The organism is Mesorhizobium sp. P3_A9, from assembly GCF_056402975.1.
In genome coordinates this window covers 1-57,671 of sequence record NZ_JBFUGJ010000008.1, presented here as the reverse complement: position 1 = coordinate 57,671, position 57,671 = coordinate 1, and the positions used below count along the sequence as shown (strand labels likewise).

Sequence of the window (57,671 nt, the reverse complement as noted above, 5' to 3'; positions counted from 1 at the left end):
CGGGTACTCAGAAAGGTAGGAATAGCAAGGATTGGACTGCCGCGCTGGCAAGCAAGCCATCGTCGGCAGATCGGTTGCGATGTCGCGCGGATCTGTCCAGGCGCGGGCGAATACTAATACTGTTTACTAATACAAAGATGCGCTGTAACGTCAATCCGTCGCGCCCAGCCCACTGGGTCCCGGGTGCGGCGGGAGTGCTCGTGAATGGTCCGATGGTGAGCGGATATTGCCTCCGCGAGCCTTGTAGCAGATATGTGATATGTCAGACAAATCGGACTATTTACGAATGAGGGATGAGTCTCTAAAGTCCGTGATCGTGGCTGGACGACGCCATTCTTTCAGTGCCGGGAACCCCTGAGGAGGAGGGGCGTCCAAGCCGCAAACGGCAAACTCAGATGAGCAAGGCAATTCTAGTGAGCAAGACCGGTCAGCCCGAAGGCTGGACCAAAACGGGAGGTTGAACATGAAGTCCTTGATACGCAATGCATCCGTGGCCGCCGCGGCCCTGGCTGTCGGCCTGACGGCGACAGCCATCGCGCGCGCCGACGACAAGCCGACGCTGGCTTTCGTCGTCAACGGCGCTTCCGATTTCTGGAAAGCGGCCGAAGCCGGCGTCAAGAAGGCGCAGGGCGAACTGCCCGACTATACGCTCGAGCTCAAATATCCGGAACAATCCTCGGTCGCCATCCAGCAGCGGCTGATGGACGATCTGGTGACGGCCGGCGTCAAGGGCATCATGGTCTCGGCGGTTGATCCGAAGACCTCGACCGATGGCCTGAACAAGATCGCCTCGGAAACAGCGCTGTTCACCACTGACAGTGACGCCCCGCAGACCAAGCGCGTCGCCTATATCGGCTCGTCCAATGTCGATGCCGGCAAGCAGGCGGCCGAAATCGCCAAGAAGGCGATGCCGAATGGCGGCAAGTGCCTCGGCTTCGTCGGCTTGCTCGGCGCCGACAATGCCAAGGAGCGCATCCAGGGCATGAAGGATGGCCTGGCCGGCACCAAGATCGAACTCGTCGACGTACGCGGCGACGATATCGACCAGGCGCGCGCCAAGAAGAACGTCGAGGACGCGCTGGTCGCCAGCCCCGACGTCACCTGCATGGTCGGCTTCTACTCCTACAACACGCCGCGCATCTATGAAGCGCTGCGCGATGCCGGCAAGCTCGGCTCGATCACGGTCGTCGGTTTCGATGACGATCCGATCACGCTGGGCGGCGTCAAGGAAGGCACCATTGCCGCCACCGTCGTGCAGCAGCCCTTCGAATGGGCCTATCAGGGCATGAAGCTGATGGCCGCATATCTCAAGGGCGACAAGTCGGGCATCCCGGCCGGCAACCTCATCATCATCCCGACCAAGATCATCGGCAAGGATGACGTCGACGCCTACGCCGCCAATCTGAAGGCGATGTCTGGAAACTAACATCGAAAGCAGTTCAGCCGGCTCAACTTTGCTTGAGCCGGCTGCGCGCATTGACGAAGACCGCTGGGATCGTCAGTCTACCGAGAGGTCGGCTCGCCAATCGCTGTCAGGCATGATGAATTATTCCGACACATCCATAGCCACGACCACACCGTTTCTCAGCCTTGAGAACGTGCGCAAGACCTATCCGGGTGTTGTCGCGCTCGATGGTTTTTCGATGGAGGTGAGACCGGGCGAGGTCATCGGCCTCGTCGGTGAGAACGGCGCCGGCAAGTCGACCTTGATGAAGATCCTTGGCGGCGTCACCACGCCGGACACCGGCACGATCACGGTCGACGGCACCGCCCACAAGGGCCTGAGCGTCGAAGGCAGCCTCGGATCCGGCATCGCCTTCGTCCACCAGGAACTCAATCTGTTCGACAATCTCGATGTCGCCGCCAACATCTTCTTCGGCCGCGAACCGTTGCGCGCCGGGCCGCTCAGGCTTGTCGACCGCACGAAGCTGCGGGAGATGGTGGCGCCGCTGTTGAAGCGGGTCGGCGCCAATTTCACTGCCGACGCGCAGGTTGCCGACCTGTCGCTCGCCCAGCAGCAGATGGTCGAGATCGCCAAGGCGCTGTCGATCAAGGCACGGCTGGTCATTCTCGACGAGCCGACATCCAGCCTGCCGCTCGCCGAGACCGACAAATTGCTCGACGTCATCAAGGCACTGAAGGCCGACGGCATCAGCGTCATCTTCATTTCGCACCGCCTGCACGAGGTCGAGCGCGTCGCCGACCGTGTCGTCGTGCTGCGCGACGGCATGCTGGCCGGCACACTGGGCAAGCGCGACATCGGCCACGACCAGATGGTCAARCTGATGATCGGCCGCATGCTGAAGGAGCGCGAAAAGGCCTCCGAGGCCGCGCGGGCGCCGGGCGCCACGGCACTCGCGGCCAAGGCCATCCGCACCCCCACCTATCCCAGCCGGCCGGTCGACCTTGACGTCAGGCGCGGCGAGATTCTCGGCCTTGCCGGCCTGGTCGGCTCCGGCCGCACCGAACTGGCGCGCGTGTTCTTCGGCATCGACGCCAGCCTTGGCGGCACGCTCGAGCTCGACGGCAAGCCGCTTGTGCTGGGCTCGGCCGCCGACGCCGTCGCGCACGGCATTTTCCTGGTGCCGGAAGACCGCAAGCTGACCGGCATCCTGCTCGATTTGTCGATCGCCCAGAACATTTCGCTGCCCAATTTGCCGGCGCATGCCAAGCGTTCGCTGGTGTCCGCAAGTGCGGAGACCGCCACCGCGGAAAAGCAGAAAAAAGATCTCGGCATCAAGGCGCCTTCGGTGCAGACACGCACCGGCACGCTGTCGGGCGGCAACCAGCAGAAGGTCGTGCTCGGCAAGTGGCTGGCCATGAACCCGAAAGTGATGATCCTCGACGAGCCGACGCGCGGCATCGATATCGGCGCCAAGGCGGAAATCTACGGGCTGATGCGTGCGCTGGCCGATGCTGGCGTCGCCGTGCTGATGATCTCAAGCGACATGGAAGAGGTGATCGGCGTGTCCGACCGCATCGCCGTCATGCATGAGGGCCAGATCTCGGGCATTCTCGACAAGGACCAGTTCAGCCAGGAAAACGTGCTGCTGCTGGCGGTGGGCAAGCAGCCGAAATAGTTTTTTGTTTTTGCCGCAGGTCTCGCGGAACCTGCTCAGGCAGGCATTGGGGAGAAGACGATGAGCAAGAAAGATCTCGGCCTGCTGATCCTGATCCTGGTGGTGGGCGCCATCGTCGCCATCATCAATCCGCGCTTCCTCTTGCCGATCAACCTCGCCAACACCTCGAACCTGATCGGCCTGTTCGGCATTCTGTCGATCGGCCAGGCCTTCGTCATCATCACCGGCGGCATCGAACTCTCGGTCGGCTCGGTGGTTGCGCTGCTGGGCACGCTGTTCATCGACTTCATCGCCGTGCGTGGTATGGGATGGCCGGTTGCCTTCGTGCTCATCCTGGTGCTCGGCGCCATCATCGGCCTGGYGCATGGCTGGCTGATCACGCGGCTSAARCTGCAGCCCTTCGTSGTSACGCTSTGCGGCCTGCTGATCTATCGCGGCGTGGCGCGCTTCTACACCGGCGACGGCACCGCCGGTTTTGCCTTCGGCCAGAATTTTCCGGACCTCGAATTCCTCACCGCCGGCCGCTCCTATGGCGTGCCCAACAGCTTCATAGCGTTGATCGTCATTGCCATCGTCATGTGGGTGGTGCTGCACCGCTCGGTGTTCGGCCGCTATCTCTATGCTATCGGCAAGAACGAGGAGGCGGCGAAATATTCCGGCATCCGCACGGGCCGCATCGTCATGGCAGCTTACGTCATCTGCGGCGTGCTGACCGCGCTGTCGGCGATCTATTTCGCCATGTACACGCGCTCGATCTCGCCGGCCAGCCACGGCCAGTTCTATGAGCTYTACGCCATTGCCGCRGCCGTGCTCGGCGGCTTCTCGCTGCGCGGCGGCGAGGGGTCACTGATCGGCGTTGTGCTGGGCACCGTGCTGCTGCAGGAACTGCAGAACCTSGTCAATCTGCTCGGCATCCCGTCCTCGCTCAACTTCGCGGTGATGGGCGGCGTCATCCTCATCGGCGTGCTGGTCGACCAGCAATGGGGCGTGTTCCGGGCACGGCGACTGATGATCGATGCGGCCCGCAAAAACGTCGCTGGAGCGCCAGCGGAATAACGCCTTGCCGCGGCGCAATTGCTTGTCCGCGCCTTGAGAATATTATAATAGCATAACCCGAATTGGTTCGGGGGCGGACGGGACATGCGCTGCGATTTGCGAGGCAAGGTAGCGCTGGTAACGGGGGCCGCGGGCGCCATAGGCAGTTCCATCACCAGACGCCTGTCCGACAATGGCGCCGCGGTCGTCGTTGCCGACATCAACGGCGAGGGCGCCGGCCAGGTCGCGGCCGGGCTAAGCAACGCCATGGCCTGCACCACCGACATCCGTGATCCTGCATCGGTCGACAGCACGGTCGCCGCGATCATGGAACGGCACGGCCGCCTCGATATCCTCATCAACAATGCCGGCGTCAACACGCTGGCGCACCGCGTCACATTGGATGAATTCCCTCCCGAGGAATGGGATCGCATCACCGGCATCGATCTCGACGGCCTCTACATCATGAGCCGCGCCGCACTTGGGCCCATGCTCGCCGCCGGCAAGGGCGGACGGATCGTCAACATCGCCTCGGTGGTCGGGCTTGCCGCCATGCGCCTGCAGAGCCCGTTCGTCGCCGCCAAGGCCGGCATCATCCATCTGACGCGATCGATGGCGATTGAACTCGGCGCCAAGGGCATCCTGACCAACGCTATTGCCCCGGGGTCGGTGATGACGGCGCTGACCGCCAAGTTGTTTTATGGCGAGGACGGCAAGTTCGCCGGCCGCACCCAGGAATTCTTGGCCCATGTGCCGCTCGGCCGGCCGGCTGAGCCGCAGGAAATCGCCGAGGCGGTGCTGTTCCTGGCCTCGCCGGCCGCCAGCTATGTCAATGGCCAGGTGCTGGCCGTCGATGGCGGCTGGACGGCGGGATACATGATGTGAGCGACGCCATGGAAATCGACCTCAACGGTGCCGCGGTGGCGCTAGATGGCGACAGCAACCCGGTCGCCGAAGCAGCGATCACGGCGTTGCAGGCCAATGGCGGGATTCTTGTCGAGGGCTCCGACGCACGCGCTGCCGATATCCTGCTGATGTCCTGTCCGTTGCGGCCGGGAAATGCGGCCGGAGATCCGAGATCCTTCTACGCCGATGCGCGCAAGATGGCGGTGGCCATGACAGAGCGCGGCAGCGGACGCATCGTCTTCCTGCTGTCGGCTACCGCCGGCATGCCGATGCGCCGCCACCCGCGCTTTTCCATGGAAAACGCCTCGATTCTCGCCGGCATGCGCACGCTGGCCATGGAGTTCGGCCCGAAGGTGCTGGTCAATGCCGTCGGCGTAGGGGCGGTCGAGGATGAGACCATGGTGTCAGGCGACAAGGCGATGCTCAGCCACACACCGGTCGGCCGCTCAGGCAACATCGAGGAAGCGGTTGCGGCCGTGCTGTTCTTCTGCGATCCACTCAACACCTACACGACGGGCCAGATGCTGGGCGTCGACGGTGGATGGATGGCAGGCTATGGGCGCAATTTCTGAACTGGTGAACATCCGATCGGGAGCACTCGAAGTCGGGCTGGTGCCGCAAATCGGCGGCTCCGTGAGTTCGCTGCGCTGGCGCGGCATCGATCTCATGCGCCAGCTCTCGGACGACGATCGCGAGGCCGGCAATGTGCTTGGCGTCGCCATGTTCCCGATGACGCCCTATGCCAACCGCATCACCGGAAACGCCTTCGACTTCGGGGGAAAAAGCTGGCTGGTGCAACCCAACAATCCACCCGAAAAATTCAACGTTCATGGCAGTGGTTGGCAACACGCCTGGATGGTCACCGAGGCCGCAACTGCCAACGCCACGCTGTCGCTGGACATTGCTGCCGGAGCCGAGCCCTATTCGTACCACGCGACGCAGACTTTCACGGTCTCCGATGAGGGGTTGCGTGTGACCATGACACTGACCAACACCGGGGCGGTTGCCATGCCGTTCGGTTTTGGCCTGCATCCCTGGTTCGATCGCGATCCCGACGTGACATTGCAGTTCAGGGCCAGGCGCTTCTACCTTGAAGAGCCCGATGGCATTGCGGGCGATCCGATCACGCTGCCACCCGAACTCGATTTTGCCGAGCACCGGCCTTTGCCGGGCGGCTGGCGCAACAATGACTATGGCGGGTGGGGCGGTGAAGCGACGCTCCGCTTTCCGGCACGCGGCGCGGGGCTGCGCATCAAGGGTGATGCGGGTTTCAAGCACCTGATGCTCTACGCCGATCCCACCAAGTCATATTTCTGCGTCGAGCCGCAGACCAACGCCTCGGGTGCGTTCAACCGGGGCCGATGGGACGATCCGGAAGAAGGCGTGATCGTGCTCGCCCCAGGCGAAAGTGCTGCCGGCACGGTCGCGTTCACGCCCTTCGCGCTCGGGACCTGAAGAAGCCGCGCCACGCGACCCTGTTGGGCTCGAAGGACAGCCCAGCGCTTCCGCGCAATGGCGAAAATTCTTGATCATGCGTTGGCTGGGCCGGTTGCTGGAAACTGTCCGCCACAACCGCTATGAAGTGGCGACGCGATAGGCAGGATACTGCTTTGCTGGATCGCGCCTCTTGGAGCAGGGTGATGATCGACAAGCCGCCGGCGGGCGAGAAGAAGCCGCGACGCCTTGGCGTCCGCGAGATCGCCAAGCGTGTCGGCGTGGCGCCGATGACGGTATCGCGCGCACTGTCCAATCCCGACATGGTCTCGCCGGAAACGCGCGCCAAGGTGCTGGAGGCCATCGAGCAGGCCGGCTTCGTGCCCAACCGGCTGGCCTCCAGCATGCGCGGCCACGGCCGCATGATCGGCACCGTGGTGCCGCCGCTGATCAATTCGGGCATCGCCGAACAGGTGCAAGGCATGTCCGACGAATGCCATGAGAGCGGCTATTCGATGCTTCTGGTGCAAGGCGAGTTCACGCAGGAAGCCGAGGAGAAATCGATTCGCAATTTGCTTGGCTGGCGCCCGGTCGGCATGATCCTGCAGAGTTTCGTGCAAAGCGAGACGGCGCGCGCGCTCCTGAAAAGCAGCGGCGCACCGGTGGTCGAAATCTCCGAAATCAAGGGCCGCAAGCCGATCGACATGGTGGTCGGCGTCTCCAATTTCGAGACCGCCTACGCCATGACCATGCATCTGGCGGCCAAGGGCTACAAGCGTATCGGCTTCGTCTCGACGCCGGTCCACGGCAATGACCGCTTGCAGCAGCGCCGCACCGGCTATCACGCCGCACTCACCGAACTCGGCATCAAGAACCATGCCGACATGGAGGTCGAGGTGCCGATCACCGCGCAGGGCGGCGCCGAGGCGCTGGTGACGCTGACCTCCCGCCATAGGGACATCGACGCCATCTTCTTTTCCAGCGATACGCTGGCCGTCGGCGCCGTGCAGGAGTGCCACCGTCGGCGCTGGGCGGTGCCGAGCAAGATCGCCATTGCCGGCTATGGCGATATGGATCTGGCAGCCCAGCTCTATCCGCCGCTGACCACGGTCAAGGTCAACCGCTACGAGATGGGCCGGCGCGCGGTGCGGCAATTGCTGGCAAGGCTAGGCGGCGACACCAAGGTGCCAACCATCACCAGCCTCGGTTTCGAGATCGTCGACCGCGAAAGCGCGTGATCAGCTTTTTCGCTTCGGTTTCGCCGTCTCTTCACGCCGGCCGAGGCGTTTCTCCCAGCCTTCGGCATGGACGTTGAGATAGGCATTGGGATCATAGGGATGATCCTTGATCGCATCGATGTTGAGGTCGATGCCGAGCCCTGGCGCGTCAGGCAGCGACAGATGGCCGTTCTTCGCATCGATCGTTGGGTGCCAGGTCACCAGCTCGCGTGTCCACGGGTCGTTGAAGGCGTCGAAATGTTCCTGGATGAGGAAGTTCGGCACTGCCGCCGCCAACTGCAGGCACACCGCCGTCGCCACCGGGCCGCCGCTCTGATGCGGGGCGATGTGGCTGCCATGCGCGAGCGCCAGATTGGCCACCTGCATCGACGGCGCAATGCCGCCGAGCGACATCGGCTCGGGTTGGAAGATGTTGACGCCGCCGCCCGCAGCCAGCGCGTAGAACTGGCCGACCGTGTCGTACATTTCGCCGGTCGCCACCGGGATCGGCGAGCGATGCGCCACTTCGTGCACGGTCTCCTGCCGGTCGCGCGAGGTCGGCTCCTCCCACCAGTAGATATCCAGATCGGCGAATTTCTGCGCCGCCTGCAGCGCCGCGATCTCGGTGAAGCGCGCATGCACGTCGATCAGGATCAGCGTGTCCTTCGGCAGCTTGTCGCGCAGCATCCGGCAGATCGCATAGGACAGGTCCAGCTCCTCGCGCGAAATGAAACCTTGCGCGGTGCCGAACGGGTCGAGCTTAAACGCCTTGAAGCCTTTGGCCAATACTGCCCTGGCGGCTTCGAGAAAGGCTTCGGGCGTACGCTCGGTGCGGTACCAGCCATTGGCGTAGCCGAGCACGCTGTCGCGCATTTGGCCGCCGAGCAGTTGGTGGATCGGCACGCCGAGGCTCTTGCCCAAAATGTCCCAGCAGGCGACCTCGGTCGCCGCGATCACCGTGCGGTGGATATGGCCGCCATCGAGCGAAACGCTGTCCAGCATGCGTTTTGCCAGCGCGTTGATGTGGCGCGGATCCTGGCCGATGGCGAGATGCTTGAGCTCATGCACGCCGGCTTCGGTGGTCTTGATGAAGCCGTTCAGCGTGCCTTCGCCGACACCGTGGATACCCTTGTCGGTGTGGACTTTGACGAACAGCCAGTTCTTCCAGCCGGCGCCGACGGCAAAGGTCTCGATCTCGGTGATCTTCATGCGGAACCCTAACTCAGCGCAGCGATCGTCGCGATGACGGCCTCGGTGGTCAGGCCGTATTTCGCTTGCAAGGTCGGCACCGCACCACACTCGATGTAACGGTCGGGCAGGCCGATGCGCGTCACTGTCTTCGCAATGCCGGCATCGAACAAGGTCTCGACGACGAGGCTCGCCAATCCACCGACCACGACATGGTTTTCCGCCGTGACAATACGGCCAACTGAGCCGGCAAACGCGGCCACCGCTTCGGCATCGAACGGCTTGATGGTCGGCACATGCAGCGCGCCGACGGAGATACCCTGTTTGCGCAAGGCGTCGGCCGCGTCCAGCGCCCGCTCGGTCATGAAGCCGGTAGAGATGATGCCGACATCCGAACCGTCGCGAAGGCGGCGCGCCTTGCCAATTTCGAAGATGTAGCCGGGTTCGAACACGACAGGCACGCTGCCGCGCAGCAGCCGCATGTAGACCGGTCCTCGATGCTCGGCGATCGCTGCCGTCGCGGCATCGATTTCGGTGGCATCACAGGGATCGATGATGGTCAGGCCGGGGATCATGCGCATCAGCGCCAGGTCCTCGATCGCCTGATGCGTGCCGCCATAGCCGGTCGTCAGGCCGGGCAGTCCGGCGACGATCTTGACGTCGAGGTTGGAGTGGGCAAGCGCGATGGCGACGAAATCATAGGCGCGCCGCGTCGCGAACACGCCGTAGGTGGTGGCGAACGGCACATTGCCGGTGCGCGCCAGGCCGGCGGCGACGGCGACGAGGTTCTGCTCGGCCATGCCGACATTGAAGAAGCGCTCGGGGAAAGCATCGCGGAACGGCAAGATGTCGGTGTATTTGCCGAGATCGGCGGTTAGCCCGACAATATCTGGCCGGCTTTGGCCGAGCCTTGCCAGCGCCTTGCCAAAGGGAGCCTCCACGCTTTGCCGTCCGCCGCCAATGGCTTCGTCCTGGCCCATGGCCAGCGTGCGACCGGCCTCCATTGCCGCGCCGCTCATTGGGCTGCTCCCACGGTCTTCTCGAATTCGGCGATGATGCCGTCCCATTGCGTCACGTCGATGCGGAAGAAGTGCGATTTCTCAGAGGTTTCGATACGCGGCACGCCCTTGCCGGGCAGTGTGCGCAGCACGATCGCCTTCGGCTTGCCGTTGCGGTCTCTTGCATCCGCCAATGCACTGATCACCGCTGTCATGTCGTTGCCGTCAATCTCCGCTGTCTGCCAACCGAAGGCGCGCCATTTGTCAGCCACCGGCTCCATGTCGAGCACCACGGGCCCGTCGGCCTGGATGCCGTTGCAGTCGATCAACGCCACCAGCCCGTCGAGCTTGAAATGGCTGGCCGACATCGCCGCTTCCCAGGTCGATCCCTCCTGCATTTCGCCGTCCGACAACTCGACGAAGACGCGTGCGTCGGATTTGTCGAGGCGCAGGCCCAGCGCCTGGCCGACGCCTTGCCCGAGGCCATGGCCGAGCGAACCGCCGATCATTTCGACGCCGGGCGTGGTGTCGAGCGTCGACATTTCCAGCCGGCTGTTGTCGGCGCCATAGGTGATGAGTTCCTCGACCGGGATGATGCCGGCTTCGGCCAGCGCCGCCCACAGCGCGATCGAATAGTGTCCGGTCGAGAGCAGGAAACGGTCGCGATCGGGCCACGCCAGATTGTGCGGGTCATAGCGCAACTCGTGGAAATAGAGTGCTGCCAGCGCATCGGCGATGCCGAGGCCCTGGCCGATATAGCCCTGGCCCTGACCGCGCGCCATGGTGAGCATATGGCGGCGCAACTGCGTTGCCTTGCGTTCGAGCGCGTCGATATCGGCACTGCCGGGTGGAGAATTTCGCAGCATCGGATCAGTCCTTGTCGAGCCCGCCCGACATGTTGAGCCGCTCGGCGGTCATGTATTTCGGCGCGTCGAGGCAGAGCCAGATGACGGCTTCGGCCACCTCGGAAATCTCGGCGCGGCGGCCGAGCGGGATGCGGCGCGTGCGCTCGTCGAGGAACGTTTGCAGATCGTTGCGGCCGTTGGCGCGGGCAAGATCGGCCTCGGTCGAGCGCTGCATCTCGGTGTCCATCATGCCGGGCGCCAGGCTGTTGACCAGCACGCCATAAGGCGCCAGCGCCACGGCGGCGGCGCGGGTGATGGAATCGACTCCGGCCTTGCTCGCCGTGTAGGCGGTGTAATCGGGCAGCGCCATGCGCGAGCCGGGCGAGGTGATGTTGATGATGCGACCCGAGCGCTGGTCGCGCATGACCCGTCCCGCCGCCTTGCAGGCCATGGCAAGCGCGGTGACATTGAGCGCCAAGGTGCGGGTCCAGGCCTTGAAGGTGGCGTCGAGAAACGGCTCGATCACGCCATAACCGGCATTGTTGACCAGGATGTCGATGCCGCCCCATCGCGCGACGACTTTTTCAACCGCCGCTTCCGGCGCGCCTTCCCCAGTGAAATCGCTGATGATGCTTTCGTTCTCCGCTCCGGTTTCGCCGATCTGCCTGGCAGTCTCGGCAAGCCCCTCGCCATTGATATCCGTCACCGCGACGACGCAGCCGCGCCGGGCCAACTGGATCGCCACCTCGCGGCCAAGGCCACCCGCGGCGCCGGTGACCAGGGCTCTCCTTGGTATGGTGTTTTGATTTTCGGCAGGCAAGCGAACACCCTCCCGGTGACCATCTTGACGGAATTGATACCGGTACCATAAATGGCTGTCAACGCCGATGTGCTATTGTCCCATCGACCGTGCGGTCCGCTGCAATGGGGAGAAAAAAGATGAAAGTCGTCGCGCTCGAAACGCTGCAACTGGCCGAGTTCCCGTTCCTGTTCTGGCTACGCGTCCACACCGATGCCGGCCTCATCGGCACCGGCGAGACATTTTGGGCGCCGGGGCCTGTTGCCGCCTACATCCACGACAATGTCGCGTCCTATCTCCTGGGCAAGGATCCGCGCGACATCGAGCTGCATGACCGCACGCTGGGCAGCGTCTATGTCGGCGCGCGGGATTCCGGCGCCGAGGTGCGTGGCAATTCCGCCGTCAACGTCGCGCTGTGGGATATCTATGGCCAGGCGCTCGGCGAGCCGGTCTGGCGGCTGCTTGGCGGGCGCACCCACAAGACCGTGCCGATCTACAACACCTGCGCCGGCTACAAACACGTGCGTGCCACCAAGAAGAACGCGCTGTTCGAGCGCGGCGAGGACTGGTCGCTCAAGCCTAGCGATTCCAACGAAGGCCCTTATGAGGACCTGCTCGCCTGGCGCTACAATGCCGGCGACCTTGCCAGAAGCCTGAAATCGGAAGGCATCGGCGCAATGAAGATATGGCCGTTCGACATCGCCGCCGAGGCGTCGAACGGCACCCGCATCTCGCTTGCCGATCTCGACAAGGCGCTGGAGCCGTTCCAGAAGATCCGCGACGCCGTCGGCCGCGACATGGAAATCATGGTCGAGCTGCACGGGCTATGGACCTTGCCACCGGTGCTGCGCATCGCCGAGGCGCTGAAAACCTACGACGTCGCCTGGCTGGAGGAGCCGATCCGCTACAACGAGCTCGACGCCATGGCCGAACTTGCCCGCCACACCTCGATCCCGATCGCTGCCAGCGAGCGGCTGGCCTCGCGGCAGATGTTCAAGCAGCTGATCGACAAGCGCGCGGCCAGCGTTATCATGATCGACCTCGCCTGGTGCGGCGGGCTCTCCGAGGCGCGCAAGATCGCCAACATGGCCGAGGCCAGCGAACTGCCGGTCACCTTGCACGACTGCACCGGGCCGATCGTCTATGCCGCCAGCTGCGCGCTGTCGGCCACCTTGCCGAACGTTAATTACCAGGAAGCGGTGCGGGCCTATTTCACCGGCTGGTACACCGAGATCGTTGCCGACATTCCGCCGGTCAAGGATGGCCATGTCGCGCCGCTCGAAGGGCCGGGCCTTGGCCTCAGCCTGCGGCCGGAGCTGTTTCATCGGCCCGACGCCACGGTGCGCATCACCAAAATCTAGCCTCTCGCGCTGCCCCTTTTCAGAGCCAGTAGACATTATGCTATTATAATCTATGATGTGCCGAAGCGAGCGGCCAACAAGCTCGCCGCCGGCGCTTTGCCGCCCGGCGTCAGACGCATTCAGGGAGGCTTTGGTGGCAATGTCTGTGGCGCGCACACGCGAGGAGTCCAGGGGTGCGCCAAACCTCCCCGACCGGAAGACCCTGCTCGATCTGTTCGAACGCATGGTGCTGTTGCGCCGCTTCGAAAGCACTGCCCAGATCGCGTGCCGCAAAGGCGAAACGCCAGGCTTCCTGCATCTCTATATCGGCGAGGAGGCAACCGGCGTCGGTGTCTGCGCGCATCTCAGGCCAACCGACTGGGTCACATCAACCCATCGCGGCCATGGCCACGCTTTGGCCAAGGGCGCCAATCCGGGCCGGGTGATGGCCGAACTGTTCGGCAAAGTTGAGGGCATTTGCGGCGGCCGCGGCGGCACCATGCATCTTTACGACCGCTCGGTCGGCCTGTTCGGCACCAACGGCATCGTCGCCGCCGGCATCGGCCATGCCGTCGGCATCGGCATGAGCGCCCGACAGCAGGGGCGGGACGATATCGGCGTCGCTTTCTTCGGCGACGGCGCCGCCAACCATGGCGGCTTCCACGAGGCGCTCAACTTCGCCGCCGTGCAGCGGGCGCCCGCAGTTTTCGTCTGCGAGAACAACCTCTACGCCACCGCTACCCCATTGAAATCCATCACGCTCAATCCCGAAATCGCCACCAAGGCCGCCTCCTACGGCATGCCTGGCGTTGCTGTCGACGGCAATGACGTGTTCGCCGTCTGGCTGGCGATGAAGGAGGCCACCGAGCACGCCCGTTCCGGCAAGGGGCCGACGCTGATCGAGGCCAAGACCTATCGCACGGTCGGCCACCACGAAGGCGATCCGGTCATCGGCACTTACCGCACGCAGGAAGAACTCGACGCCTGGATCAAGCGCGATCCGATCGACATGTTCCGCAAGAAGCTGATCGAGGACTACGGCATCGCCGATGCGGAAGCGCTCGCGGCAATAGAGACGCGGATCGAGAAGGTGGTCGAGGAGGCGCTGGCCTTCGCCCGCAACTCGCCCGAGCCCGATCCGGCAACGGTGCGCCTGCATGTGTTTGCCGATCCGATCAATCCGGCTGTAGCCATCCAGCCGCGCGCCGTCGGCGAGACGCGCACGCAAGGCTGGCTCGAGGCGGTGCGTGACGGCATCGCCGAGGAGATGCGCGCCAATCCGGCGATCCTCTATTTCGGCGAGGGCACCGGCGAACGCGGCGGCAGTTTTGCCCACACCAAAAATCTCTGGCAGGAATTCGGCGCCGATCGCATGGTCGACACGCCGATCTCCGAACAGGGTTTTACCGCTGCCGCCGTCGGCGCTTCGGCCACCGGCGCCCGCACCGTCTCGGACCTGATGTTCGCCGACTTTGCTTTCGAAACCGCCGGGCAGATCTTTTTACAGGCGGCCAAGCTGCGCTACATGACCAGCGGCCTGATGAGCGCGCCGATGGTGGTGCGCGTCGGCGCCGGCGCTTTGCGCTCCTCCGGCCCGCATCACAGCGGCATTTATCACCCGGTTTTTGCCCACATGCCGGGCCTCATCGTCTGCGTGCCTTCGACCCCGGCCGATGCCAAGGGGTTGATGAAGACGGCGCTGAGGGCTGGCGATCCGGTCATCATGCTGGAACCCAAGGCGCTGTTCGCCTCCAAGGGCGAGGTGCCGGTAGGCGAACACTATGTGCCGTTCGGCGTCGCCCGCATCGCGCGGGCCGGCTCCGACATCACCATCGTTGCCGCCGGCCAGATGGTGCAGCGCGCGCTGGAGGCTGCCGAGACGCTGGCGGCCGAAGGCGTCGAAGCAGAGGTGATCGACCCACGCACCATCATGCCGCTCGACATCGACTCGATTGTCGCCAGCGTCAGGAAAACCCATCGCTTGCTCGTCGTCGATGAGGCCTGGGCGATGTGCGGCCTTGGCGGTGAGATCGCGCAAGCCATCAACGAGCTCGCCTTCGACGAACTCGACGCGCCCCCTGGCAGGCTGCACACGGSGCCAACCTCGCATCCCTTCGCGCCGGTGCTGGAGCGCGCCATGCTGGTCGACACCGCCCGCATTGTCCAGGGCGTGCGCGATGTCATTGCCGGCAAGCCGCCGGTGCCGGATCACTGGTACACGGTCGGCCTGAAAAGTGCTGCGCCGGCTAACCCTGCGCCTGTTGCCGCCAAGCCGCAGCCCGTCGCGCCAGCGGTTGCCGCTCCCGGTGACGACGAGCCGATAACAATGCCGTTTGGCGATCTCACCGTCAGCGAAGGCACCGTCATCAAATGGCTGAAGGCGGTCGGCGATGCGGTCAGGGAAGGCGAACTGATCGCCGAGATCGAGACCGACAAGGCCGTTGTCGAAATCGAAGCGCCCATCAGCGGAACACTCAGCGCCATCGATCAGCCGGTTGGCGCCGTGGTGCCGATGGGCGGCCGCATCGGCGGCATCAAGAAATAACCATCCGTACCCATCAAATTCGAAGGGCAAGCATGAAGATCCTGTGCGCCAACTGGCAAGCCGCCGACGAGGCCGAACTCGAGCGCGAGCATTATCCCGATATCGATTTCGTCCTCGCCCGCTCGACCAACGACAAGGCCGCGACGCTGGATCCGGCCGTCTGCGAAACGGTCGACGCCGTCATCAACTATTCGCCCACGCACAATGTCGCCGCCGCTCCGACCGCGTTCCCCGGGGCGAGGATCGCGGTGCGCTCCGGCGTCGGCTTCGACAACATCGACACATCAGGCTGGGGCATGCGCAAGATACCGGCCTGCAACGTACCGGACTATGGCACGACCGAAGTGGCCGACCACGCCATCGGCCTGATGCTGGCGCTGACGCGAGGCACCTCAGCCTATGGCGCCGAGCTTTCCGGCCATGGCGCCGAAGGTTGGCATTTTTCGAAAGCGCCGTTGGTGCGCAGGCACAAAGGCGCCACCTTCGGCATAGTCGGGCTCGGCCGCATCGGGCTTGCCACCGCACGTCGTGCCGCTGCCTTCGACATGAAGGTGGTGTTCTACGATCCGCATCTGCTGTCCGGTGTCGACCTGTCGACCGGCTATGAGCGGGTCCATTCGCTGGGCGAACTGATGGGGCGGGCGGATGTCGTCAGTGTCCACACGCCGCTGAGCGAGGAAACCCGCAAGCTGCTCGGCGCCGCCGCCTTCGCCGCGGCCAAGCCTGGTCTCGTGCTGATCAACACCGCGCGCGGTCCGATCGTCGATCTCGACGCGCTGGAAACCGCCATGCGCGAGGGCACAGTCGCCGGCGCCGGATTGGACGTGCTGCCGAACGAACCCGGCGATCTCGATCATCCGCTGCTGGCGGCATGGCGCCGCCGCGAGCCATGGATCGCCAATCGCCTGATCGTCACCCCGCACGCCGCCTTCTACAGCCCGGCATCGATGCGCGACCTCCGGCTGAAATCGATCGAGGTGGTGCATGCCTATCTCGTCGATGGACGGCTGACCAACTGCGTCAATTCAGAGTATCTGAAATGAATGCTGCCGTTGCACGGACAAGGCGTCTTGCGGTTTCGCCCTATGCGCGCCGTTTGGCGCGAGAACGCGCGCTGCCGCTTGAAACGCTTCGCGGCAGCGGCCCAGGCGGGCGCATCCTGGCCGCCGATGTGCAGGCCTTCGTTCCGGTTGTCGCGCCGGTCATTGCGTCTGATGTCGTCGCCCCTGCGGCGGCGCCTTCCCCGGCCGCTCCCCGGATCGCCGCCTTTGCGACGTCCGTTGCTCTTGGCGCGCTGCAAGACCTGTTGGCGGCGCTTGAGAACTTGGGAAATGTATTCGCTATCGACGACGTGCTGCTGCGCGCTGCTGGTCGAGCATTTGCCGAGATATCGGACGCCGCCAAGGGCGGCGACGCTTCCGTGGCGCTGGAGCTGGCGGGCCGGCAAACCGTGTTCGCAGTGATCTCCGAAATGTCCCTGACGTCGCTGCGCGCAATGCGGCTTGCGGCATTGGCCGACAGTCGTGATGAAACGGAAACCCCGGCGGACCTGTCGCTGCGGCTGCTGCCGGCGAGCGACGTCCGGCCGATGATGATGCCGCTCCTTGCCGGCCGCTCCATGCGCCTCACCGTCTCGCTCGACGCGGCGGGCGACCACGCCGAATGCCTGCTGACGGTGGATGCGGCAAGCCTCGACGAGGCAATCGCTGCCGCTTGGCTCGGGGCCCTGAAATCGGCGATCGAACACCCACTTCGGCTCTTTGTCTGAGGCGGTTGATCGTCAACAGCCTTGCCTAGCCTCGGGCGCAGGAAGCTATTATAAAAGCTTCGACACAGGCGTGACGAGGCACATGGACCATCCCACCATCGACAGTCTTCCCAAGCGTACACTCGGCCGCGCCAACGGCCCGCTTTATCGCCAGCTCGCCGATCTTCTGCGCGAGCCGATCGGCAACGGCACCTTCCCCGTCGGCGGCGAGTTGCCGAAGGAAGCGACCATTGCCGAACATTTCGGCGTCAGCCTGATCACCGTGCGCCAGGCGCTGCGTGACCTCGAGGCCGACGGCTTGATCCGGAAGCGCTCGGCCAAGCCGGCCGTGGTCGCGGCGCGCAGCCCCTCGGTCAATCTGAGCTGGAAGTTCAAGAACTTCGCCGACATGGCGGCCTTCACCAAGGACGCTGAACTGACGGTGAAATCCTATCGCAAGGAGGTTTCGCCCGTGCTCCAGCGCCATTTCGGCATGGGCAAGGACGAGGCGGGCTATTGTCTGCGCAGCGTCCTGTCGATCGGCGAACAGCGCAAGGCGCAGATCACCACCTATTTCCCGCCCGACATCGGCGCGCGCCTGAAGCGGGAAGACTTTTCCGACGTGCTGATCTTCCGTTCGGTGCAAAAACATCTCGGCCTGCGGCTCGACGTGGCGCATGTCACGGTGCGCGCCGAAATCGCCGACGAGGCGGTTGCCGCCGACCTCGGCATCACGCTCGGCAGTCCGGTGCTGACGGTGGAGATGCTCTACCAGTCGGCGGACCAGCGCAGCATCGAATTCTCCGTTGCCCGCCACCCCGCCGATATTTTCAGCATCACCTACGACGCGCCCAACGACCTGTCCTGAACCCGGTCGGCGACATTGGCGTCCGCCGATTTCCTGGTCTCGGTCATGGACAGCCTTATAAAATTATAATAGCATCATAGCTAAGATGAAGGCTGCGCGGAGGACCACGATTGAACGTGGATGCGAAGCCTCATCCGACGCTTAGCATTTGCCTGGTGCATGTCACCCAGGATGCGCAGCGGTTCTGGGACAACGGCATGCACAAGAACAAAGTCTGTCCATAAGGGGTGTGCCTCGAAGGTACTCGATAGACGGCGGCGTCCGCGCTGCCGACACCAACACGGGAGGAGGAAATCATGAAAGCAGGCGTATTTTTCGCCGGCCTTGCGGTGATTGCGACGACGTTCCTGTCGGTCGAAACCGCGCCGGCCAATGCACAGGACAAGAAGCCCTACACCATTTATCTCTCAAACAATTTCGTCGGCAATGATTGGCGCCAGCAGATGCTGCGCAGTGCCGATATCGCGGTCAAGAAGCCGCCGCTTGCCGGTCGCGTCGACCTCAAGGTCGAGGTGGTCGAGACGACGGTCCAGGCGCAGATCAATTCCCTCAACAACATCATTCGCAACAAGCCCGACGCCATCGTCATCGACGCGGGCTCCGGCGAAGCCCTCAACCCGACGATTGAGAAGGCCTGCAAGGCCGGCATCGTGGTCATCGCCTTCGATCAGATCGTCAGCGCGCCCTGCGCCTACACGATGGAGTCCGATTGGGGCCGGGCGCCGCGCGTCGAGGCCGAGTGGCTGGTCAAGAAGCTCGGCGGCAAAGGCAAGATCCTCGTTGACCGTGGGCTTGCCGGCGCTCCAATCTCCGCCCAGCTGCAGGGTGGGTTCGAGGAAGTCATCAAGAAATACCCAGGCATTGAAGTGGTCGGCTATTTCAATGGTGACTATGCGCTGGGGCCGGAACAGGCTGGCGTCGCCAGCTTGCTGGCGGCGCACCCGCAAGTCGACGCGATCTTCGTCCAGGGCTACGGCGCCGGAGCGATCAAGGCGCTGCAGGATGCCGGGCGTCCGATCGTTCCCATCACGGGCAGCCCTTTCAACCTGACGACGACGACCTGTGCCCAGACCCAGGGCGCCCAGTGCATCCTTGCACCCAACCCGGCCTATCTGTCGGCCGAGGCCTTGAAACTTGCGGTCGAGATACTCGACGGCAAGAAGCCGGCGGAGAAGAAGATCCTGCTGCGCAATGCCTTCCTCACCACCGATCCGGTCCCGTCGGAATTGTATCCCGATGCGACCATGCAGAAGATAGAGGTTGGCAAGAATGCCTTTCCGGACATGGCACCGGGACTGTTTCTTCCGGTCAGCCCGGATTGGGTTGAAATCACCCCGGCCGAGGCCGCCGGCTCGAAATGACGATGCCTTCCGACGGCGACGAAATGGTCGCTCCAGGCCTCTCCAATGCGCCTTGGCTTAAATTGACAAGGCGCATTGGTACCGGTATCAATTTACACGCAGCGCCCACCAAGATGGCGAAGTCCGTCACCGGCTGATGCAGGAAACACCAAGGAGGAGAGACCATGAAACTGAAGACAGTTTGCGCCGGATTGGCAGCGCTTGCCATCTCCGCGATCGCCGTCGGCACCGCGCCGAGCCACGCCGAGGACAAGAAGCCCTACACCATCTATCTCTCGAACAATTTCGTCGGCAATGACTGGCGTCAGCAGATGGAGCGTGTCGCCACCGTGTCGGTGAACAAGGGGCCGCTGAAAGGCCGCGTCGACCTCAAGATCGAGAATGTCGAGAACACCGTCCAGGCGCAGATCAACTCGCTGAACAACATCATCCGCCAGAAACCTGACGCCATTCTCGTCGATGCCGGTTCGGATTCGGCACTCAACCCGACCATCAAGAAGGCCTGCGACGCCGGCATCGTTGTCATCAGCTTCGACCAGGTGGTGACCGAGCCCTGCGCCTTCGCCGTTGCCTCCGACTGGGACCGGATCCCTTCGGTGATGGCCGAATGGATGGCGACGCAGCTCGGCGGCAAGGGCAACATCATCCTCGACCGCGGCCTCGCCGGCGCGCCGATCTCGGCGCAGCTGCAGGGCGGMTATGAGAAGGTGCTGGCCAAATATCCCGACATCAAGGTGGTCGGCTATTACAACGGCAACTATGCGCTCGGCCCGGAGCAGTCAGGTGTCGCGGCCCTGCTTGCCGCCAATCCGAAGATCGACGGCATCATGACGCAAGGCTATGGCTCCGGCGCCATCCAGGCGTTGAAGGATGCCGGCCGGACGATCGTCCCGGTCGTCGGCTTCTCCTACAACGTCGCCGCCGTCACTTGCGCGCAGACGCAAGGCGCCAAGTGCATCCTTGGCTCCAACCCGGCCTATCTCTCCTCGGAAGCGATCAAGCTGGCGGTCGACATTCTCGACACCGGCAAGAAGCCGGTCGAGCGCTCCGTTTCGGTCAAGGGTGACTTCGTCACCACCGATCCCTTCGAGTCCAAGCTCTATCCCGGCACCAAGATGATCAAGATCGCGATTGGCGAAAATGCCTTCCCCGACCAGGCGCCCGGACTGACGCTGCCGATCACGCCCGATTGGGTCGAGATCACCGCTGCGGAAGCCGCCGGTACCAAGTAACATCCTGTGACCACGACCCTGTCTCCCGGCATCGCAAGATGTCGGGAGAGCTTTTCGAAAGCGAAAGCATGGACCTCGTCACCGTCAACGGCCTGTCCAAACGCTATGGCGGCATTGTCGCGCTGAGCGAGGCGACATTCAGCGCCCGCGCCGGCGAGGTGCACGCCCTGCTCGGCGAGAACGGCGCGGGCAAAAGCACCTTCATCCAGATCCTGTCCGGCGCCGTGCAGCATGATGGCGGCTCGATCCTGGTCGACGGCCAGGACTATCGCCCGGCCAATCCGGATGCCGCGCAGGCGCGCGGCATCGCCGCCGTCTTCCAGGAACTGTCGCTGATCCCCGATCTCAGCGTCGAGCAGAACATCTGGTTCCGCCACGAACCGCGAACGTTGCTGCGCACCGTCAATCGCGCGGAGATGCGCCGCAAGACGCTGGCGCTGCTGGAAAAGTACAATTTCCCGACGCTGCGTCCCGACCAGGAGTTGCGGCGGCTGACCCTGGCCGAACGGCAGATCGTCGAGATCGCCAAGGGCCTCGCCAAGGACCCGCGCATCCTGATCCTCGACGAGGCGACCTCGGCGCTGCCGGCGCGAGAGGCCGAATGGCTGCTCAAACTCACCCGGCAACTGGCGGCCGAAGGCAGGCTGGTCATCTTCATCTCGCACCGCATGGCCGAAGTGCGCGCCATCGCCGACCGGCTGACCATCTTCCGCAATGGCGCTACCGTCGCCGCGCATGAGGCCAACGCCGTGTCCGACAACGAGATCGTCACGCAGATGATCGGCCGGCATCTCGACCGGCTCTATCCCGAACGCGTGGCAACAGCGACCGATCGCATTGCGCTGAGGGTCAGGAATTTCTCCAGCGGCAGCCGCCTCTCGGGCGTCGACCTTGCGCTTCGTGAGGGCGAGGTGCTCGGTGTCGGCGGCTTGCAGGGTCATGGCCAGCGCGAACTGTTCCAGTCACTGTTCGGCGCCACCAGAGCGAGCGGCACGATCGAGCTGTGGGGCAAGCCGGTCTCGATCAACAATCCGCGCCAGGCGCTGACCGGCAAGGACGGCATTGCCCTGGTGCCGGAGGACCGGCGCGGGCAGGGCCTGCTGCTGACCAAGAGCGTGCGCGAGAATTTGACGCTGTCGGTCATCAAGCGCTTTACCGAAAACGGCTTTCTCAGCCGGCAAAAGGAAGCCGCCCTGGTCAAGGAGATGGTCGATTTCCTGCGCATCAAGGCTGGCACGCCGGAGCAACTTGCCGGCACGTTGTCCGGCGGCAACCAGCAGAAGGTGATCTTCGGCAAGATGCTGCTTACCGAGGCGCGCGTGCTGCTGCTCTACGATCCGACGCGCGGCGTCGATGTCGGCACCAAGGGCGAGATTTTTCAGCTGATGCGAGATCTTGCCGCCAAGGGCTATGCGATCCTGTTTCATTCCAGCGACATGCCGGAACTCGTCCATGTCGCCGACCGCGTGCTGGTCATGCGCAACGGCCGCATTGCCGCGACGCTGGAAGGAGATCACATTTCGGAGGAGGAAATCCTGCGCGCGGCCATGCTTGAAACCAAGGCGGCCTGAGGCATGGTGATGTCAGCTGCGGAGGGACCGTTGGAGATGGCTCAAAGGTCAGCTGAAGAGAAACAAGCCAGGCCGGCCATCGATTGGCGCGGCCGCTTCCTCGACCGTGCGCCGTTCCTTGTCGCTTGCCTGATGCTGGCCTTGATCGTTGCCATCTACGGCAGCCTGCAGTCCGGTGTCTTCACGCTGGACGAACTCAACCTCGACACGGCGGCGGCGATGACGCTGATGCTGGCGGCGACCGGGCAGACCATCGTGCTGGTGCGGGGCGGCATTGATCTGTCGATCGGCGGCATGATCAGCCTCGGCACGGTGATCGCCGCCACGCGCTTTACCGACGACCCTTCGACCGTGGCACTCTGGACACTGATCATTCTCGCGCTTGGCTTTGCCATCGGTGCGCTCAACGGTCTGCTGATCTCGCTGCTCAAGCTGCAGCCCTTCCTGGTGACGCTCGCCACCTGGTCGATCCTCAACGGCGTCGCCATGATCATCCTCCCGACCGATGGCGGCAGCATTCCCGGCTGGTGGGTCGGCTTTGCCTCCAGCCAACTTTTCGGCCTGACCAGCCCGGTCTGGATGCTGCTGGCGCTGCTTTTGTTCTGGTGGTGGTTTCGCGCGACCCGGGTCGGCATTGCCATCCAGGCAACCGGCTCGAACGAGAAATCGGCCTTCCTGTCCGGCGTCTCGATCACCCGCGTCAATCTCGTCACCTACGGCCTGTCCGGCCTGTTTGCGGCCGGCGCAGCGCTGTTTCTGGTGACGCAGACCGGCGCCGGGTCGCCGACCATCGGCAAGGACTATATCCTGCCCTCGGTGGCGGCGGCGGTCATCGGCGGCGTCAGCCTGTTCGGTGGTCGTGGCCATCTCGCCGGCACGCTGATCGGCGCCTTTGTGCTGACCCTCATCGGCAACCTCGTCTTCGTCCTGCATGTGTCGAGCTACTGGCAGCCGGTCGCGTCCGGCGTCATCCTGCTGCTCTCGGTGCTGGCCAGTTCCGTCGCCGAAAAGGCCGCAAGGAACCGTGTCCAATGAGCGCCTTCCTCGCCCGCAACCGGCTGATCGTGCTTGCCTATGCCGGCATGGTCGTGCTGCTCCTGGTCACAGCGCTTTTCTCGCCCGGCTTCCTCTCGGTCTCCAACATGCGCTCGACCGTCGTGCTGGCAGCCTTCGTCGGCATCGTCGCGCTCGGTCAGACCTTCGTCATCATTGGCGGCGGCATCGACCTGTCGGTGCCCTGGGTGCTCAATTCGGCGGCGATCATCATGGCGCTGCTGTGTGGCGGCCAGGATTTGCCGCTGGTCTGGGTCATGCCACTGCTGCTTGCTGGCGGCGCCTTCATCGGCCTGATCAACGGTGTCGGCGTTGCCCAGTTCGGCGTGCCACCGATCATCATGACACTGGCCACCAACGTCATCCTGCAAGGCTTGATCCTGGTGTTGACCGGCGGCTCGCCGACCCCCTCGGCGCCGGCCTTGATCCAGTTCCTGTCGGTCGGGCGCATCGGCGGTTTTCCGGTGATTGCGCTGATCTGGCTGGCGCTGACGCTGCTGGCGACGCTGCTGCTCTCCAAGGCGGCGTTCGGCCGCCATCTCTATGCGCTCGGCACCAGCGCCACGGTGGCCGAATTCTCCGGCGTGCCGACGGCGCGCACCACCATCCTCACCTATGTCATCTCGGGCCTCACCGCCGCCTTCGCCGGCATGCTTTTGACCGGCTATTCCGGCCAGGCCTATCTCGGCATGGGCGACGCCTATCTGTTCACCTCGATCGCCGCGGTGGCCATCGGCGGTGCCTCGATACTTGGCGGCAGCGGGCACTATCTCGGCACTGTCGCCGGCGCCATGGTGCTGACCATCCTCACCGGTCTTTTGCCGGCGCTGAACCTGTCGAGCGGCGCGCTGCTTATCGTCTATGGCGCGGTCATCCTGCTCACCGTGTCGATCGGCAGCGAAACCTTCGCCGGCCTTGGCGGCAGACTGCGCAGAAAAGAGGGCTGACCATGGTCGAAATCATTTGCGTCGTCGATGCCAGGGCCGAACTCGGCGAAGGCACGCTCTGGGACCCCAAGGCGGGCGTACTGTGGTGGATCGACATCTGGAAGAAGCTGATCCATCGCTACGATCCCGCGACCGGCAAGGATGAGGTCTTCGAGACGCCGGAATATCTCGGCTGCCTCGGCCTGCGCGAAAAGGGCGGCCTGGTGCTGACGATGACCAACGGCTTCCATTTCTTCGATCCGGCTACCGGCAAATTCGAGGCGATCGTCGATCCGGAAGCGCATATGCCGGAAACCCGCTTCAATGACGGCAAGCCGGATCGCCAGGGCCGCTTCTGGTCGGGCTCGATGTTCGAGGTGCCGGGCGAGCCGATCGAATTCGTCGGCGCGCTCTATCGGCTCGATCCCGATCTCTCCGTCCACAAGATGATCGACGGCATCGGCTGCTCCAACGGGCTCGCCTGGAGCCCGGATTCGAAAACCATGTATTTCTCCGACAGCCATGCCGGCGCGGTGTGGGCTTATGATTTCGACCCCGCCACCGGCGACATCGAGAACCGGCGCACCTTCATCGACATGACGGTGACCGGCGGCGTCGCCGACGGCGCCACGGTCGACGCCGAAGGCTGCTACTGGGTGACCATCCCGGTGACCAGCAAGGTCTGCCGCTATGACCCCGACGGCCACTTGATGCAGACAGTGCTGCTGCCGACCGACCTGCCGACCTGCTGCGAATTCGGCGGCAAGGATCTCGACATCCTCTATGTCACCTCCGCCGTGCTCAAGCGTCCCGACAGCCACTTCATCGGCCAGAAAAACCCGGGCGGATTGTTCGCGCTCGACGTCGGCGTCAAGGGCCTGACCTTGCCGGCGTTCAAGGGTTGAAGGATCAGACCGCCGACATCACCAGCGGGTTCTCGATCTTGCGTGTCGTTCCGGTAGCGAAACGACGCTCCAGATACCCGGCGTAGAGCGACAGCGGCCAGCACAGCGCGAAGTAGATAATCGACACCGTACCGAATACCATCACCGGCTGGAAGGTGACCGTGTTGACCTGTGTGGCGGCCCGCGCAAGTTCTGTCAGCCCGATCAGCGAGGCGATCGACGTCGTCTTGACGATCTGCACCATGAAGCCGACCGTCGGCGGCAGCATCAGCCGTATCGCCTGTGGAATGATCACCAGCCGCAATGTCCTGACAAAGCGGAAGCCGAGCGCCGTCGCCGCTTCCCACTGCCCCTTGGGGATAGCCTCGATGGCGCCGCGAAAGATCTCGCCGAAGAAAGCGCCGCCATTGAGCGAGAACGTCACCGCCGCTGCCACCCACGTGTCCGGCCTGTAGCCAAGGAACGAAGAACCGTAATAGGCCATGAACAGCTGGATCAGGATCGGCGTGCCCATGAAGAACTGGATGTAGCCGGCGGCCAGCCAGCGCAGCGGCCGTGCCGGCGCCACCCGGATCGCCGCCACGATGAGACCGATCAGGCCGCCGCCGGCAAAGGCGATCAGCGCCAGAAGGATCGTCCATCGCGTGGCCAAGAGCAGGAACATTAGTTCGTTAGGACCGAAATCACGCAAGCTCATGGCTCAGACCTTCCAGCGGAACATCAGCTTGCCGATGCCGGCGAAGAGCAGGCTGGCCGCCTGCACCAGCACGAAATAGATGATGGCGATGATGATGTAGACCTCGAAGCTCCTGAAGGTCTGCATCACCAGGTTGTTGGCGACCGCCGTCAGTTCTTCCGCCGCAATAGCCCCGACGATCGATGTCCCCATAATCTGCAGGATGAACTGCGCCGACAACGACGGATAGACCGCGCGCGCCGCCGGCACCAGCACGACATGGCGGATGATCCGGTAGCGGCTGAGCCCGAGCGATTTTGCCGCCTCGATCTGCCCTTCGGGGATGGCTTCGATGCCGGCGCGCAATATCTCGGTCGCATAGGCGCCGAGATGGATCGAGAGCGCGACGACGGCCGCGGTGTTGCTCGACAGCTTGAAACCGAACAGCGGCAGCGAGAAGAACACGAAATAGAGCTGGATCAAAAGCGGCGTGTTGCGAATCAGCTCGACATAGGCAGCGATCAGCCAGGACAGAAAGCGCGGGCCGAAGCTGCGGCCGACGGCGCCGAGGACACCGATGGCGGTGCCAAACAGGATCGACAATGCCGCCAGCTGGATGGTTTTTTCCAGGCCGCGCAGCAGCAAGTCGAGATGGACAAGGATCGGGCCGAATTGCAGGGCGGTTTGCACTGATATCCCGTCACGAGATCAAGGAAGCGGGACCGATACGATGCCGGCCCCGCTCAGGAGTGAAGAAATCAGAAAACCGGCAGCACCGGCAGCGGCTGGTTGCGGTATTTCATCGACAGCGCGTCCAGTGTGCCGTCGGTCTTCATCGTGAACAGCCAAGTGTTGATCCACTGGCGCAGATTGTCGTTGCCCTTGGCTACGCCGATGCCGAAATAGAAAGTCTTCAGCACATATTTCTGCTCGAAGGCGTCGCCATTCTGCGCCTTCTTCAGATAGATCTCGCCATAGTCGCCGCCGCCCATGGCATCGATCTGGCCCGACACCATCGCCTGCAGCAGCGAGGAATAATCGTCGAAGCGCAGGATCTCGATGCCCGGATTGGTTTCCGCGGCCTTGGTCAGCAATCCGTCCTCGCCGGTGCCACGCGTCAGGCCGACCTTCTTGCCGACGAGGTCGGCGACACCCTTGATGCTGGTGTTCTTCGGCGCGATGACCACCGCCGACTGGCCGGCATAGGGGATCGAATAGTCGATCTGGATGGCGCGCGCCGGCGTGATCGAGAAGATCGAGATCACCGCATCGACCTGCTTGGTCAGCAGCGCCGGAATGCGGCCGGGCGAAGTGACGGTGACGAATTCGACGGGCACGCCGAGCGCCTCGCCCATCTTGTTGGCGACCTCGATGTCGAAGCCGGTCGGCTTCAGATTGGCGTCGAGAAAGCCGTAGGGCGGTGTCGTGGTGTCGATGGCGACGACCAGCTTGCCGCGCGCGATGATGTCCTCGACCGACTGCGCCAAAGCGACCGACGGCATGAGCGCCGACAGCGCCAGCACGATGCCGGCCAGCAAGGCGCCGACCCTTCCCAGGAAAGTCCGCATGTTTTCCTCCCATGCATTTTTGGGCGCCTGGCGTCGATATCGTTCGGGCGGGGCGCGCTGGCCGCCCAAGGATTTGAAACAGATCGGTCTCACCCGCTGCCATCCCTTGCAAACCGGAGATTCAGCGGTTCCCCTGCGAGTTATAATGGTATGCTATTATAATGTTATTCGCCTGTCTACGAGCGCCTAAGGCAAGAAGTTCCACTATCTTGATACCGGTACCATAATTTCGGTTTTTACATTCGGCGTCAACGGTTCCGACGTCGGCCGATGGAGCTCGTCAAAAGCTACCGATTGATCGCGCGTGCAGCGCGGCGAACGCTTTGCAGCAGGATGGCGAGGCAGCCGACCAGCAGCAACGTGCCGCCGAGCAGTGGTGGCAGTGCGAGYAGCTTCACCGCCGCCACGACTGCGGCCACCAGCACCAGCGCCAGCAGCGCCAGATTGCCGTCATCGACGAACAKGCCGAAGAATTCCTTGGCAACAAGACGAACGGCGTTCATCGGGCGAACCCTCCGGCGGCTGCGGGGTAGGTGCCGCGCAGCCAGCGCACCATGGCAAAGGACGCCAGTGCGACGATGGCGAAGATGGCGAGCAGGGCGAGATCGGCGCCTGGCCAGTCGGCGCCGATGCCCTCGCCGGTCCAGAAGATGCCGAAGCTGGTCAGCATCAGCCCGACGACGAATTTGAGCGCATTCTCCGGCACGCGCGCCAGCGGCCGGTGGACGGCCAGGCCGACGAGCATCACCAGGATGAATGCCGCCAGCGCGCCCAGGCCGGCATACAGCGTCTGCCCRTGCGCGGCACCCACGGCAATGACGATGAACACCACCTCGACACCTTCGAGCAGCACCGCCTTGAACGACGCCAGTCCGGCGAGATAGTCGGCGCGGCGGTCATTGGCCTGGTGGTGCAGGGCCGCCGTTTCCTTGGAGAAGGCCGCCTCCTCATCATGCAGCGCGATGACGCCGACGCTGCGCAGGATGGCCTTTCGCAGCCAGCGCATGCCGAACAGGATCAGCAGCACGCCGACGACGAACTGCAGCGTGGTGATGGGCACCAGCGCCAGCAGCGGTCCGAACGCCAGCACCAGCGCCGCCAGCACCGCCAGCGCCAGGGTGGCACCCGTCAGTGCCGGGCGCCAGCCGCGCGTCACGCCCACCGCCAGCACGATGGTGAAGGCTTCGACGACCTCGACGAAGGAGGCAAGAAATGCCGCCGTGACCGTCGAGAGGATGGGCGTCAGCGTCTGCATCAAGGCTTCCTGTCGTGTCTCGTTCGCCCCGGACCTTCTGGGCGCCTTTCCGGCAAGCTTGGCCCGGAATCACAATGGGGTCAGCACCACATAGCGCTCCGGAGGCATCGGGAAAGCAAGTGGAGCGCCAACGGGGCGGCCGCTTTGGGCCAATCGAGCCGCACGTGCTGCGGCTTGAGGGATGGGGGCGTTAAATCAGATCAGACCCGACATGTCCGAGAAGGCCATCGCCTTGCGCAGGATCTCGGCGAAGCGCTCGCCGGCCACTTCACGCGCACCGCTATTGTCGATCGAGGTCACGCCAGGGCCGGTCAGGGTCACATTTGCGCTGCGCGCCAGGCGCGCCAGCACTTCGCCGCGCGACTCGCGGCCACGCATCGCCAGCCGCTCGGCCAGCACATCGGGCGAAGCGGTGATCTCGACAATGGCCAGATTGGCATAGCGCTCGCGCAGCACCGGAATAATCGCGCGTGACACATTGGCGATGGCGACATGGCCGTTGGTGACCGACCAGTCGACATCGGCCGGCAGGCCATAGCGCAGGCCATGCGCCTCCCAGGAGATGGCGAAGGCGCCGTCGGCCTCAGCTTCGACAAAGGCGGCGTCGGCCAGCGTGTCGTGATCCTCGCTTGCCGCATCGCTCGGCCGGGTGATGACGCGGCGGACGAACTCCAGCCGGGTCTCGTCAGTGAAGAGCGCGCGGGCGTAGCCGATCACCGTGTCCTTGCCGGCGCCGCTTGGGCCGACGACGGCGACAAAGACGCCATGGCGGATCGGAAAGGTTTCAGCGGACAATTCACGCTCGATCAAGGCTGACACCATCATGCGACGCGGCGCCCCTGCCGCCAGACGGTGCGCACCACCGGCAAATGGTCGTCGACGCGCACGCGCACCAGATCGGCCCTGCGGCCCTGCTCGATGATGCCGCGGTCGTTGAGGCCAATGGCCTCGGCCGGGTTCTTCGACACCATGGCGACCGCTTGCGGCAGCGAAATACCTTCGACCATATCACCGAGGAAGAAGGCCGACTGGATCAGGCTGAAGGGAATGTAGTCGGACGACAGGATGTCGAGCAGGCCGTCGCTGGCCAGCGTGCGCGCCGAGACATTGCCTGAATGCGAGGCGCCGCGCATGACGTTCGGCGCCCCCATCAGCACGCCGAGCCCGGCCTCTTTCGAGGCCCGTGCGGCTTCCTCCGTCGTCGGGAACTCGGCAACGCGCACACCTTGCTCTATCGCCTCCCCGACATGGCCAACGGTCGCGTCGTCATGGCTGGCGAGCACGATGCCGCGCTCATGGCAGGCGGCGGCGATCACCGCCCGGTTTGGCGCCGAATTGCGCGCCGATTCGCCCATCCGCTTCTCGCAGAACAGCTTGAAGTCGCGGTCMGTCAGCTTCAGCTTGCGCTGRTAGTARTAGGCRTAGGTYTCRAGATTGACGAACTGGCGCTGGCCCGGCGCGTGGTCCATCAGCGATGCCAGCTTGACCCTCTCGTCGCCGTCGAAATTGGCAAAGGCCTTGAGGCAGTCCGGCGCCGAAACCTCGCAGCGCAGATGAATAAAATGGTCGGCTCGCAACCGGTCCTGCGCGACGCTGTCTTCGATCGCGTCGGCCAGCTTGCGGATATCGTCCGATGTCAGGTCGGCGTCCTCGTCCATTCCGACGCGCAAGGCGTCGAGCACGGTGGTGATGCCGGCGGTTGCCACCTGCGCGTCATGGGCAAGCACTGCGGCGATCGGGTTCCAGCGCACCTTCGGCCGTGGAGCGTAGTGGCCCTCGAGATGGTCGGTGTGCAGTTCGACCAGCCCGGGAATGACATAGTCGCCGCCCATATCCTCGCCGGTCCGGCCAGAACCCGCATCGATGCCGGCGATAAAGCCGTCGCGCAGCACCAGCGACCCCTCGACGATCTCGTCGGCAAGCACGATGCGGGCGTTGGAAAGAACGGTCTCGGCGGTCATTTCAGGCAGTCCTTGGTTCTTCTTGGTCGGAGCTATTCCGGCTGGGGTTATTCAGGCGATTTTTCTGGCCGGGCGACGTCCCAGCGCGTGCTGGGAAAGTACCATGAACGGCGCGCCGGGTTCGGGTTCGACAAACAGGGTCAGGGTGTCGACCAGCACCGGCTGCCGCAGAACCTCCGCGAACAGGCTGTCGATTGCTGCGCGCAAACGGGGGCTTTCCTGTGGCCCCGCCCGGCCCGACAGCGTCATGTGGAAACGAAAAGTCTCGAAGACGTAGGGGTAGCCCCACTGGCAGAGATTGCGGAACTCGGCCGGCTTCAGCGAATCCGGGCTGCGCCGTTCGATCTCGGCCTCGGTCAGCGGTGCGCGAAAACGGTCGAAGTCGCGCACCACATCGTCAGCGAAGCGGTTGAGAGAAGGCAGCGGTCCTTCCGGCACGAGCGCGAAGAAGCTGTCGATCTGGCTGACGACGAGACGCGGGATCGTCACCACGGGCGTTGCTTCGGCAAAATGGTCGAGCCCCGCGCGCAGCGAGGTCTCGGTCTCGTCGGCAGCCAGGAGGAAGGGAGCTTTCAGCGTCGCGTGAAAACCATAGCGGCGTGCCGAAGCGGTGTGGAACGCCACTTCCGCCGCCGCCAGATCGGCCACGGCCTCAACCGGSCKKGTSGCGGCRCCGAACGGATCGCGGCCSAGCCAGTTGGCGGCGATCCGCGCCAGCGGCTCGTCCTGCCTYGGGGTGAAATAGATGGCGTAGCGCATCGAAAGTCCTCGTCAGTCTCGCTGCCATAGGTGATTTCCATGACGGATTGACGAAGCTTTGAAGGGTTTTCGAAGGCAAATCGACCCCACGGGTCCTTAGCCGACGATTTTTCCGAGCTGGACCAACAAGTTCAGCCGGAATCTCCGACTGATCAGGCCTTCATCAACCATTCGTGCTCGGGCGCATTGTGGAATTTCCACGTCCGCTTCGGCCCGGCCATGACGTTGAGATAATAGAGGTCGTAGCCATGGCAGGCTGCGCAGGGGTGATAGCCCTTGGGCACCAGCACCACATCGCCGTCCTCGATCGCCATCGCTTCGTCGAGCGCGCGATGGCCATCCTGGTCGGCGTCGGTGTAGACGCGCTGGAAGGCAAAACCCTGCGGCGGGTTGAGGCGATGATAGTAGGTCTCTTCGAGATAGGATTCGGCGGGCAGATTGTCCTGGTCATGCTTGTGCGGCGGATAGCTCGACGTATGTCCGCCGGGCGTGATGACCTCGACCACCAGCAGCGAGTCCGCCGGCTTGCCTTCCGGCAGGATGTTGGTGACGTAGCGCGTGTTGGTGCCCTTGCCGCGCACCTCCTGGCCGAGATCGTCGGGTCTGATCACCCGGACCGGCAACTCGCCGCCGAGGCCAGGCGCCGAGCAGACCGCGAGTTCGAGATCCGTATCGGCCGTCACCGACCAGTCCGATCCCGCGGGAACATAGATCGACCACGGCTTGCCTTCGAAGGGCGACATGCGCTCGCCGAGCAGGCCGAGATCCTTGCCGCCGGCTTTCGCCGTGCCCTTGCCGGTGACGAACACCAGGCAGATTTCGCGATCGTCGGTTTTGCCTGAGGCGCTCTCGCCGGGCTTCAGCCGATGCAGGTCGAAACCGACATAGGTCCACCCAGCGCTTTTCGGCGTCACATGGGCAACGCGGCCATGGCCCTTATCGGCCTTCACCAGCAGCTTCGACATCGGGTTACTCCTTCGGTTCGGCCTCGGCCGTCGCCTTGTTCTCATCGGCCGGCTTGTAGAGATAGAAAAACTGCCAGACGGCATAACCGGCAAAGCCGAGCGCGATGACGCCCCAGAACGGCGTGCCGGTGGCGAATTCGATGATCGACCAGATGACGCAGACCGCGACGACGGCGACACGCCGCCATAGCGGGCGGAAGAAGGGGTGCTCGTAATCTTTCATCGGGCCAATCTACAGCAACCTGCTTCGCCGTGAACCCGTCGCGTCAGGCATTCGGGAAACCCTGGGTTTCCACTGTGTAGCCGGCTGATGTCATCACCCGCATCAGCTCCTTGTGGCCAACCTGCGCCATCTTGAGCGGCGGGTTCTTCTTCGGGTCCTGCTCGGCCTCGACCACAAACCAGCCCTCATAGCCATGGTCGGCGAAGCGTTGCACGATGGCGCCGAAATCCAGCGAGCCGTCGCCTGGCACGGTGAAGGCGCCGAGCGCCACGGCGTCGAGGAAGGACTGTTTCGTACGGTCGAGCCCGTCAATCACGCCCATCCGTACATCCTTCACATGGACATGGCTGATGCGCTTGTGGTGGTTGTCGATGGCGCGCAGCACATCGCCGCCGGCAAAGGCCAGATGMCCGGCATCGAGCAGCAGCGGAATGCCTTCGCCGGAATGGCGCATGAAGGCATCGAGCTCCGGCTCGGTCTCGACCACCGCCGCCATGTGATGGTGGTAGGACAGCGGCATGCCTTGTTCGGCGCACCATTCGCCGAACTCGGTCAGACGCCTTGCATAGGCTTTCATCTCATCGCCAGACAGTTTCGGCTTGGTGGCGAGCGGCTTCGAGCGGTCGCCTTGGATCGAGCGGCCGACCTCGCCATAGACGATGCAAGGCGCGTTGACCGCCTTGAACAGGTCGATCATCGGCTGGATGCGATCCTTGTTCTTGCCCATCTCCTCATCGACCAGCGTGCCGGAAAACCAGCCGCCGCAAAGCGTCACATCGGCTGCCTTCAGGATCGGCAGCATGACAGCGGGATCGTTGGGAAAACGCCGGCCCATCTCCATGCCGGTGAAGCCCGCCGAACGCGACTGGCGCAAACACTCCTCCAGCGACACGTCATCGCTGAGTTCGGCAAGATCGTCGTTCCACCATGCAATGGGGGACATGCCCAGTTTGGCTTTCAAGTCGTCACTCCAGATTAGAACAGTTCATTCTTTGGCCGCTGGCGCCGCCCCTCATCCGCCTGCCGGCACCTTCTCCCCGTATAGGGACKGGGAGAAGGGAGCTAGCATCAATCGCCGATGGTCTGCATCTGCCGCTTCTCGTCATAGGCCTTGCGGGCCGCGTTCACCTGCGGACGTGCCGACACTTCCGGCACCGCCACATCCCACCAATGGCCACCGGCATCGGTGGAGACCAGCGGATCGGTGTCGATGACCAGAACGGTGGTGCGGTCGTTCTTTTTGGCCTTCTGCAGTGCGTTTTCGAGACCGGCGATCGACGGCACCTTCTCGGCGATTGCGCCCATGCTCGCCGCATGCGCGGCAAAGTCGATATCGGGTAGGATCTCGTGGCGCGAGTCCTTCAAGAGATTGTTGAAGTTGGCGCCGCCGGTCGCCATCTGCAGCCGGTTGATGCAGCCATAGCCGCGGTTGTCGAGCAGCACGATGGTCAGCTTCAAGCCGAGCATCACCGAGGTGGCGATCTCGGAATTCAGCATCAGATAGGAGCCGTCGCCGATCATGACGACGACTTCTTCGCCGGGCTTCGCCATCTTGGTGCCGAGCCCGCCGGCAATCTCGTAGCCCATGGTCGAGAAGCCGTATTCGGCATGATAGGAGCCGGGCGCGCCGGCCTGCCAAAGCTTGTGCAACTCTCCAGGCAAGCCGCCGGCGGCATGCAGCAGCGTCACGCCGGATCCCATGGCGCGCTGCACGGCGCCGATCACCTGCGCGTCGGACGGGAAGGCCGCGTTGGTCGACGCCGTCACCTTGGCCGCATCGGCCTGCCATTCCTTCTTGCCCTTGGTCGCATTGTCGGTCCAAGTCGCCGGTGCTTTCCAACTCCCCAGCGCTGTACCCAGTTCGGTCAGCCCCTCGGCCGCATCGGCGACCAGCGGCAGCGCGCGGTGCTTGCCGGCATCGAAAGGCTGCACGTTCAAGCCAATGATGGTCTTGCCGGAATTCTTGAACAGCGCCCACGAGCCGGTGGTGAAATCCTGCAGGCGCGTGCCGATAGCAAGCACGACATCGGCCTCTTCCGCCAGCCGGTTGGCAGCGGATGTGCCGGTGACGCCGACCGCCGCCATGTTGAGCGGATGACCATCCGGCAGCGAGGATTTGCCGCCTTGCGTTTCGCAGACCGGAATGCCGGCGCCTTGCACGAATTTGGCCAGCTCATCGGAGGCCTGCGAATAGAGCACGCCGCCGCCGGCGATCACCAGCGGCTTCTTCGCGCCCTTCAGCGCCGAGACTGCCGCCGCAAGCTCGTGGCGGTCCGGGCGCGGCCGGCGCTGGTGCCAGACACGTTCGGCGAAGAAGCTCTCGGGATAGTCATAGGCCTCGGCCTGCACATCCTGGCAAAGCGACAGCGTCACCGGCCCGCACTCGGCCGGATCGGTCAGCACAGCCATCGCACGGCTGAGCGCCGGTATGATCTGTTCCGGCCGGGTGATGCGGTCGAAATAGCGCGACACCGGACGGAAGCAGTCGTTGACCGTCGCCGTGCCGTCGGAAAAATCCTCGGCCTGCTGCAGCACCGGGTCGGGGATGCGGTTGGCGAAGACATCGCCGGGCAGAAACAGCACAGGCAGCCGGTTGACATGCGCGAGCGCTGCCGCCGTCACCATGTTTAGCGCGCCGGGGCCGATCGAAGAGGTCGCCGCCATGAAGCGGCGGCGGAAATTGGCCTTGGCATAGGCAATCGCCGCATGCGCCATCGCCTGTTCATTGTGGGCGCGGAACGTCGGCAGCTCATCGCGCACCTGGTAGAGCGCCTCGCCGATGCCGGCGACGTTGCCATGGCCGAAGATCGCCCAGACACCGCCGAAGATCGGCACTTTTGTGCCGTGCATCTCGGTCATCTGGCGGGACAGAAAGCGGGTCAGCGCCTGCGCCATCGTCAGGCGGATTGTCTTGCTCATGGTGGTTTCCTCCGCAGTCTTATGCCGCGCCTTTATGCTGCTTTACGGCCTCGCGCGGCAAGCCACGCCTCGGTCAACTGTTCGAAGCGCGAGGCCATGTCGGCGACAGCCTCGTCATCCGACATCCTGCCGGCCAGCCACTCCTCGGCGGCGTGAACGAAAATGGTGCGGCCGACGGCAAAACCCTTGACGATCGGCGCCTTGGCGGTGGCGGCAAAAGCCGCTTCCAGCTCGTCCTGCGGCGCCTCCAGGCCAAGCAGCACGACGCCACGGCACCAGGGATCATGCTTCAGGATCACCGCTTCGATCTTGGCCCAGGCGCCGGCCGAGGCCTGCGGTTCGAGTTTCCACCAGTCCGGCTTGATGCCGAGCGCATAGAGTTCCTCCAGCGCGCGCGGAATGGTCGTGTCGTCAAGCTTGCCGTGCTTGCCGGCGATGATCTCGACGAGCAGTTCCCGGCCGACTTTCCGCGCCGCCTCGAACAGCGCGCGCAGTTTCTGCTGCTGTTCTTCCTTCAGCGCCGCCGGATCGTCGGGATGGTAGAAGCACAGGCATTTGATGCAGTGATCGACTGGCCATTCGGTGAGCTGCGAGCCGATATCCTGCGAGAACTCGAAACGCAGTGGCCGCGAGCCCGGCAGTTCGACCGGGCGCCCAAGCCAGGCGAAGGAATGGCGGGCGAATTCGAACATCGCCTCGCGGCCATGCTTCTCGTCAAGCAGCATACCGTAGCCGTCCCGGCCGGCGGCAACTTTGGCCGCTGCCTTGACGGTCAGCACCTTGAAATCGCGGATGCGCGCCGGATCGGCGCCGGCCTTSGCSGCSACRTCSTCGAGCTGKATGCGRTGGTCGCAGGCSAGCGCCATCAGCGAGGGAATGTCGCGCCGGCGCGTCGTCGCCCAATGGATGTGGTTGATCGCCTCGTCCTTGCGYAASGCSAGATGCTTGCTGCCGTTCTTGAGGAAGAACTGCAGCTCCTCGAAGGTTGGATATTCCGGCGCGCAGAGCAACCGCGACACGGCGAAGGCGCCGCAGGCATTGGCCCAGGTCGCCGCCGTCGCATGGTCTTCGCCACCCAGCCAGCCGCGCAGGAAGCCGGACATGAAGGCGTCACCGGCACCCAGCACATTGTAGATCTCGATCGGGAAACCCTTGCCGACGACGCCGTCTTCGAGATCGTCGCTGATCGGTCCGTCATAGACGATGCAACCCATGGCGCCGCGCTTCAAGACGATGGTGGCCGAGGACAGCGCGCGGATCGTCTTCAGCGCGCTCAGGCAGTCGTCGGCGCCCGAGGCGATCATGATCTCTTCCTCGGTGCCGACGATGAGATCGCAATCGGGCAGAACCGTCTTCAGCTGGGCCGAGACCCGGTCCGATTTGACATAGCGCTCGAAGCCTTCGGCATGGCCGGCGAGGCCCCACAGGTTCGGCCGATAGTCGATGTCGAAGACAACCTTGCCGCCCTTGGCCTTCATGATGCGGATCGCCTTGCGCTGGGCGGCATCGCTGTTGGGTCGGGAAAAATGCGTGCCGGTGACGACGATCGAGCGCGCCGAGGCGATGAAGGCCTCGTCAATGTCTTCAGGCGCCAGCGCCATGTCGGCGCAGTCGCTGCGATAGAAGATCATCGGCGAAACGCCTTCGCTCTCGACCGAGAGCAGCACCAGCGCGGTCAGCCGTTCCTTGTCGGTCTTCAGGCCGTCGGTGTTGACACCTTCGCGCTTCAGCTGCTCGCGGATGAAGCGGCCCATCTGCTCGTCGCCGACGCGCGTCAGCAGCGCCGAGCGCAGGCCGAGCCTCGCCGTGCCGACGGAAATGTTGGCCGGACAGCCGCCGACCGACTTGGCGAAGGAGGTGATATCCTCCAGCCGCGAGCCGATCTGCTGGCCATAGAGGTCGACGGAAGCGCGACCGATGGTGATGACGTCGAGCGGCGCCTGTTTCGCGTCCACGGCTTCGCTCATTGGAACCTCCCGTCAGTCTTGTTGTCAGGAACAACATTGTTTGGGTAACACGCGCGAGCGGCAGCGTGGTGCCGAGAATATGAAATAATAATTCCAATCCATAGTCAATATGGAATGAGCATTCCCGGATGGAAAAGTGCCTTTGGGGCGCCCGATCAGGCTTTGCGCTTGCGGGTGGCGTCGCGCCGTTTCTCGCCGACGCCGACGGTCAGCGCCATGGCCAGAGCCATCGTCGCCGACAGCGAACGGAAGCCGGCGAAGTCCGCTTCGGCAACCTCGAACCAGACTTTGGCGAACTGGGCAAGCGGCGAAAACGAGCTGTCGGTGATGGCAACGATCGGTACGCCCTGTTCCGAAATGGTGCGCGCTTCCTCGATGGTGGCCGGCGCATAGGGCGAGAAGGAGATGGCGATGACGGCATCCGCCGGTGTGGCGAAGCCGATCATTTCGGCATTCAGCCCGGCGGCCGATTCGATCAGCTGGTTGCGGATCTTCAGCTTGCCCAGCGCATAGGCGATGTAGGACGCCACCGGATAGGAGCGCCGCTTGGCCAAGACATAGATGGTCTGCGCCTTTGCCAGCAGCGAAATCGCATCTTCCAGATGCGCGTCGTCCAGCGTGCGGGAGATGTCGTTGAGCGAGGTGCTGGCAGCGGCGACGAAGCCGTCGAAGATGGCACGATGACCAGCGCCGCCTTCGGCCTTGGCGCGCAGCGCTTGCAGCCTTTCGTCATAGGACGAATTGCGCTCGCGCAGCCGCTCGCGAAACACCTGCTGCAGGCTGGTGAASCCATCGAAGCCRAGCTGCTGGGCAAARCGGATCARGGTYGAMGGCTGSACGCCGGCCGAGGCGGCGATGCTGGCGGCGGTGCCGAAGGCGATGTCGTCGGGATTGTCGAGCGCGTAGGCGGCGATCTGGGCGATACGCTTGGGCAGGCTTTCGCGCCGATCGAGGATGGTGGCGCGCAGCGTCTCGAAGTCGCGAGGTACCCGTTCGTCCATCGTCGGCCCGTCCAAGCTCATCGGTGAAAGCGTCCTCTCTGCCYCATCATAGCGAGCCTGCGCAAGAACRCCATWAAAAATGAGGCAGRCRTTCCATTCCCAGAGAAAATGGATTAATTCATCCACGCAGCACTTCAGGCGATGGAGAAAAGGCAAGATGGTCGGCGTAGGTCTTATCGGCACGGGTTTCATGGGCAAATGCCACGCTATCGCGTGGAGCGCCGTCGGCGCCGTCTTTCCCGATGTCGCCAAGCCCAGGCTCGTCCATCTCGGCGAGGTCAACGAGGAGTTGGCCCAGCGCAAAGCGGGTGAGTTCGGTTTCGCCAAGGCCTCCGGCGACTGGCGCGCCGTCGTCAACGACCCGGAGGTCGATATCGTCTCGCTGACCACGCCAAACCAGTTCCATCCGGAAATGGCCATCGCCATTCTCGAGGCCGGCAAGCATCTGTGGTGCGAAAAGCCGATGGCGCCAAGCTTTGCCGAAGCCGAGGCGATGGCGGCGGCGGCGAAAAAATCCGGCAAGATCGCGGCGCTCGGCTACAACTACATCCAGAGCCCGGCCATCCGTCACATCGGCGCGCTGCTCGACGAGAAGATCATCGGTGAGGTCAACCATCTGCGCATCGAGATGGACGAGGACTTCATGGCCGATCCCGAAGCACTGTTCTTCTGGAAGCACGAGGCGGCTTCCGGCTACGGCGCGCTCGACGATTTCGCCGTCCATCCGCTGTCGCTGGTCTCGGCGCTGTTCGGCCGTGTCGCCAGCGTCATCTGCGACATGGCCAAACCCTATGCCGACCGCAAGGTGGCTGGCGGCGGCCGTCACGCGGTCGAGACCTACGACATCGCCAGCGTCTTGATGCATCTGGAAAACGGCATTGCCGGCACGCTGCTGGTCAACCGCTCGGCCTGGGGTCGCAAGGGCCGTATCGCCATCCAGATCTTCGGCTCCAAAGGGTCGATCCTGTTCGACCAGGAGCGGATGAACGAAATCCAGCTCTATGTCACATCGGATCGCCCGACCGAACAGGGCTACCGCACCATCCTGATGGCGCCGCATCACAAACCCTACGACGCCTTCCTGCCGGCACCCGGGCACGGCCTCGGTTTCAACGACCTCAAGATCATCGAGTGTCACGAATTGCTGACGCGGCTCGCCGGCAGACCGGCGCGGCTCATCGAGTTCGCCGAAGGCCTGGAAATCGAGCGCACCGTGCACGCAATGGCAAGGTCGTTTGATGAAAAGCGCTGGGTGGACGTGCGGTAGATACGCCTCTCATAACAGAGATGCCGGGCCGAGCTTTGCCGAGCGGAAAATGCATTCCTGCTCCGCCACGACGAGCGAGATATTCTTCCCCGTCCTAGCCATCTCCGCGCCTTCGCGTTTGCGGCGGCTAACGCCTTCAGTCATGCAAATCTTGATGCATATGAGGGGCTGACGAGGCTGTTGACTCTGCCTATGCTTCCGGATCGACACGGGGGATAGTTATGAGCGCAATAAATAAAGAAATTGATGAGGTCTGGAAAGACGACAAGATCGGTAGAAAAAATGATGCGCGCTTCATCATCGATTTCTTGGTCCAGAGTGTTGATTTGCGGAAGAGGCTTGGCAAAACCGCCTCTTACGTTTTGAACATTGATAGTGAGTGGGGAAGCGGAAAGAGTTTCTTCGTTTCAAGATTTGCTCGTCAGCTGCGGGTAGAGGGCTATCTGGTTGCTGAAGTGAACGCTTGGCGGGACGACCATTCAGACGATCCCTTGGTTGCCATCATGGCCGAGATCGACAAGGTCTTGAAGCCCCACGCAGGCAAGAAGGCCATCGTCAAGAAGGTCTGGAGCGCTGTAAAATCCAACGGGGCACAGATAGCTGGCCGTACGTTGATCGCGTTGGGCAAATCTGCAATCCGCCGCTACACAAATTCGACGATTGACGACCTTTTGCATGGCGAGGATGCGCGCAACGCGTCACCTGTCGAAAAATCACAGCCGGACGTTGGAGTTCTTGATGATGCAATAGCTGCCACCGGCAAGGAGATTGAAGCTCTTACTGACAAAACTGCTGACACATTGATCGCCGAATTTGTAAAAGCTAGCCAGTCGATTCAGTCATTCCGCTCGAATATGGGGGAGCTAACCTCAAAATTACCCGAGGTCGGGATAAAATCTCCACTTTTCGTCGTGATTGATGAGCTAGATAGGTGTCGACCATCTTACGCCGTCGCCGTGCTTGAGCGCGTGAAACATCTATTTGAAGCAAATGGGGTCGTCTTCGTTTTCTCGACTGACACGAGCCAGCTACAGCACACAATCAGGGGCGCTTACGGCGGTGATTTTGATGGGCGCGGCTACCTAAGCCGGTTCTTCGATCGCCGCTATAGCTTCGCTGAACCGCGGCTGGGAGAATTTGTTGCAAGCAAGCTGGACCTAATCGACCTTACAAAGCTTTCCAGCCCAGCGCAAAGCGATCTTCTTGAGCCAAATGACGTATTAAAAACCGTCATCACGACTGGCTTTGCTGCCCAAAAGCCAATCCCCCTTCGGGCAATTGAGCAGATCATGGATATAATGGGGTCTACGACGGCTGCATGGAGGTATCCAGAAAAAATAGACCTTCCATCCCTGCTGATCCTGGCATCCTGCTATCATCGAAGACAGAATTTCGACTACGCTTCCTTCGTAGCCACAATGTCATCGTGGAATGCCGATGCGTTATGGGCTCAAGCCAGGGAGTCAATGAACGTCACACAGATAGCCCTTAACGTTATGAACCGGGCACAAAATATCCGGACAGCGCTGATGGATTCGCCTCGATCTGCCGCAGATTCGTACGTGGAGTCAGTTTTTGCAGAGGAGTACCACAGACGTCGCGAGGCCGGCGGGTCCGCTCCAGCGAGCGTGCAGGCGGAACTTCAGGGACTGATCAGAAACGCTGGTCGAATTACTAGGGGCAGTGCCTAGCTATTTGAGAGAGTAAGGGGGCCACCAGCAGCGGTGTTCGCCTCCCAGCCGTTCACCCAGACCTGCCGCAAACGATCGCCTTCGCCCTTGAAGCGTAGGCCGGTCGGCTGGCAATCTTCAATGCGGTCGCTGCGGAAATTGCGGATCGCCTGGCGCAACTCGCACCAGGCGACGATGTTGGCAGCCTCGGCATAGTAGATCAGCGCGATCGGCCGGATGAGGCGCTCGGAGGCACGGCCCATCTCGTCGCGATAGGAGAGGTCGAGCTTCTCTTCGTCGCGGATGGCGCGGCGCACCAGCGCCAGGTCGATCGTGCCGGCCGACGGCGCGGCGAAGCCCCAGGCATGCAGCGCATTGGCCTCGAACGTCTGGCGCAAAGGCTGCGGCACGGCGCCGGCGATCTTGGCGCTGACACGCTTGGCCGCTTGCTTGAGTTCATCGTCTCCCGTGCGCTCCAGCAGCGCCAGCGACAGCACGATCGCCTCCATCTCCTCGATCGAAAACATCAGCGGCGGCAGGTCGAARCCGGGGCGCAATATRTARCCGATSCCGCGCCCGCCTTCGATCGGMACGCGCATCGCCTGCAGGGCTGCGATGTCGCGATAGATCGAACGCATCGTCACTTCCAGCCGCTCGGCAATCATGGCCGCCGTCACCGGCTGCCGCGCCAGCCGCAGGATCTGGATGATCTCGAACAGGCGTGACGCCTTGCGCATTTTTCTCACCCGCTGCCGATCGCAACTGACACTACACTGTCAGTTGGACCGGCCTATAGGACTGCCTATCGAATTGAAAATCAACAGGTTCCGCTGCGGCTTGGCGGAATGAGGCGGCAGGCAACTGACATGGGTTACGCGGAAAATCTCTGGCTTTTCTTTATCCTGCTGTTCGGCATCATTGTCGTTCCAGGCATGGACATGCTGTTCGTGCTGGCCAACGCGCTGACCGGCGGGCGCGACAGGGGCTTGGCTGCCACCGGCGGCATCATGGTCGGCGGCATGGTGCACACGCTGAACGGCGCCATCGGCGTCGGCCTGCTCATGCATTTCGTGCCGATCCTGTTCACCCCGCTGCTGCTTGCCGGCGCCGCCTATATGGCCTTCATCGGCATCACGCTGATGCGCAGCTCCATCACTGTCGGCCAGGACGGGCCKGYCGGCAGCCGCTCSGCMTGGAAGGCSTTTCGCCAGGGGCTGGTGACCTGCCTGATCAACCCGAAGGCCTATCTGTTCGTGCTTGCCGTCTATCCGCAGTTCCTGAGGCCGGACTACGGCCCGATCTGGGCGCAGGCGACAATCATGGGCCTGATGACGGTCATCACGCAGGCCGCGATCTATGGTGGGCTCGCGATCACTGCCGGCCGCAGCCGCAACCTTCTGATCGCCAACCCGCGGGCGACCATTCTTGCCGGCCGGGCGGCCGGGCTGCTGCTCTTCGCGGTCTCGGTGTTCACCGCTTGGGAAGGACTGAGGGCGGGGTAATCCTGGCTAAACCGGACCCGCCGCCCTGCCTTATATCCGACCAGATCAGGCGGCGCCYTGCCGGCTTTCCATCATGGCGCGGCGCGCTGAGCGGCGCCACTCGACGGCGCCGGCAAGACCGTGCAGCACGGTCTCGGTGGTCGCCCAGTCGATGCAGCCATCGGTGATGCTCTGGCCGTAGACGAGCGGCTTGCCGGGCACCACATCCTGTCGGCCGGCAACGAGATTGCTCTCGATCATGAGGCCGATGATGCGCTCGTCGCCCGCCGCCACCTGGCCCGCCACGTCGGCCGCGACCTTGGGCTGGTTCTCCGGCTTCTTGGCCGAGTTGGCGTGGCTGACATCGATCATCAGCCGAGGCGCGACACCGATACGGGCGAGTTCGACGCTAGCCGCCTCGACGCTCGCCGCGTCGTAGTTGGGCTGAACACCGCCACGCAGGATGACATGGCAGTCCTCATTGCCGGTCGTGGTCGCAATGCCGCTGCGTCCGCCCTTGGTCACCGCCATGAAATGGTGCGGCTGGGCGGCGGATTTCACCGCCTCGGCGGCGATGCGCAAATTGCCGTCGGTACCGTTCTTGAAGCCGACCGGGCAGGACAGGCCCGAGGCCAGCTCGCGGTGRATCTGGCTCTCGGTGGTGCGCGCGCCAATGGCGCCCCAGGCGACAAGGTCGGCRATATATTGCGGCGTCGTCATGTCGAGGAAYTCGGTCGCCGCCGGCAGSCCGAGATTGTTGACGGCCGACARSACGTTGCGCGCCATSCGCARCCCCTTGTCGATGTTGAAGCTGCCGTCGAGGTCGGGATCGTTGATCAGGCCCTTCCAGCCGACCGTCGTACGGGGCTTTTCAAAATACACCCGCATCACGATCTCGAGCCGGTCGGACAGGGTCTCGCGCAGCGCCGCCAGACGGCTGGCATAGTCAACGGCCGCGACCGGATCGTGGATCGAACARGGGCCAACGATGACRAGCAGTCKATCGTCGGTCCCATTCAAAATGGCGTGGATGGCGTTGCGTGACGCGCTGACGGTGCGCGTCGCCGTCAGCGTGCGCGGWATCTCCCGCATCACCTGGTCCGGTGTACTCAGTTCTCGGATTTCCTTGACCCGAAGGTCGTCTGTGGTGGTCAACACGGCTTTCTGCTCCTGGTTTAGGAGACCTGCCGGCTGAAACAAAAAAGCCGCCAGGTCTGGCGGCTGTTCGGATCTTGTTGCTGCAATCTTCAGATCGAGCGCAATCCTCCCGCCGCCAGCGAGCTCCTAAAGTACCAATACGTGGCGGACAGGTTGATCATGAGGCTCATATAGTCGAAGCGGAGGCGTTTGTCACGCCCCTACTCGCCGACCACCCCGGCAATGTTCTGATCGTAGTCGACCAGCGACCCGGTCATGACGCCGGCCTGCGGGCTGATCATGTAGCTGATCAGCCGGGCGAGCTGTGCCGGTTTCACCAGCTGGCCCATCGGTTGCGCGGCTTCGGCCTTTTCCAGCCAGTCATCGGGCGCGTCATGCCAGTTCTTCTGCACGATCGCCTCGCCCTCGGTGTCCATCCAGCCGGGCAGCACGGCGTTGCAGCGGATGCGGTTTTTCCGGTACGAGCTCGCGACGTTCTTGGTCAGCGTCATCAGCGCGCCCTTGCTGGTCGAATAGGGCGTCAGGAAGGACTGGCCGGCATGCGCCGACATCGACAGCACGTTGACGATCGAGCCCGGCGCCTTGCGCTCCAGGAGATGGGCGACCAGCCCCTGCATGAGGAAGAAGGGTCCGCGCACATTGGTGTCGAAGATCTGGTCGAAAAGCTCTTCCGAGGTTTCGACCAGCGAGCCGCGCGCCGACGTGGCGGCGGCATTGACGAGAGCGTTCAGCGTGCCGAAATGCGAGAGTGCTGTCGCCACCGCGCGCTTGCAGTCGGCCACCTTTGAGACGTCGGCGCTGATGAAGATGGCGTCGACGTCGGCTTTCTTGAAGTGAGCGACAGCCTTGTCGCCCTTCTCCTGCGAGCGGCCGATGAGCGCCAGCGCCCGGCAACCCTCGTCGGCCAGTGCCTCGGCGACGGCAAAGCCGATGCCTTGCGCACCGCCGGTGACGATGGCGCGTGTCTGTGAATTGCGATCGGCTGATGCGCTCATCGCTCTGCTCCTGTGGTTCTTTCCAAGTGCTCTTACTTGTCGAGACGGACGGTCTTGCCCGTCGTCGCCGACTTCAGCGCCGCATCGGCCAGCTTCAGCGCCACGAGGCCATCGGCGCCGCTCGGTGCCGCCTTCTTGCCCGAGGTTGCCGCCGTGATGAAGGCAGCGATTTCAAGGGCGTAGGCGTCGAGGTAGCGGGTCATGAAGAAGTCGTGCAGCGGCGGGCGGGTGTAGCCTTTGTCATTCGCCACTTCGATGGACACCGGCCGCTGGTTCTCGGCCGCGACCATGCCCTTCGAGCCATGCACCTCGATGCGCTGGTCATAACCATAGGTGGCGCGGCGCGAGTTGGAGATGACGGCCTGCTTGCCGGAAGCGGTTTCGAGGATGACGCTGACGCTATCGAAATCGCCGGCAGCACCGATCTTTTTGTCGACCAGCACCGAGGCGTGCGCGCTGACCGCCACCGGCTCCTCGCCGAGCAGGAAGCGCGCCATGTCGAAATCGTGGATGGTCATGTCGCGAAAAATGCCGCCCGAGCGGGCGATGTAGTCCAGCGGCGGCGGGCCGGGATCGCGCGAAGTGATGGTGACCATCTCGACGGTGCCGATGGCGCCGTCGTCGATCGCCTTGCGCACGGCGGCGAAATGCGGATCGAAACGCCTGTTGAAGCCGACCATCAGCGTTGCCTTGGCCTTCTCGACCACGGCCAGGCATTTTTCCACCCGCTTCACGCTGAGGTCGATCGGCTTCTCGCAGAAGATCGCCTTGCCGGCCTTGGCGAAACGCTCGATCAGATCGGCATGGGTGTCGGTCGGCGTGCAGATGACCACGGCGTCGATATCCGCGGATTTTTCGATGGCGTCGATCGTACGCACCTCGGCGCCATAGGCCGATGCCAGTTCCTTTGCCGCCTTCTCGAAAGCATCGGCGACGGCAACCAGTTTGGCCTGCGGGTTGGAGCCGACGGCGCGGGCATGGACCTTGCCGATGCGGCCGGCACCGAGGAGGGCGAAGCGGAGAGTCATGGAATGTCCTTTGAGGGTGGTTCGAAACTATCGGCGCCGGCTATCGGCGCGGGTGATTTTCCGGTCAAGACGAGATCGACAGGGAGGCGATGACCATCGCCTCCGCGCCCGGCCTAGGCCGCGAGTTCCGCCTCTCCGGTCTTGGCGCCGGTGATGTAGGAGACGATGTCCTGGCCGTCGGTGTTCTCCTTGCGCAGGTTGGCGACAATGCGGCCGCGCCTGAACACGACAATGCGGTCACAGAGGTCGAASACCTGGCGCATRTTGTGGCTGATCAGRATCAGCGGCTCGCCATTKTCCTTCAGCGTGCGGATGATGTTYTCGACCTGCGCCGTCTCCTGCACGCCRAGCGCTGCCGTCGGCTCRTCCATGATGATCAGCTTGGAGGCGAAGGTTGCCGTCCTTGCGATCGCTACGCACTGCCGCTGGCCGCCCGACATGTGGCGGATGGTGTTGGACAGATTGGGGATCTTSACCGCCGTGCGGAYCAGCGCCGCYTCGGTCGCCTTGCGCATGTATTTGCGGTCGAGGATCGAGAACGGTCCCAGATTGAACAGCACCTTTTCGCGGCCGAGGAACAGGTTCGACGGCACGTCGAGGTCGTCGGCCAGCGCCAGRTTCTGGAACACGGTCTCGATGCCCGCCGYGCGGGCCTCGATCGGKCCGKWAAAGTTCACTTCCTTGCCGTCGAACCAGATCTGGCCGCTGGTGCGCTGCTCGACAGCGGTGATCTGGCGCACGAAGGTCGACTTGCCGGCACCGTTGTCGCCCATGATGGCGACATGCTCGCCCTTGCGCAGCTCGAAATTCGCGCCTTCCAGCGCATGCACGCCGCCATAGCGCTTGGTCAGGTTTTCGGTCTTCAGGACGATGTCTGACATGATCAAGCCCTCATTGCCCGCAGGCGTTGACGCCACTGGTCGAGAACGACTGCGCCGACGATGATCACACCCTTCACCATCTCCTGGTAGTAGGCRTCGAGGCGCAGGAAGGTGAAGCCGGAGATGATGACGCCGAAGATCARYGAGCCGATSACSGTGCCGACGATCGAACCACGACCGCCCGACAGCGAAACGCCGCCGATGACCGCCATTGCGATGGCGTCGAGTTCGTACATCACGCCCATGCCGGACTGCGCAGTGAGGTTCTTGGAGGAGAGCACCACGGCGGCGAGCGCGGCAAGCACGCCGGCGATGACGTAGACGAGGATCTTGTGGTTGGCGATCTTGATGCCGGACATGCGCGCGGCATCTTCATTGGAGCCGATCGCGTAACAATGCTTGCCATACCTGGTGTAGGTCATGATGAGCTGGAACAGGATGGCCAGCGACAGGAAGATGATGACGGGCATTAGGCCCTTGCCGATTGCCGCGAAACTGTCGGTGGGAAACGAGATTGGCTGGCCCTTGGACCACCATTTGGCAATGCCGCGTGCGGTCACCATCATGCCGAGCGTGGCGATGAACGGTGGAATGCGCGTGTAGGCGATCAATGAGCCGTTTACCAGGCCGGCGAACAGGCCGCAGCCGATCGCCACCAGCACAGGCACGAGAACCGGCAGGTCGGTCCAGCCTTGCGCCAGGAACATCGCCTTGGGGTTGGGATTGCCGTTGACGGTCGCCACCTGGGCGAAACTCATGGCGATCATCGCGGTSGCGCCGACGATCGARCCKGARGACAGGTCGATRCCGCCGCAAATGATCACYTGCGTCACGCCGATGGCGATGATGCCGACGATCGACACYTGCAGGATGATGATCTGCAGGCGTGCCTCATTGAAGATTCCTGAGACGTCGCTGCGGGTGTTGAACAGGAAACTGTCGCCGAGAAAGAGGCGGCCGATCACTTCAAAGATGACGACGAGGATGACGAGCGCCAGGAAGACGTTGAACTCGGCCGGCCATGTCCGCTTCTTAGCGTCATAGCTGACCCCGCCGACGCCATGAGATGTCTGTGTCAATCTTCTATCCTCCGTCAGCCGCGGTCATCCTCGCGCCTTGCGAGCGCCCGAGGGAAAGAGGAGCGGCGCTGTCTTGCGCGAGAGCGCCGCTCCGTATGTCCGCTGCTCAGTTCTTTTTCAGGAACTTGTCGATATTTGCCGGCGTCACCAGTTGGAAGGGGATGTAGACCTTGTGGTCGACCTTCTCGCCCTTGGCCAGTTTCAGCGCCGCATCCAGCGCGCCTGCGCCCTGGCCGGCCGCGTCCTGGAACACGGTCGCGTCGAGGTCGCCCGCTTGCATCGCCACCAGCGCGTCCTGCGTGGCGTCGACACCACCGACGACAACAGTCTTCATGTCGATGTTGGCGGCCTTCATCGCCTGGATGGCGCCGATGGCGCTTTCGTCATTGTTGGCGATGACGCCATCGAACTTCTTGCCGGTCGACAGCCAGTTGGTCATCAGGTTCTGCGCTTCATCGCGGTTCCAGTTCGACGTCTGCTTGTCGATGATCTTGATGAAGCTGCAATCCGGCGTCGCGATGACATCGTCGATGTCTTTGGTGCGCTGCACGGCGGCCTGGTTGGAAAGCTCGCCCATGATCACGTAGACATTGGCTTCCTTCTTGCCGGCTTCCTTGAACAGGCGGCAGACTTCCTTGGTCTCGAGCGTGCCGGAATCGGCCTCGTTCGAGGCAACGAAGGCTTGGTTGTCCGGCAGCGTGTCGACATTGACCGGCTGGCGATTGACGTAGACCAGCGGAATCTTGGCGGCGGCAGCGGCGTCGGACATCGCCTGCGTGGCTGAGGTGTCGACCGGGTTGACGATGATGGCGTCGACGCCCGAAGCGGCGAAGTTCTTGATCTGGTCGAGTTGCTTGGCGACGTCGTTCTGCGCGTCCTCGACCTGCAGCTCGACGCCGCTTATGCCTTTGGCCTGCGCGATCATGCCGTTGCGCAGAACGGTCAGGAAGTTGTCGTCGAACTTGGCCATCGATACGCCGATCTTGGCGGCCATGGCCGATGAACTCATCAGCGCCGCGAAGGCGACGCCCAAAAGCAGTTTCTTCATTGTATCTCTCCTCCACTTTTGGTGTCCGGTTGCACCGATCTATCCGGAATCCCCGATCTCCCCGGGGAATCTCTCCCTGATGTCGTTTCGTTCCGCATTCCTTGGCTTCGGCTGGAACGCAAACCCGCTGTTTGAAACAGACGTTACGGAACGAAAGAACCAAAATGYMCAGTTGGTGAAATWTTTATTCCATTTCGCCACGAGGCGTCAAGGGCGATTCCAAAACCGGATGCGCGATTTTGGCCGATGCGGGGGAAGCGGCGTCGAAGCGGGCGAGCGAATGTGCGCTGTGGCAGGGCCGGCCCAGGCCGAGGCAAGTCTGGGAATGGCGACGGGACAGTGCGCGTGCCTAGAAGTGCCAGATGTCCCGCTGCGTCAACAGGTCCAGTGGAGCCCGCCACACCCGGTACTTCGCCGCAGACTCTATCTGCTGGCTTGCAGGTAGATGGTTGACGCGCTCGAAGAAGGCCGCAAGACGCTGCCTGGCGAAGAGCTTTCGGCCCCTTGTGGTGTAATTTCGAAGCGGCAGCCGATGGCGCCGGATCGTCCGGCCATCTTGTGAAAGCGCAACGCTAGCGCAGAATTGTTCTGGAGTGTGCGCCCTGACAACGCCAATCACGCGCTCGATCGCCACATAGGCGCGCTCTAAAGCAGGTATGTTGTCGTGGTGAACGCCAAGAACGCCACTGGCCCACATCGTTTCGTCGCCTGTCAGAACGCGATCCCCCAGGGTGATGCCCTTGCCTTGAAGTGATCGGTATTCGGGTTTTGGCCGCCCCTCACGTCGGTACATGATGGAATGCGAAGATGAGATGCGGTCGAAGCATCGTGAGATGTCTCCGACAGGATAGATGTCCGTGTCCATGACAAAGAGCCGCTCGCAACGCTGCAGCAGCTCGATAATGCCGGCAGCCTTGATGCCAAACTTGTACCGATCGCCAAAAGACATCTCGGTCATTTGTTTGGCGGTAAGCTCGATCGCTTCAATTGGATAGCCGTTGAAAACGCTTGGCCGGTCCGTCAGGACCGAAATTCCGGCTCCGGGCGCGTAGTGCAGCAGTCGAAGCGCGCTGAACAGCGCCCCGCGAGCATAAAGCTCATCCTTGCCGAACGCGATGTACCCAAACCTGTCCTCACCCATAAGCGGTCTATATTGGCGGCCGGATTCTGCGTCAACTCAACTGGGCAATGCCTGACGGCGCAAAAGCATCGCTAGATATTCTCGGGCAGATAGACGTCGAACGGCAGGAAGGTCTGTCCCGGCGCATTCGCGGCGCCCGTCTCGATCGCATGGGCCATCAGGTCGACCAGTTCGCGGCAAAGGGCCGCCAGCGGCGTCGAGATCACCATCGTCAGGATGCCGTCGGCCAGGGCCGAACGCGAGACCGCGTTGATCTCGTTGCAGATCACGGCCGGCATCTCGGCCGGCTTGGCTTGCCGCAGCGCCGCGACCGCGCCTTCCATGCCGCCGCCGGCGACATAGCAGCCGACCAGATCCGGATGGCGGCCGAGAAGATCGAGCAGCGTGTCTTGCGTGATCTGGTTGGCCTCGAGATTGACCAGCGTCTCAAGCAAGGTGAAGTCCGGCGCCTGCTCGCGAAAGAAAGAGCGGAAGCCGATCTCGCGCAGCTCATGCCCATGGAAGCGGTGGCTGCCGACGAACAGGGCAACCTTGCCCGGCCGCTTTGCCGCCTTCGAGATCATCCAGGCCGCGGTGCGGCCGACCTTGCGGTTGTCGAGGCCGACATAGCCCTCGCGAATGCCGGCGGCGAAATCGGACAGCAGGGAAAACACCGGCAATCCCTTTGCCTTCATCTCTTCGACAGCGACAGTCAGTGTCGGGTGATCCGGCCCGACCAGGGCCACGGCCCGGCACTTGGCCGCCAGTTTGCGCGCGCGCTCGACGATCTCGTCGGGCGCCAGCGAGTCGGCAAAGTCGATGATGGCGACGCCGCGAAAACGCGGTGATCGCGACATGGCCAGTTCAAGCTCGCGGGCGAACTCGCTGTAGAAGACATAATTGCCCCTCAGCAGCAGGAAGCCGAGCCGATATTCCGGCAATTCATGGCGCATCCGCTGCTTGATCAGACCGGCGGCGTGGTAGCCGATCTCGGTCGCTGCCTCGTAGACGCGGCGCGCCGTATCCTCGCGCACCGGCAGGCGGCTGTTGAGCACGCGGTCCACCGTGGCAACACTGACGCCGGAGATGCGCGCCAAATCGGTAATCGTCGGCCGTTTCGCCATGCTCGCCTCAATACGGTGTTCGAGCCTTCCTACATCATTCTGATAGGAAATGATAGAAACTATCTTTGTGATGTTGAGTCTATCATTCGCTCGCGCTATTTCTGAGCCTCAAGGTGAAGGGCTAGCGGGCATTTGCTCTGGCTGATGCTCTTGCCGAGGGAGGCAATCATGTCCACAACGCCGTCCCGGCGTGACTACAGCCTGATCGGTCGCGACGCCAAGCTCGCCGTGGAAAACGGCCTGTCGGCCGCCGAGTGGTATCACACCGACATTCCCCGCAAGCAGATGAAGGAGCTGATGCAGCGCTCCGACGGGCCGGCGATGCGCGACACGGCGACCTGGATTGCCGCGCTGGTCGTCAGCGGCGCCGGTGGCGCCTTGTTGTGGGGCAGCTGGTGGTGCGTGCCGTTCTTCTTCGTCTATGGCGTCCTCTATGGTTCATCCACGGATTCGCGCTGGCATGAATGCGGCCACGGCACGGCGTTCCGGACGCAGTGGATGAATGATGCGGTCTATCAGATCGCCTGCTTCATGATCATGCGCAATCCGGTGACTTGGCGCTGGAGCCACACGCGCCATCACACCGACACCATCATCGTCGGCCGCGACCCGGAAATCTCGGTTATGCGGCCACCGGACCTGGTTCGCGCCGCACTCGGCTTTGTCGGCGTGCTCGATGCCTGGCATGCGATGTCGGACATGCTGCGCAACGCCGCCGGCAACATCAGCGCGGCCGAACAGACCTTTATTCCCGAGCAGGAACAGAAGAAGGCGATCCGCATTGCCCGCATCTGGACCGCGATCTATGCCGCAACCATCGCGCTGGCGCTGTACTTCGGCTCGTTCCTGCCCTTGATGCTGGTCGGCCTGCCCAGGCTCTACGGCGCCTGGCATCACGTCATGGTCGGCCTGCTGCAGCATGGCGGCCTCGCCGACAACGTCACCGATCATCGGCTGAACAGCCGCACCGTCTACATGAACCCGATCAGCCGCTTCATCTACTGGAACATGAACTATCATGTGGAGCATCACATGTTCCCGATGGTGCCGTATCATGCGCTGCCGAAGCTGCACGCGCTGATCAAGCATGATTTGCCGGCGCCGACGCCGTCGATCCTGGCCGGTTACCGCGAGATGATCCCGGCCTTCCTGCGCCAGCTGCGCAACGAGGATTATTTCCTCAAGCGCGAACTGCCGCCGACCGCCAGGCCGTACCGCGAGGAATTCCACAACGACGCCGTCGCCGCCGCGGCCGAATGATCGTGCCATCCGATCTAGACTCTTTGTTTCAACGAAATTTCCTAGGGAAAGCACTACGCACTTTTCCTGGAATCGCTTTTGGGGAGGACTGAATGAGCGACTGGGTCGAGGCCTGTGCCACCGGTGACATCGACGAAGAGGATGTGATGCGCTTCGATCATGGGGGGCGCACCTTCGCCATCTATCGCAGCCCGGACGACGAATTTTTCGCCACGGACGGGCTCTGCACGCATGAAAAGGTGCATCTTGCCGACGGCCTGGTGATGGACGACATCATCGAATGCCCCAAGCACAATGGCCGCTTCAACTACAAGACGGGTGACGCCCGCGGCGCGCCGGTCTGCGTCAACCTGAAAACCTATCCGGTCAAGGTCGACGCCGGCAAAGTCCTCGTTCAGATCGGGTGATGGATATGGCGCGGGGCGTGGTCATCATCGGTGCCGGCGAGTGCGGCGGGCGGGCAGCACTCGCGTTGCGCGATCTCGGTTATGACGGGCCGGTTACACTGGTCGGCGACGAGCCGCATCTGCCCTACGAACGGCCGCCACTGTCCAAGGACGCAATGATCAGCGATACGCCTGAAATCAAGGCGATCGCCAGCGACGAGATGCTGGCCGAAAAATCGATCCGGCATATCCATTCCGTCCAGGCCGTGGCGATCGATCGCGCGGCGCATACAGTGCGCCTTTCGGACGGTTCGATGCTGCCATACGACAAGCTCCTGCTGGCCACCGGCTCGACGCCGCGCAAACTGCCGATGCCCGGCCTCGGCGCGCGTTGCGTCTATCTCAGGACCTTCGCCGATGCGCTCGCCATTCGCGCCCATCTCAGCGCCGGCAACCGCATTGCCGTCATCGGTGGCGGCTTCATCGGTCTCGAACTTGCCGCCGCGGCCCGCAAGCTCGGCGCCGCCGTCACCGTCATCGAGGCACAGCCGCGCATCCTGATGCGCGGCGTTCCGGCCGAGATCGCCGAAATCATCCATGAGGCGCATGTCGCCGAAGGTGTAGATATCCTGTGCGGCGACGGCATCGCGTCCATCGCCGACGATGGCAGGCAAGTGCGCGTGGCCCTTGCCGACGGACGCGAAATATCAGCCGATCTCGCCATTATCGGCATCGGCGCCGTGCCGGTGACCGGGCTCGCGGCCGAAGCCGGCCTGACCATCGAAAATGGCATATCAGTCGATGCCGAACTGCGCAGCAGCGATCCCGACATCTTTGCCGCCGGCGACTGCTGCTCGTTCCCGCTCGCCGTCTATGGCGGCCGCCGCGTGCGACTGGAGGCCTGGCGCAATGCGCAGGAACAGGGTGCGCTGGCGGCAAAAAACATGCTCGGCGCCGGCGAGGCGCATGCAGCGGTGCCGTGGTTCTGGTCGGATCAGTATGGGTTGAGCCTGCAGATCGCCGGACTTTCCGACGAAGGCCGCAGCACGGTTCGCCGCGATCTCGGCGACGGCGCCTTCATCCTTTTCCATCTGGCTGAGGACGGCAGGCTGGTGGCGGCCAGCGGCATCGGCCCGGGCAATGCGGTCGCCCGCGACATCAGGCTGGCCGAAATGCTGATCGGCAAGCAGGCGAAGCCGGCGCCGGAAGCGTTGGGATCGCAGGCCGTGAAGCTGAAGTCGTTGCTGGCGGCCTGAGACCGTCCTGAGCTTGCCTAAAACAGCGCCTTCAGCTCCGACAATTTGTCGTTGACCAGCCAGCCGTAATAATTCTCTTCCGGCAGCTTTTCCGGCTCGCCGGCGGCGCGGCGCTTGTCGTTTTCCGCCTTCAGCGCATAGGCGCGCTGCTCCGGATTACCGACATTGTAGAGCGTGGCAGTCAGTCCTGGATTGCCGGAAATATCGAAGCCAGCGATGCTCTTGTAGGCATCGATCGATTTCCTGATCGTCGCGGCGACATAGGGCAAGGTCAGGTCCGGATCCATGATGGTCTTGTAGACCGAATTGGGGTCGCCGACATCGAGCTTCGGCAGGCCCGACACCTTGTGCACGAGATCGCTCATCTGCAGGGCGGTGAGAGGGTTCAACTGGCCAAGTCCAAAAGTCTGGCCGGCATAGTAAGGCTGAAAGAAGGTGGCGCCGAAACGGTCATCGGGAAAGCTTGTCCCGCCGACGGACTTGCCGCGAAACAAATGGTTCCACACCTGTTCACGGCATTCCCACAGATCATAGCTGTCGGACATTCCTGCGCATTTCTTGAATTCCGGCCGCTGCACGAAATCGGTGATGTCCTCTCCGTCATAGGCGAAGGACAGCTTGCTGGAGAGATACGAGATCGCCTTGACGTAGTAGGTTTGCAGCCGGTCATAGGCGTCGACATTGTAGGTGTGTTCGCCGACGATGGCGCCGACAATGTGCATGGGGTCGATGCCGTATGCGGACGCGGCCTTCTTGATCTTGGCACGCAGGTCGGCGTCGTTCTGCAGCAAGGCATAGACCTTGCGGTACTTCGCCTGGAAGGTGGTGTTGGTCGCCTGCGTGCGCCGGCTCGAGGCGCCGGGAATGTCGGGCTGCTCGGCATTGCGGTTGCCAGCCGGCACCAACGTCGCCGCATCGGCCGCGAACAGCGTCGCCGCCAGCGTCAAGCCGAGAATGACCAGGATGAGTTTTTTCATGCGCCCGCCGCCCAAGCAATTCCAGGAGAAGTGTGAAACGGTTTTCCGTCCGGAATTGCGTCAAACCAGAGATAGAGAATTGCCGCGCAAACTAGGTAAAGCTCTTGGTTGAGTCGAGAGCGCCCCTGCACACGGCAAGACGAAAGGTGGCCGGTTGGTACCATCCGGCCACACATCGAACTGTTTGCCGGAAATTGTTGCCTGAACCGGCGCCGGACCAGCCGGCGCCGTTCTTTAAAGGATAAATCGCGACAAATCTGTGTTTCGCGACAGATCGCCGACATGCTTTTCCACATAGGCGGCGTCGATGGTGACTGACGTACCGTTGCGGTCGGGTGCATCATACGAAATTTCGTCCAGCACCCGCTCCATCACCGTCTGCAGCCGCCTGGCGCCGATGTTCTCGACACTGGCATTGAGGTCGACGGCGATGCCGGCGAGCGAATCGATGGCATCGTCGGTGAAGGTCAGGTCGACGCCCTCGGTCTTCATCAGCGCGATATACTGCTTGATCAGGCTGGCTTCCGTCTCGGTCAGGATGCGGACGAAATCGTCCTTCTCCAGGGCACGCAGCTCGACGCGGATCGGCAGGCGGCCCTGCAATTCCGGCAACAGGTCGGACGGCTTCGACACATGGAAGGCGCCGGAAGCGATGAACAGGATGTGATCCGTCTTCAACGGCCCGTATTTGGTCGCCACCGTGGTGCCTTCGATCAGCGGCAGCAGGTCGCGCTGCACGCCTTCGCGAGAAACGCCGGCGCCCATGCCGCCTTCACGCGACGCGATCTTGTCGATCTCGTCGAGGAAGACGATGCCGTCATTCTCCGTCGCATCGAGTGCCCGGCGCACCACCTCGTCCTGGTCGAGCAGCTTGTCGGACTCGTCGTTGACCAGCAGCGCGTAGGATTCCTTGACGGTCGTCTTGCGCGACTTGGTCTTCTTGCCGCCCATCGCCTTCGACAGCATGTCGTTGATGTTGAGCACGCCGATATTGGCGCCCGGCATGCCGGGAATCTCGAAGCCGGGCATGCCGCCAGTGCCGGTGTCGGCCACTTCGATCTCGATTTCCTTGTCGTCGAGTTCGCCGTCGCGCAGCTTCTTGCGGAAACTATCACGSGTSGCCGGGCTCGCCGTCTTGCCGACSAGSGCTTCCAGCACSCGYTCCTCGGCRTTGATGTGGGCGCGYGCCTTGACGTCCTCGCGCATCTTYTCGCGCACCAGGCCGATRGCGATCTCGACSAGRTCSCGGATGATCTGCTCGACGTCACGGCCGACATAGCCGACCTCGGTGAACTTGGTTGCCTCGACCTTGACGAAAGGCGCACCGGCCAGCCGCGCCAGACGGCGCGAAATCTCGGTCTTGCCGACGCCCGTCGGCCCGATCATCAGGATGTTCTTCGGCATCACCTCTTCGCGCATCTGGCCTTCCAGCTGCTGGCGGCGCCAGCGGTTGCGGAGCGCAATGGCGACGGCGCGCTTGGCGTCCTTCTGGCCGATGATGAAGCGGTCGAGTTCCGAAACTATTTCGCGGGGAGAAAATGTCGTCATAATCTAAATTCCACTTTGCCACTGCTTGATGGCCTCGAACGGATGCAGCAGCATGATCACGTTGAGTGTCAGATTGTCCCGGATGAGATAGCCGGTACCCAGTTCGAAAAGGATGGCGAGGCTGACGATCACCCATATAGGTAGCCTTCGCGCCATCACAAATCCCAGCACCATGGCCAGTGTGTCGGACACCGAATTGATGATGCTGTCGCCATAATAATCGAGCGAGATGGTGCCGGCACGGTAACGCTCGATGATGAACGGGCTGTTTTCGAGCAATTCCCAGCCGCCCTCGATGAGGACGGCGAATGCCAGCCGCAAGCCGACCGGCGAACGTGGGAACAGGAACTTCGCCAAGGCATAGAACAGGAAGCCGTGGATGATGTGCGAGAACGTGTACCAGTCGGCAATGTGCTGGGAATTCTCCGAACTGTTCACCACGCCATGCCAGAGTTTGACATAGCCGCAGGTACAGATCGGCGTCCGGCCCATGCCGTAGAGGGCCCCGGCCTGGAAGATGAGCAGGCCAAGGACGAGCAGAAGACCCATGCGCCAGCTGTCTTCATAGGCCGAGTAGCTGTCGTCGCTTGGTGTCGTCATCTGGTCAGTCCCCCTGATCCTCGTCGTCTTCGGCCGCATCGACGGCCATCAGCACAACGTCGCCATATTCCGATTGCCTGCGGTCGATAGGCCGAAAACCGGCCTTTTCATAGGCGCGGATGGCCCTGATATTGGCAGGATCCGGGTCGATGATGACACGCGGCACGCCTTCCTCGAACAGTTGCTCGACGAACTGGCGCACGATTGCCGAGCCATGGCCGATCCCGACCAGCTCCGGCCGGCCGATCGACAAATCGATGCCGAGCGTGCCGAACGGCTGGTCGGCATAGGGATGGTCGTCTTCCAGATGCGGGTCGTAGCTCTGCAGATAGGCGATCGGCTTGCCGTCGAGTTCGACGATCAGCGGCTCGACCGAAATCGAGTCGATATGATCGCGAATCTCGGCGATTTCCGTCTCCGGATCGTCCCACCACTGAGCCACTTCAGGC

The 57,671-nt window shown here is 63.1% G+C and carries 55 protein-coding genes; 24 read left to right on the top strand and 31 right to left on the bottom strand.

All coding sequences use genetic code 11. The annotated features are described in order from the left end of the window. The first annotated feature begins 463 nt into the window (after window positions 1-463). The 7 genes from AC1DX0_RS03055 (at window position 464) to AC1DX0_RS03025 (ending at window position 7,693) form a co-directional block, all read left to right on the top strand. Window positions 464-1,426 carry a sugar-binding protein gene (locus tag AC1DX0_RS03055; protein WP_477218720.1) on the top strand — a complete coding sequence of 321 codons (963 nt, stop codon included), beginning with the start codon at window positions 464-466 and terminating at the stop codon, window positions 1,424-1,426. Window positions 1,427-1,541: 115 nt separating this feature from the next. After that, window positions 1,542-3,080, top strand: coding sequence for a sugar ABC transporter ATP-binding protein (locus AC1DX0_RS03050; RefSeq protein WP_477219103.1), 1,539 nt, complete (start codon window positions 1,542-1,544; stop codon window positions 3,078-3,080). A gap of 60 nt (window positions 3,081-3,140) precedes the next feature. Then, window positions 3,141-4,136, top strand: coding sequence for an ABC transporter permease (locus AC1DX0_RS03045; protein ID WP_477354237.1), 996 nt, complete (start codon window positions 3,141-3,143; stop codon window positions 4,134-4,136). Window positions 4,137-4,220: 84 nt separating this feature from the next. Continuing rightward, entirely contained in the window at window positions 4,221-5,000 is a 780-nt protein-coding gene (locus AC1DX0_RS03040) for an SDR family NAD(P)-dependent oxidoreductase (RefSeq protein ID WP_477218719.1), read from the top strand. Beyond that, complete coding sequence (locus AC1DX0_RS03035; RefSeq protein ID WP_477218718.1) at window positions 4,997-5,593, top strand: SDR family oxidoreductase; 597 nt, start codon at window positions 4,997-4,999, stop codon at window positions 5,591-5,593. The genes AC1DX0_RS03040 and AC1DX0_RS03035 overlap by 4 nt, the downstream gene beginning before the upstream one ends. Then, window positions 5,577-6,476, top strand: coding sequence for an aldose 1-epimerase (locus tag AC1DX0_RS03030; protein ID WP_477218717.1), 900 nt, complete (start codon window positions 5,577-5,579; stop codon window positions 6,474-6,476). Before AC1DX0_RS03035 ends, AC1DX0_RS03030 begins: the two co-directional genes overlap by 17 nt. 185 nt (window positions 6,477-6,661) lie before the next feature. Then, entirely contained in the window at window positions 6,662-7,693 is a 1,032-nt protein-coding gene (locus AC1DX0_RS03025) for a substrate-binding domain-containing protein (protein WP_477218716.1), read from the top strand. Here the strand turns inward: AC1DX0_RS03025 and AC1DX0_RS03020 are convergent, their stop codons facing one another. From AC1DX0_RS03020 to AC1DX0_RS03005, 4 genes are read right to left on the bottom strand one after another with little or no spacing between them, the layout of a single operon-like run. Next, complete coding sequence (locus tag AC1DX0_RS03020) at window positions 7,694-8,881, bottom strand: mandelate racemase/muconate lactonizing enzyme family protein (RefSeq protein ID WP_477218715.1); 1,188 nt, start codon at window positions 8,879-8,881, stop codon at window positions 7,694-7,696. An 8-nt stretch (window positions 8,882-8,889) separates the two neighbouring features. Next, window positions 8,890-9,879, bottom strand: coding sequence for a transketolase family protein (locus AC1DX0_RS03015; RefSeq protein ID WP_477218714.1), 990 nt, complete (start codon window positions 9,877-9,879; stop codon window positions 8,890-8,892). Further along, a complete protein-coding gene (locus tag AC1DX0_RS03010) occupies window positions 9,876-10,724 on the bottom strand; it encodes a transketolase (protein ID WP_477218713.1) in 849 nt (282 codons plus the stop codon). Before AC1DX0_RS03010 ends, AC1DX0_RS03015 begins: the two co-directional genes overlap by 4 nt. A gap of 4 nt (window positions 10,725-10,728) precedes the next feature. After that, entirely contained in the window at window positions 10,729-11,523 is a 795-nt protein-coding gene (locus AC1DX0_RS03005) for an SDR family NAD(P)-dependent oxidoreductase (protein WP_477218712.1), read from the bottom strand. Window positions 11,524-11,642: 119 nt separating this feature from the next. Here AC1DX0_RS03005 and AC1DX0_RS03000 point away from each other — a divergent pair, with 119 nt between their 5' ends. From AC1DX0_RS03000 to AC1DX0_RS02950, 11 genes are all read left to right on the top strand, one after another. Then, entirely contained in the window at window positions 11,643-12,863 is a 1,221-nt protein-coding gene (locus tag AC1DX0_RS03000; protein WP_477218711.1) for a mandelate racemase/muconate lactonizing enzyme family protein, read from the top strand. Window positions 12,864-13,002: 139 nt separating this feature from the next. Next, the gene (locus AC1DX0_RS02995) at window positions 13,003-15,387 is read left to right on the top strand and encodes a thiamine pyrophosphate-dependent enzyme (protein ID WP_477354243.1); all 2,385 of its coding nucleotides are present in this window, start codon (window positions 13,003-13,005) and stop codon (window positions 15,385-15,387) included. Between the two features lie 32 nt (window positions 15,388-15,419). Then, a complete protein-coding gene (locus AC1DX0_RS02990) occupies window positions 15,420-16,430 on the top strand; it encodes a C-terminal binding protein (RefSeq protein WP_477218710.1) in 1,011 nt (336 codons plus the stop codon). Then, window positions 16,427-17,155, top strand: coding sequence for an E3 binding domain-containing protein (locus AC1DX0_RS02985; RefSeq protein WP_477218709.1), 729 nt, complete (start codon window positions 16,427-16,429; stop codon window positions 17,153-17,155). The genes AC1DX0_RS02990 and AC1DX0_RS02985 overlap by 4 nt, the downstream gene beginning before the upstream one ends. 82 nt (window positions 17,156-17,237) lie before the next feature. Continuing rightward, window positions 17,238-18,002, top strand: a complete 765-nt coding sequence (locus AC1DX0_RS02980; RefSeq protein WP_027040744.1) for a GntR family transcriptional regulator — start codon at window positions 17,238-17,240, stop codon at window positions 18,000-18,002. A gap of 296 nt (window positions 18,003-18,298) precedes the next feature. Beyond that, window positions 18,299-19,363: a sugar ABC transporter substrate-binding protein gene (locus tag AC1DX0_RS02975; RefSeq protein WP_477218708.1), complete on the top strand. Its 1,065-nt coding sequence runs from the start codon at window positions 18,299-18,301 to the stop codon at window positions 19,361-19,363. Between the two features lie 164 nt (window positions 19,364-19,527). Then, window positions 19,528-20,595, top strand: a complete 1,068-nt coding sequence (locus AC1DX0_RS02970; RefSeq protein WP_477218707.1) for a substrate-binding domain-containing protein — start codon at window positions 19,528-19,530, stop codon at window positions 20,593-20,595. Window positions 20,596-20,663: 68 nt separating this feature from the next. Next, complete coding sequence (locus AC1DX0_RS02965; RefSeq protein WP_477218706.1) at window positions 20,664-22,166, top strand: sugar ABC transporter ATP-binding protein; 1,503 nt, start codon at window positions 20,664-20,666, stop codon at window positions 22,164-22,166. Between the two features lie 36 nt (window positions 22,167-22,202). Further along, window positions 22,203-23,201 carry an ABC transporter permease gene (locus AC1DX0_RS02960; protein ID WP_477218705.1) on the top strand — a complete coding sequence of 333 codons (999 nt, stop codon included), beginning with the start codon at window positions 22,203-22,205 and terminating at the stop codon, window positions 23,199-23,201. Beyond that, entirely contained in the window at window positions 23,198-24,166 is a 969-nt protein-coding gene (locus tag AC1DX0_RS02955; protein WP_477218704.1) for an ABC transporter permease, read from the top strand. The genes AC1DX0_RS02960 and AC1DX0_RS02955 overlap by 4 nt, the downstream gene beginning before the upstream one ends. A 2-nt stretch (window positions 24,167-24,168) precedes the next feature. Next, window positions 24,169-25,050, top strand: coding sequence for an SMP-30/gluconolactonase/LRE family protein (locus tag AC1DX0_RS02950; RefSeq protein ID WP_477218703.1), 882 nt, complete (start codon window positions 24,169-24,171; stop codon window positions 25,048-25,050). A gap of 4 nt (window positions 25,051-25,054) precedes the next feature. Here the strand turns inward: AC1DX0_RS02950 and AC1DX0_RS02945 are convergent, their stop codons facing one another. The 14 genes from AC1DX0_RS02945 to AC1DX0_RS02880 all read right to left on the bottom strand — a co-directional run bounded on the left by AC1DX0_RS02945 (window position 25,055) and on the right by AC1DX0_RS02880 (window position 38,344). Further along, a complete protein-coding gene (locus AC1DX0_RS02945) occupies window positions 25,055-25,747 on the bottom strand; it encodes an amino acid ABC transporter permease (RefSeq protein ID WP_477218702.1) in 693 nt (230 codons plus the stop codon). A 3-nt stretch (window positions 25,748-25,750) separates the two neighbouring features. Continuing rightward, window positions 25,751-26,416 (bottom strand): amino acid ABC transporter permease, encoded by a 666-nt coding sequence (locus AC1DX0_RS02940; RefSeq protein ID WP_477218701.1) that lies wholly within the window; start codon window positions 26,414-26,416, stop codon window positions 25,751-25,753. A gap of 68 nt (window positions 26,417-26,484) precedes the next feature. Then, window positions 26,485-27,294, bottom strand: a complete 810-nt coding sequence (locus AC1DX0_RS02935) for a transporter substrate-binding domain-containing protein (protein WP_477218700.1) — start codon at window positions 27,292-27,294, stop codon at window positions 26,485-26,487. A 287-nt stretch (window positions 27,295-27,581) separates the two neighbouring features. Then, window positions 27,582-27,797, bottom strand: coding sequence for a hypothetical protein (locus tag AC1DX0_RS02930; RefSeq protein ID WP_477354233.1), 216 nt, complete (start codon window positions 27,795-27,797; stop codon window positions 27,582-27,584). After that, window positions 27,794-28,549, bottom strand: coding sequence for a COG4280 domain-containing protein (locus AC1DX0_RS02925; protein WP_477218698.1), 756 nt, complete (start codon window positions 28,547-28,549; stop codon window positions 27,794-27,796). Before AC1DX0_RS02925 ends, AC1DX0_RS02930 begins: the two co-directional genes overlap by 4 nt. Before the next feature lie 195 nt (window positions 28,550-28,744). Continuing rightward, window positions 28,745-29,374: a phosphonate metabolism protein/1,5-bisphosphokinase (PRPP-forming) PhnN gene (phnN, locus tag AC1DX0_RS02920; protein WP_477218697.1), complete on the bottom strand. Its 630-nt coding sequence runs from the start codon at window positions 29,372-29,374 to the stop codon at window positions 28,745-28,747. After that, window positions 29,371-30,510, bottom strand: a complete 1,140-nt coding sequence (locus tag AC1DX0_RS02915; protein ID WP_477218696.1) for an alpha-D-ribose 1-methylphosphonate 5-triphosphate diphosphatase — start codon at window positions 30,508-30,510, stop codon at window positions 29,371-29,373. Before AC1DX0_RS02915 ends, phnN begins: the two co-directional genes overlap by 4 nt. Window positions 30,511-30,561: 51 nt before the next feature. After that, window positions 30,562-31,269: a DUF1045 domain-containing protein gene (locus AC1DX0_RS02910; RefSeq protein ID WP_477354230.1), complete on the bottom strand. Its 708-nt coding sequence runs from the start codon at window positions 31,267-31,269 to the stop codon at window positions 30,562-30,564. 152 nt (window positions 31,270-31,421) lie between these two features. After that, window positions 31,422-32,234, bottom strand: coding sequence for a 5-deoxy-glucuronate isomerase (iolB, locus tag AC1DX0_RS02905; protein WP_477218694.1), 813 nt, complete (start codon window positions 32,232-32,234; stop codon window positions 31,422-31,424). A gap of 4 nt (window positions 32,235-32,238) precedes the next feature. Beyond that, window positions 32,239-32,457, bottom strand: a complete 219-nt coding sequence (locus AC1DX0_RS02900; protein WP_027040732.1) for a hypothetical protein — start codon at window positions 32,455-32,457, stop codon at window positions 32,239-32,241. A gap of 43 nt (window positions 32,458-32,500) precedes the next feature. Further along, complete coding sequence (gene iolE, locus AC1DX0_RS02895) at window positions 32,501-33,418, bottom strand: myo-inosose-2 dehydratase (protein ID WP_477218693.1); 918 nt, start codon at window positions 33,416-33,418, stop codon at window positions 32,501-32,503. Window positions 33,419-33,525: 107 nt separating this feature from the next. Further along, window positions 33,526-35,376 carry a 3D-(3,5/4)-trihydroxycyclohexane-1,2-dione acylhydrolase (decyclizing) gene (iolD, locus tag AC1DX0_RS02890; protein WP_477218692.1) on the bottom strand — a complete coding sequence of 617 codons (1,851 nt, stop codon included), beginning with the start codon at window positions 35,374-35,376 and terminating at the stop codon, window positions 33,526-33,528. Between the two features lie 32 nt (window positions 35,377-35,408). Further along, window positions 35,409-37,343 carry a bifunctional 5-dehydro-2-deoxygluconokinase/5-dehydro-2-deoxyphosphogluconate aldolase gene (locus tag AC1DX0_RS02885; RefSeq protein ID WP_477354227.1) on the bottom strand — a complete coding sequence of 645 codons (1,935 nt, stop codon included), beginning with the start codon at window positions 37,341-37,343 and terminating at the stop codon, window positions 35,409-35,411. A 155-nt stretch (window positions 37,344-37,498) separates the two neighbouring features. After that, window positions 37,499-38,344 carry a MurR/RpiR family transcriptional regulator gene (locus AC1DX0_RS02880; protein ID WP_477219101.1) on the bottom strand — a complete coding sequence of 282 codons (846 nt, stop codon included), beginning with the start codon at window positions 38,342-38,344 and terminating at the stop codon, window positions 37,499-37,501. 157 nt (window positions 38,345-38,501) lie between these two features. Between AC1DX0_RS02880 and AC1DX0_RS02875 the strand changes: the two genes are divergently transcribed. Continuing rightward, window positions 38,502-39,611: a Gfo/Idh/MocA family protein gene (locus AC1DX0_RS02875; RefSeq protein WP_477218690.1), complete on the top strand. Its 1,110-nt coding sequence runs from the start codon at window positions 38,502-38,504 to the stop codon at window positions 39,609-39,611. A gap of 221 nt (window positions 39,612-39,832) precedes the next feature. Further along, window positions 39,833-41,302 carry a KAP family P-loop NTPase fold protein gene (locus tag AC1DX0_RS02870; protein WP_477354224.1) on the top strand — a complete coding sequence of 490 codons (1,470 nt, stop codon included), beginning with the start codon at window positions 39,833-39,835 and terminating at the stop codon, window positions 41,300-41,302. On the opposite strand, the gene AC1DX0_RS02865 is transcribed toward AC1DX0_RS02870, so the two are convergent. Continuing rightward, complete coding sequence (locus AC1DX0_RS02865) at window positions 41,299-42,018, bottom strand: helix-turn-helix transcriptional regulator (RefSeq protein ID WP_477218688.1); 720 nt, start codon at window positions 42,016-42,018, stop codon at window positions 41,299-41,301. The genes AC1DX0_RS02870 and AC1DX0_RS02865 overlap by 4 nt on opposite strands. Window positions 42,019-42,147: 129 nt before the next feature. Here AC1DX0_RS02865 and AC1DX0_RS02860 point away from each other — a divergent pair, with 129 nt between their 5' ends. Then, entirely contained in the window at window positions 42,148-42,783 is a 636-nt protein-coding gene (locus AC1DX0_RS02860) for a LysE family translocator (RefSeq protein ID WP_477354221.1), read from the top strand. Between the two features lie 45 nt (window positions 42,784-42,828). Here the strand turns inward: AC1DX0_RS02860 and AC1DX0_RS02855 are convergent, their stop codons facing one another. The 8 genes from AC1DX0_RS02855 to AC1DX0_RS02820 all read right to left on the bottom strand — a co-directional run bounded on the left by AC1DX0_RS02855 (window position 42,829) and on the right by AC1DX0_RS02820 (window position 51,195). Then, entirely contained in the window at window positions 42,829-43,920 is a 1,092-nt protein-coding gene (locus AC1DX0_RS02855) for a 3-deoxy-7-phosphoheptulonate synthase (RefSeq protein WP_477218686.1), read from the bottom strand. 200 nt (window positions 43,921-44,120) lie between these two features. Then, entirely contained in the window at window positions 44,121-44,915 is a 795-nt protein-coding gene (locus AC1DX0_RS02850) for an SDR family oxidoreductase (RefSeq protein WP_477218685.1), read from the bottom strand. A gap of 32 nt (window positions 44,916-44,947) precedes the next feature. Further along, on the bottom strand, window positions 44,948-45,943 hold the full coding sequence (gene iolG, locus AC1DX0_RS02845) for an inositol 2-dehydrogenase (protein ID WP_477218684.1): 996 nt from the start codon (window positions 45,941-45,943) through the stop codon (window positions 44,948-44,950). Window positions 45,944-46,056: 113 nt separating this feature from the next. After that, the gene (locus AC1DX0_RS02840; protein WP_477354218.1) at window positions 46,057-46,824 is read right to left on the bottom strand and encodes an ATP-binding cassette domain-containing protein; all 768 of its coding nucleotides are present in this window, start codon (window positions 46,822-46,824) and stop codon (window positions 46,057-46,059) included. 2 nt (window positions 46,825-46,826) lie between these two features. After that, window positions 46,827-47,903, bottom strand: coding sequence for an ABC transporter permease (locus AC1DX0_RS02835; protein ID WP_477218682.1), 1,077 nt, complete (start codon window positions 47,901-47,903; stop codon window positions 46,827-46,829). A 106-nt stretch (window positions 47,904-48,009) separates the two neighbouring features. Next, window positions 48,010-48,951, bottom strand: a complete 942-nt coding sequence (locus AC1DX0_RS02830; RefSeq protein ID WP_027032509.1) for a sugar ABC transporter substrate-binding protein — start codon at window positions 48,949-48,951, stop codon at window positions 48,010-48,012. Window positions 48,952-49,300: 349 nt separating this feature from the next. Continuing rightward, entirely contained in the window at window positions 49,301-50,092 is a 792-nt protein-coding gene (locus AC1DX0_RS02825) for a hypothetical protein (protein ID WP_477218681.1), read from the bottom strand. Window positions 50,093-50,163: 71 nt separating this feature from the next. Beyond that, window positions 50,164-51,195 (bottom strand): LacI family DNA-binding transcriptional regulator, encoded by a 1,032-nt coding sequence (locus tag AC1DX0_RS02820; protein WP_477218680.1) that lies wholly within the window; start codon window positions 51,193-51,195, stop codon window positions 50,164-50,166. Between the two features lie 168 nt (window positions 51,196-51,363). Here AC1DX0_RS02820 and AC1DX0_RS02815 point away from each other — a divergent pair, with 168 nt between their 5' ends. The 3 genes from AC1DX0_RS02815 to AC1DX0_RS02805 all read left to right on the top strand — a co-directional run bounded on the left by AC1DX0_RS02815 (window position 51,364) and on the right by AC1DX0_RS02805 (window position 54,097). Continuing rightward, on the top strand, window positions 51,364-52,455 hold the full coding sequence (locus tag AC1DX0_RS02815) for a fatty acid desaturase family protein (RefSeq protein WP_477218679.1): 1,092 nt from the start codon (window positions 51,364-51,366) through the stop codon (window positions 52,453-52,455). Between the two features lie 92 nt (window positions 52,456-52,547). Then, on the top strand, window positions 52,548-52,862 hold the full coding sequence (locus AC1DX0_RS02810) for a Rieske (2Fe-2S) protein (RefSeq protein ID WP_477218678.1): 315 nt from the start codon (window positions 52,548-52,550) through the stop codon (window positions 52,860-52,862). 5 nt (window positions 52,863-52,867) lie between these two features. After that, window positions 52,868-54,097, top strand: a complete 1,230-nt coding sequence (locus AC1DX0_RS02805; RefSeq protein ID WP_477218677.1) for an NAD(P)/FAD-dependent oxidoreductase — start codon at window positions 52,868-52,870, stop codon at window positions 54,095-54,097. Between the two features lie 17 nt (window positions 54,098-54,114). On the opposite strand, the gene AC1DX0_RS02800 is transcribed toward AC1DX0_RS02805, so the two are convergent. From AC1DX0_RS02800 to AC1DX0_RS02785, 4 genes are all read right to left on the bottom strand, one after another. Continuing rightward, window positions 54,115-55,074 (bottom strand): DUF1402 family protein, encoded by a 960-nt coding sequence (locus tag AC1DX0_RS02800; protein WP_477218676.1) that lies wholly within the window; start codon window positions 55,072-55,074, stop codon window positions 54,115-54,117. 234 nt (window positions 55,075-55,308) lie between these two features. Continuing rightward, entirely contained in the window at window positions 55,309-56,622 is a 1,314-nt protein-coding gene (gene hslU, locus AC1DX0_RS02795) for an ATP-dependent protease ATPase subunit HslU (RefSeq protein ID WP_477218675.1), read from the bottom strand. 3 nt (window positions 56,623-56,625) lie between these two features. Further along, window positions 56,626-57,222, bottom strand: a complete 597-nt coding sequence (locus AC1DX0_RS02790) for a DUF2585 domain-containing protein (RefSeq protein WP_477218674.1) — start codon at window positions 57,220-57,222, stop codon at window positions 56,626-56,628. Window positions 57,223-57,226: 4 nt separating this feature from the next. Next, window positions 57,227-57,671: GNAT family N-acetyltransferase (locus tag AC1DX0_RS02785; protein WP_477354215.1), on the bottom strand; the 445-nt coding region annotated here is incomplete at its 5' end.

Excerpts from the sequence above, each read along its gene's own strand:
- iolG (WP_477218684.1), bottom strand. The coding sequence starts at position 45,943 with ATGACTCTCCGCTTCGCCCTCCTCGGTGCCGGCCGCATCGGCAAGGTC.
- phnN (WP_477218697.1), bottom strand. The coding sequence starts at position 29,374 with ATGATGGTGTCAGCCTTGATCGAGCGTGAATTGTCCGCTGAAACCTTT.
- AC1DX0_RS02810 (WP_477218678.1), top strand. The coding sequence starts at position 52,548 with ATGAGCGACTGGGTCGAGGCCTGTGCCACCGGTGACATCGACGAAGAG.
- AC1DX0_RS03040 (WP_477218719.1), top strand. The coding sequence starts at position 4,221 with ATGCGCTGCGATTTGCGAGGCAAGGTAGCGCTGGTAACGGGGGCCGCG.
- AC1DX0_RS03055 (WP_477218720.1), top strand. The coding sequence starts at position 464 with ATGAAGTCCTTGATACGCAATGCATCCGTGGCCGCCGCGGCCCTGGCT.
- AC1DX0_RS02945 (WP_477218702.1), bottom strand. The coding sequence starts at position 25,747 with ATGAGCTTGCGTGATTTCGGTCCTAACGAACTAATGTTCCTGCTCTTG.
- AC1DX0_RS02975 (WP_477218708.1), top strand. The coding sequence starts at position 18,299 with ATGAAAGCAGGCGTATTTTTCGCCGGCCTTGCGGTGATTGCGACGACG.
- AC1DX0_RS02805 (WP_477218677.1), top strand. The coding sequence starts at position 52,868 with ATGGCGCGGGGCGTGGTCATCATCGGTGCCGGCGAGTGCGGCGGGCGG.
- AC1DX0_RS02950 (WP_477218703.1), top strand. The coding sequence starts at position 24,169 with ATGGTCGAAATCATTTGCGTCGTCGATGCCAGGGCCGAACTCGGCGAA.
- AC1DX0_RS02990 (WP_477218710.1), top strand. The coding sequence starts at position 15,420 with ATGAAGATCCTGTGCGCCAACTGGCAAGCCGCCGACGAGGCCGAACTC.
- AC1DX0_RS03010 (WP_477218713.1), bottom strand. The coding sequence starts at position 10,724 with ATGCTGCGAAATTCTCCACCCGGCAGTGCCGATATCGACGCGCTCGAA.
- AC1DX0_RS02800 (WP_477218676.1), bottom strand. The coding sequence starts at position 55,074 with ATGAAAAAACTCATCCTGGTCATTCTCGGCTTGACGCTGGCGGCGACG.
- AC1DX0_RS02815 (WP_477218679.1), top strand. The coding sequence starts at position 51,364 with ATGTCCACAACGCCGTCCCGGCGTGACTACAGCCTGATCGGTCGCGAC.
- AC1DX0_RS02825 (WP_477218681.1), bottom strand. The coding sequence starts at position 50,092 with ATGGGTGAGGACAGGTTTGGGTACATCGCGTTCGGCAAGGATGAGCTT.
- AC1DX0_RS03020 (WP_477218715.1), bottom strand. The coding sequence starts at position 8,881 with ATGAAGATCACCGAGATCGAGACCTTTGCCGTCGGCGCCGGCTGGAAG.
- iolD (WP_477218692.1), bottom strand. The coding sequence starts at position 35,376 with ATGAGCAAGACAATCCGCCTGACGATGGCGCAGGCGCTGACCCGCTTT.
- AC1DX0_RS02980 (WP_027040744.1), top strand. The coding sequence starts at position 17,238 with ATGGACCATCCCACCATCGACAGTCTTCCCAAGCGTACACTCGGCCGC.
- AC1DX0_RS02790 (WP_477218674.1), bottom strand. The coding sequence starts at position 57,222 with ATGACGACACCAAGCGACGACAGCTACTCGGCCTATGAAGACAGCTGG.
- AC1DX0_RS02965 (WP_477218706.1), top strand. The coding sequence starts at position 20,664 with ATGGACCTCGTCACCGTCAACGGCCTGTCCAAACGCTATGGCGGCATT.
- iolB (WP_477218694.1), bottom strand. The coding sequence starts at position 32,234 with ATGTCGAAGCTGCTGGTGAAGGCCGATAAGGGCCATGGCCGCGTTGCC.
- AC1DX0_RS02820 (WP_477218680.1), bottom strand. The coding sequence starts at position 51,195 with ATGGCGAAACGGCCGACGATTACCGATTTGGCGCGCATCTCCGGCGTC.
- AC1DX0_RS02960 (WP_477218705.1), top strand. The coding sequence starts at position 22,203 with ATGGCTCAAAGGTCAGCTGAAGAGAAACAAGCCAGGCCGGCCATCGAT.
- AC1DX0_RS02935 (WP_477218700.1), bottom strand. The coding sequence starts at position 27,294 with ATGCGGACTTTCCTGGGAAGGGTCGGCGCCTTGCTGGCCGGCATCGTG.
- AC1DX0_RS02850 (WP_477218685.1), bottom strand. The coding sequence starts at position 44,915 with ATGAGCGCATCAGCCGATCGCAATTCACAGACACGCGCCATCGTCACC.
- AC1DX0_RS02870 (WP_477354224.1), top strand. The coding sequence starts at position 39,833 with ATGAGCGCAATAAATAAAGAAATTGATGAGGTCTGGAAAGACGACAAG.
- AC1DX0_RS02985 (WP_477218709.1), top strand. The coding sequence starts at position 16,427 with ATGAATGCTGCCGTTGCACGGACAAGGCGTCTTGCGGTTTCGCCCTAT.
- AC1DX0_RS02955 (WP_477218704.1), top strand. The coding sequence starts at position 23,198 with ATGAGCGCCTTCCTCGCCCGCAACCGGCTGATCGTGCTTGCCTATGCC.
- AC1DX0_RS03000 (WP_477218711.1), top strand. The coding sequence starts at position 11,643 with ATGAAAGTCGTCGCGCTCGAAACGCTGCAACTGGCCGAGTTCCCGTTC.
- AC1DX0_RS02900 (WP_027040732.1), bottom strand. The coding sequence starts at position 32,457 with ATGAAAGATTACGAGCACCCCTTCTTCCGCCCGCTATGGCGGCGTGTC.
- AC1DX0_RS03030 (WP_477218717.1), top strand. The coding sequence starts at position 5,577 with ATGGGCGCAATTTCTGAACTGGTGAACATCCGATCGGGAGCACTCGAA.
- AC1DX0_RS03015 (WP_477218714.1), bottom strand. The coding sequence starts at position 9,879 with ATGAGCGGCGCGGCAATGGAGGCCGGTCGCACGCTGGCCATGGGCCAG.
- AC1DX0_RS02875 (WP_477218690.1), top strand. The coding sequence starts at position 38,502 with ATGGTCGGCGTAGGTCTTATCGGCACGGGTTTCATGGGCAAATGCCAC.
- AC1DX0_RS02830 (WP_027032509.1), bottom strand. The coding sequence starts at position 48,951 with ATGAAGAAACTGCTTTTGGGCGTCGCCTTCGCGGCGCTGATGAGTTCA.
- AC1DX0_RS03025 (WP_477218716.1), top strand. The coding sequence starts at position 6,662 with ATGATCGACAAGCCGCCGGCGGGCGAGAAGAAGCCGCGACGCCTTGGC.